This is a genomic window from Rhodococcus sp. HM1 (genome assembly GCF_023218075.1).
Taxonomy (GTDB): domain Bacteria; phylum Actinomycetota; class Actinomycetes; order Mycobacteriales; family Mycobacteriaceae; genus Rhodococcus.
Genome location: NZ_JALPTB010000058.1, coordinates 1 through 40,988, shown reverse-complemented (window position 1 = coordinate 40,988; position 40,988 = coordinate 1). Strand labels below are relative to the sequence as shown.

The window sequence follows — 40,988 nt, the reverse complement described above, 5'->3', positions numbered from 1 at the left end:
CCCCGCCGCCCGTGTACACGCCCACCCCTGAGTACACGCCGCCGGCACCTGCGCCGCAGTCGAGCGCCTACTACAAGAACTGTGCTGCTGCCCGCGCGGCCGGCGTGGCACCTTTGTATATAGGTGAGCCCGGTTATCGGTCCAAGCTCGATGCCGACGGCGACGGTGTCGCCTGCGAGTGGAGCTGATCGGGACCCGGCCGGATCCGCTCACCCGGCCGTCCTCGCCGGTTGCTCCTAGAATCCGGACATGGGCAGCAAGTCGGTCACCAGTTACGACGTCGCACGCCGCGCAGGGGTGTCGCAGTCGACGGTGTCGCGTGCGCTCAGGAACGATCCGCGGGTCATCGAGGAGACGCGGGAGCGCATTCAGGCCCTCGCGGCGGAGATGGGCTACGTCCCGCACGTCACCGCGCGCAGCCTGATCACGCGCAAGTCGTCGACCATCGGCATCGTGAGCGGCGACCTGCGCAATCCGTCGTACCCGACGCTGGTGAACACCCTGCAGGACTGCTTCGCGCGCCACGACTACCGGGTGCTGTTGATGAGCGACCGCACCGAAGGCTCCCTCGAGAAGGACATCCTCGCGCTGCGCGGGGGCCTGGTCGACGGCGTTGTGTTCATCTCGTCGCGGCTCGATTCGCCGATGGTGTCGGAGATGATCGACTGGAAGATCCCGCTGGTGATCCTCAGCCGGGACGTCGACGACCGGCATGCAGGCAGGGTCGATCGCGTGACGTCGGACAACGTCCGCGGTGGCCGGCTCATCGCCGACCACCTGGTCGATCTGGGGCACACCCGGATCGGCCTGATCTCCGGTCCGTTGCAGAACCCCAGCATCCGGTTGCGCGAGCAGGGTTTCCGTGACGGCCTCGCGGCGCGCGGCGTCGAGCTCGACGAGAAGCGGGTGTATCGCGGCGCCGTGGATGCGTCGACCGGCCTCGAGGGTGGCCTTGCGCTGCTCGCCGGCGAGGACCGCCCGACAGCGGTGTTCTGCGCCACCGACTACATGGCCTACGGCACGCTGGATGCCGCGAAGCGTCTGAATCTGTCTGTGCCGAAAGATGTTTCCATTGTCGGCTACAACGACCTCCAGCAGTCCAGCTGGTCGATCTTCGATCTGACGACGGTGCGTCAGCCGCTCGAGGACATGGCGGTAGCGGCGGCGGAGTTGCTGCTGGCGCGGATCGACGGTGCGGCAGGCGCTCCGGTGCATCGGAAGTTCGATGTGGAGTGGGTGCAGCGGGGGAGTGCGGCGGTGTGCGCCGAGCCCGTTCATGATCGTTAACATAGGCAACAGGTCTGTTACCGGACGGTCCCGGACCGGCAATAACTCCTGCATACATTCGAAGTCACAGCGAGCCGGACAGCGCGGCCCAGTTCGCTTCCTCGAATCTCCCCGCCCGTCAGGAGTGACATGGAAATCGGCGTCTTCATCCCCATCGGCAACAACGGCTGGCTCATCTCCAAGAGCGCTCCGCAGTACATGCCCTCGTTCGAGCTCAACAAGGCGGTCGTGCAGAAGGCCGAGGAGCACGGACTCGACTTCGCGCTGTCGATGATCAAGCTCAAGGGCTTCGGTGGTGAAACCGAGTTCTGGGACCACAACCTCGAGTCCTTCACGCTGATGGCAGGTCTCGCCGCGGTGACCGAGAAGATCAAGCTGTTCGCCTCGACCGCGATTCTGACCCTGCCGCCGGCGATCGTGGCCCGCATGGCCTCGACGATCGACTCGATCGCTCCCGGCCGCTTCGGTGTGAACATCGTGACCGGTTGGGCCCCGAACGAATACACGCAGATGGGTCTGTGGCCGGGGGAGGAGTACTTCGGTTACCGGTACGCGCAGGCCACCGAGTACGTCACGGTCATGAAGCAGCTGTGGGCGGACGGTGTCAGCAACTTCAAGGGCGAGCACTACACGATGGACGAGTGCGTCCTGTCGCCGAGCCCGACCGGCGGCGGCGTCCCGATCGTGGCGGCCGGACAGTCCAAGAGCGGGATGAAGTTCGCGTCCGAGATGGCCGACTTCAACTTCATCATGGGCACCGGTATCAACACCCCGACCGCGATCTCCGACTCGGTCACGACGCTGGTCGATGCGGCCGCGACCACGGGCCGGGACGTGGGTGCGCTGACCCTGTTCATGATCATCGCGGACGAGACCGACGAAGCGGCGCAGGCGAAGTGGCAGGACTACCACGACAACGCCGACCTCGAGGCCCTCGGTTACATGGCCGGCCAGTCCGCGGCCGACGCCACCGCCGACGACGTGTCCACCGCCAAGACCATCTCGTTGCCCGAGGGTGCGGTGAACTTCAACATGGGCACCCTCGTCGGGTCGTACGAGACCGTCGCGAAGATGCTCGACGAGGTCGCCGAGATCGAGGGCATCAAGGGCATCATGCTCACCTTCGACGATTTCGTGCAGGGCATCGAGAACTTCGGTACCCGTATCCAGCCGCTCATGAAGAGTCGCAACGCCGTCACGGCCGAAGCGGCCTGACCCCGATCGACGGGTGGGAGCGCGTGCAGCAGACCGCGCTCCCACCCGTCCCCATTTCTCCCCGGAGGTTCCTCCTTGACTTCGCGCACCCTCGACGTCGCCATCGTGCAGGCCGGCGAACTGACCGAGGACCTCCTCGGCAACCTGGCCCGGCTCGCCGCACTCGTCCGCACCGCGGCGGCACCCGCAGACGACGGCAGCACCCCCGACCTGGTGGTCCTCCCGGAACTGATCACCACCCCCTACTTCTGCACGAGCCACGACGTCGACCGCACCCCGTGGGCGCAGACGATCCCGGGAGACGCCACCGACCTCTTCGGCGACCTCGCGCGAGAACTGGGCTGCGCCATCACCTTCGGTATGTTCGAGCGCACAGCCCACGACGTCACCCACAACTCCGTCGTGCTGATCGACCCGACCGGCGGGGTGCTCACGTGGTGTACCCCCGACGGCGGAAGCGTGCCGGCCTATCGCAAGCTGTCGCTGCCCGCGAGCAAGGTCGGCGACGTCGACATCGACGAGAAATACCACTTCTCGCCCGGACAGGCACCGGCCACCGTCGACGCGTTCGGCACCCGCTTCGGCTGCGTCATCTGCTACGACCGCACCTTCCCCGAATATTGGGCGGTCGCCCGCGCACTCGGCGCGGAAGTGATGCTCGCGATCGTCTCGTCGCTCGGCAGCCGCGAAGACCTGTTCCTTGCCGAACTGCAAACCCGCGCACTGGAATCGCAGACCTGGATCATCGCCGCCAACCGCGGTGGTCCCGAAACGCTAAACGGCGTGACCGTCGACTACTTCGGGCTGTCCTGCGTGATCTCCCCGAGCGGTGAGATCGTCGCCCAGGCTCCGGCCCACAGTTCGGGGGAGACCCTGCGCGTCACCATCGACCTCGATGCCGTGCCCGCGCGCCGGGCGTCGTTCCCGCTGGCCCGCGACCGTCGCCCCGACGTGCTGCGCCTGCTCGCCGACCTCACCGACGGCACCGTGCGCCCCGCGCCGCTCCCGCGTCCGTCCGCTGTACCGAAGGAGGTGGTCGGATGACCGCGACCGACTATCCCGACCTGACCGCGACCGCGGCCACCACCGTCGACGACCTGCTGCCGCAGGCTCGCGCCGACATGGCGCCGCTGCTCGACGTGTCCCGGCTCGCGCCGCTCGAGCCGGTGCCGGACGGGCCGCCGTGCGAACCCGCGCATTCCGCGGCGCTGCTGGCGTCGAGCCCGGTCCCGCAACCCCCGATACCCGCCCCCGCGGACGCTGTGTCGGTGGACGCGCCACTGCATGAACTGGGGGTTCGCGACCTCCTGGCCGCGTATGCGTCCGGGAGCACCACACCGAGCGCGGTGCTCGCCGCCCTGCGTTCCCGCTGGACCGACCCGGCGCTCGCCGGGGGAGCGGTGCTCGCCGTCGTCGACGGCGCCGACGATGCGGCCGCGGAATCCGACCGGCGCTGGACGGACGGCACCGCCCGCCCGCTCGAAGGGATCTTCTTCGCTGTCAAGGACATCATCGACGTCGCGGGTGCACCCGTCACCGCGGGATCGCGCACCACCGGCGACCGCGTCGCCGCCGCCGATGCGACCGCCGTGGCGCGACTGCGCGCCGCCGGCGCGATCCCGGTCCTCATCACAGCAACCACCGAATTCGCTTGCGGCGCACCACACAACGCCCGGTACGGGCCGGTCACGAACCCGTGGGACCGGTCGCGCTGGACCGGCGGCTCGTCGACCGGCTCCGCGGGAGCCCTCGCGGCACGGCTGGTCCCGCTGGCCCTCGGCACCGACACCGGCGGATCGATCCGAGTCCCGAGCGCGCTGTGCAACCTCACCGGCATCAAACCGACCTACGGTCTCGTCCCGCGCACCGGCGTCGCGTCGCTGTCGTGGACCCTCGACCACATCGGACCCATGGCGCGCTCCGCCGCCGACCTGCGGATCGTCCTCGACCTTCTCGCCGGACCCGACGGGCACGATCCCGCGGCCGCGCCTGCGCCGGTCGCCCAGCAGGTGCAGGACGCTCTCGCGACCACCGGCACCGCGACCGACCCGGCGCTCGCCGGTGTCCGGATCGGCATCCCGACCGCGTGGTTCACCGACCTGTGCGACGCCGCGGTGCTCGGCGCATGGGACGCGGTCGTGGAGACCTTCCGCGACCTCGGCGCCGACGTCGTGGCCGTCGACATCCCCGACGCCCAGCGCATCCACGACGACGTGACGATCGTGATGACCAGCGAACTCGCCTCGAACCAGGAGGGGTCGCTCGCGAGGTTCGCGGACTACGACATCGGCACGCAGGTCCGCATCGCACGCGGACTCGTCCCCTCCGCGGTCGACTACCTGCGCGCGGTGCGCCGCCGCACCCTCGCCCAGCGGGCAGCGGTCGATGCGTTCGACGTCGCGGGCATCGACGTGCTCGTCACCCCCGGCATCGGCGCGACCGCAGCACGGCTGTCCGACGTCACCGTCGAGATCGACGGCGTCCGCCACCCCATGCAGCCGATCGTGGGCCGCAACACGAGCCTGTTCGACTACCTCGGATTCCCCGCGGTCATGGCACCGGCCGGATTCGTCGACGGACTGCCCGTCGGGGTGCAGCTGGTGGGGCGGCCGTGGGCCGACGACACGTGCCTGCGCCTGGCGCACGTGTTGCAGACCGTCACCGACGTCCACACCCGACGTGCCGATGGATAGCCTTGTCACACAGCGTCATCCGCACCCGTGGCGGGTGTTCGCCGCCCTGAGCATCGGCGTGGTCGCGGTGTTCGTGAGCCTGAGCGGTCTGACGGTCGCGCTGCCGACCGTCGCACGGGAGCTGGACGCGTCCGGGGCTCAGTCGACGTGGATCCTGCTCGGCTACATGCTCGTCACCACGGCACTGATCCTGGTGTTCGGCCGCCTCGCCGACATCATCGGCCGCCGGCCGCTCTACCTCGCCGGGCTCGCCACCTTCACGGTGGCGACCGGGCTGTGCATGCTTGCACCGTCCGCCGGATGGCTCATCGCCGCCCGCGTCCTCCAGGGTGCCGGGGCGGCGGCCGTCGTCACCAACAACACGGCCCTGCTCACGGACACTTTCCCCCCTCACATCCTGGGCCGGGCGCTCGGGTGGAACGCAACCGTCGCGGCCGTCGCCCAGGTGGTCGGACCGCTGATCGGCGGGGCCGCGACCGCGGCGTTCGGGTGGCGCGGACTGTTCGCGGTGGTGCTGCCCGTGGGGCTGGTCGCGATCGCCGCGTCGATGTGGGTGATTCCGCGCAGTCCCCGCAAGGCCGTCGAGCGGGAGCCGTTCGACGTGGCCGGCGCGGTGCTGTCCACGGTCCTGCTCACCGCGGTGGTCCTCGCGCTGACCCCCGGCGTGAGTTCGTTGCCGTGGCTGCCGTGGGCGTGCGGCGGTGTGAGTGTCGTCCTCGCCGTCGTGTTCGTGGCCGTGCAGATCCGGCGCACGCATCCGCTCGTCGACGTGACGCTGTTCCGCAACCGGGGTATCGCACTCGTGCTCGCCGCGGTGCTCGTCAACGCGGTCGCCACCTACGCGGTGACGCTGCTCGTGTCGTTGTACGGGCAAGCGGTGAGCGGGATCTCGGCCGTGACCGCCGGGGCGCTGGTGATGCCCGTCGCGATCGGCACGGTCGTGGCCGCCTCCGCCGCAGGATCGCTGATGCTGCGGTTCGGTCCCCGCACGCTCACCGCGACGGGCATGGCGCTCAACGCCGTCGGACTGTTCGGCGTCGCCCTGATGCTCTCGCCCGACGGCGGTTCGCTCGGCGCGACGGCACCGTTCCTGTTCGTGCTCGGTTGCGGGACAGGACTGTTCATGACGCCCTCGACGAGCGCGCTCATGCTGACCGCACCCGCCGACCGCCGCGGAATCGCCAACGGACTGCGATCGACGCTGCAGAACGTCGGCTATCTGCTGAGCACCGCACTCGCACTCGTGTTCGCGACCGCAGGGCTGAGCACCGCGGCGCGGCAGGCCGCGTACGGCGGCACCCTCGGCTCGCTCGGCAGCGGCGAGGTGACCCGGTTCGTCGACAACGTCCGCGTCGTCGGCATCGCACTCGGCCTCGTCGCTCTCGCCGGTGTCGTGGTGTGCCTTGCCTTTCCACGCCGCAATCCGGCGGCGACCGTCCACACACTCGATTCTGTTTCCACGTTGAAGGAGTCAGCATGACCATCGCCGATCGCGCCGCCCAGGCGGAGGACTACGCCCGCGCCGGCTTCGGTCAGGAACTCGAACCCGGTGCCCGCCCCGCCCTGATCGTCGTCGATCCGGCCCGCGCCTACATCGACCCCGACTGCCCGCTGTATGCGGGTGTGGAGGAGAACGTCGAGGCGATGCGCACGCTGCTCGCCGAGGCCCGCGAGGCCGGAATCCCGGTGGTGATCACCGAGGTTCGCCTCCGCGCCGACGGGTCCGACGCGGGCGTGTTCTTCAAGAAGTCCGGCACGCTCGTCGCGTTCTGCGAGGGCAGCCCGTACGGGGAATTCATCGACGGTCTCGAGCCGACCTGTGCCGAGATGCTGGTGACCAAGAAGTATCCCAGCGCGTTCTTCGGCACCACGTTGAACTCGCACCTGACCTGGCTCGGTGTCGACACCGTTCTCATCGCGGGTCTGTCGACCAGTGGGTGCGTCCGGGCGACGACTCTCGACGCCATGCAGCACGGTTTCATCCCGATCGTCGTGGAAGACGCGGTCGGGGACCGTGATTCTGCAATCCATCGGTCGAACCTGTTCGACATGCAGCAGAAGATGGCCGAAGTGTGGCCGCTGTCGCGCGCCCAGGAGTACCTCCGCGCGCTGTCGTCCGGCAATTAACACGAATGATCCACGCGCGTTGCCGCAGGCAACACGTCACGCAATACATTCGAAGTCATCATCTTCCCGGTCGGGTCCCCAACGGCGGGGACGCTCCATCGCTCACTTCGTTTCCCCAGGAGAATCCATGCGTCTTCCTCGACCCGGTCGCGCCGCCCTCGCGGCGCTCGCCTTCACCGCTTCTCTCGGTCTCGTCGCCTGCAGCAGCGACGGATCCGGCGGCGCCGACGTGTCGGACGCGGATGTCGCCGCCGGACTCGAGTACGCCCGGGCGCAGCTCGCGATGTACGAGTCCGACCCCGAGTTCACGCTCGAGGCCGAACCGTTCCCCATGAAGGACATCGCCGGCAAGACCATCTTCTCCATCCCCACCAACAGCGAGAACCCCTACAACGTCGCGGTCGACGAGGAATCGAAGAAGGTCGCCGAACGCTACGGCGCCACCTGGATCGAATACACCAACCAGGGCCAGCCCACCCAGTGGGCCACCGGCGTCGAGCAGGCCGTCAACCAGAAGGTCGACCTCATCATCCTGTCCCAGGGCGTCGACGCATCCCTCATCAAACCGGCGCTCCAAAAGGCCGACGCGGCAGGCATTCCCGTTCTCCTCACCCACACGATCCTGCGTGGCGAACCGTTGCCCGCGGACCTCGTGGGACTCGTCGACGCCACCACCGACGCACCCCTCTCGGAAGCCAACCGGCTCACCGTCGACTGGATGATCGACCGAACCGAGGGCGACGGCAACGCCCTGATCATCACCTCCAACGAGGTACCGCCCGCCAAGGCCGAGGTCGCGGCGATGGAGGACGAGATCGCGCAGTACTGCCCGAAGTGCACCTACAAGATCGTCAACGTTCCGGTGGCCGAGTGGGCCACCAAGATCCAGTCCGAAGTGCAGTCCGCGCTGTCGGCCGACCCCAACATCAACTTCATCCTGCCGATCTACGACTCCATGTCCCTCTACGCGCAGTCCGGGATCAAGGCCGCCGGTAAGACCGGGCAGGTCGAGATCTCCTCGGTCAACGGCACGCCCGCCGTGCTCAAGATCCAGCAGGACGACGGCATCGTCACCATGAACGTCGGCGAATCCATCCCGTGGCTCGCGTGGGCGACCCTGGACCAGGCCGGCCGACTGCTGCTGGGCTACGAACCCGTCGCGGACGGCGCGCAGGAGACCCCGCTCAAGCTGATCACCGCCGACAACATCGACGAGACCGGCACCCCGCCGCAGCCCGACAAGGGATACGGCACCGCCTACGTCACCGGATACGAAGCCATCTGGGGGCCCAGTGAGCAGCCTTGATCCGATCGTCAACATCGTCAGGCTCTCCAAGACGTTCGGCGACCACACCGTCCTGAAGAACGTGAACCTGACGATCCACGCCGGTGAGGTCCACGGCCTGCTGGGGGAGAACGGCTCCGGGAAATCCACCCTCATCAAGGTGCTCGCCGGATTCCACGCCCCCGACGCGGGCGCCGCCCTGCAGGTGCGTGGCCGGGACGTGCCGCTGCCGGTGCCGGCGGGCGGATTCCGCGACCTGGGCATCAGTTTCGTGCACCAGGACCTCGCCCTCGTCCCGGATCTGTCCGTCGTGGAGAACCTGCGGGTCGGGCCGGTGGTCGCCGGTTCCAAGCCGTGGATCTCGTGGCGACGCGAAAAGCGCACCGCGCGAGCACTGTTCGAGCGGTTCGGTCTCGACGTCGATCCCGAGGCCCCGGTGTCGAGCCTCAACGAGACCGAACGGGCGCTGGTTGCGATCCTGCGCGCCACCGAGGAACTCGGAGATCGCCGGACGCTGCTCGTCCTCGACGAACCCACCGTGTTCCTCCCGCGCGAAGGCACCGACCTGCTGTTCTCCGTCGTCCGGGAGATCGTCGCCGACCGCAAGGCCGCGGTCCTGTTCGTCTCCCACGACCTCGACGAGGTGCTCGACCACACCGACCGCGTCACCGTGCTGCGGGACGGGGTGTCGCAGGGCACGCACCGCACCCGCGATCTCACCGCCACCTCGCTGATCGACCTCATCGTCGGCCGCAGCCTCGATTCCGCCGATCCCCGGGTCGCCGGGCCGGTCCGCGACTTCGACGACGTGCCGCCGCTCGCCCGCGTCGTCGAACTGGAGACGCCCACCGTGGACGGCATCACGTTCGAGGTGCGTCCCGGTGAGATCGTCGGGCTCACGGGGATCGCCGGATCCGGCTACGACGACGTGCTCGCCGCGCTGTACGGCGCGAAACCCGCACGCGGCGGGCGCATGACGATCGGATCGGACGACGTCGCGCTGCCCACCACGACGCCGATCGACTCGCTCGCCCGCAAGGTCGTGTACGTGCCGCCGGACCGCAAGGTCGAGGGCAGCGCGCCGGAACTGACGGTCGCCGAGAACGTCACCCTCCCGATCCTCGGTAGCGGCTTCGTGAAACCGCGTGCGCTGAACGCCGTCGCCACCGCCCTTGCCGAACACTGCGACGTTCGGCCCCGCGATCCGCAGGCCGTGTACGGGTCGCTGTCCGGTGGCAACCAGCAGAAGGCACTGCTCGGCAAGTGGCTTCAGATCGATCCGCAGCTGGTCCTGCTGGCCGAGCCCACCCAGGGTGTCGACATCGGTGCCCGCGCCCGCATCTTCGAGATGCTGCGCGACACCGCGAACGGGGGAGCGGGCATCGTCGTCGCCAGTTCCGACTACGAGCAGCTGTCGGTGCTGTGCAACCGCGTGCTCGTGTTCTCCCACGGCCACATCGTCGCCGAACTCACCGGCGACAACCTCTCCAAGCAGCACATCTCGGACAGTGTTCTCGGTCTGAGGACAGTGTCCTCTGCCTGACCCGACAGGAAGTGAATGCCTGATGTCCGTCACCATCGACAAGACCGCCGCTCCGAACACCGTCGCACCTGAAGAAGCACCACCGAAGAGACGTCTGTCGCTGGGGCCGGTGTTCGAGAAGTACGCCCTCGTCCTCGCTCTCGTCGCAGTCGTCGTCTTCTTCAGCGTGCTGCGTCCCGAGGTCTACCCGACCGCCAACAACCTGCAGAACATCCTCGGCTCCCAGGCGGTCCTGCTCATCCTGGCGCTGGGCCTGATCGTGCCGCTCACCGCAGGCGAATTCGACCTGTCCGCGGTCTCGACCATGTCGCTGGCGGCCATGACGATCGCGGTACTCAACGTCCAGCACGGCTGGTCGCTGCTGCCGGCCATTCTCGTCGCGATCCTCGCGGCGGTGTTCGTCGGCCTCGTCAACGCGTTGCTGGTCGTGCGGCTGCAGATCGACTCGTTCATCGCGACACTCGGCAGCGGTACCGTGGTTCTCGGTGTCGTGCAGTGGATCTCGGACTCGACCTCGGTCACCGGTATCGACTCGGGGCTCGTCGACGCCACCATCGGCACCCGCGTCTTCGGGGTGTCGCTGCAGTTCTACTACGCGCTGGCGCTCGTCCTCGTCACGGCCGTGGTGTTCCAGTACACCCCGATCGGACGTCGGCTGCTGTTCGTCGGCCGCGGCGCGCAGGTCGCCCGGTTGAGCGGCCTGCACGTCGATCGCATCCGCGGTGGCGCGCTCGTGACCTCGGCGTTCGTCGCCGCGCTCGCCGGCATCGTGTACGCCGGCATGCTCAGCGGCGCGGACCCGTCGTCGGGACAGTCGTTCATGCTGCCCGCCTTCGCCGCCGCCTTCCTCGGCGCCACCGCCATCGTCCCCGGCCGATTCAACGCGTTCGGCACCCTCGTCGCCGTGTACTTCCTGGTGGCGGGTGTCGTCGGGCTGCAGATGCTCGGCGTGGCCAGCTTCGTCCAGCAGTTGTTCTACGGCGGCGCGCTGGTGATCGCGGTCGCGCTGTCCGGCGCTGTCCGTCGTCGCACCGCCTCCCGTGGAAAGCGTTGAGTCGGTGCCCGTGACCCCCCGGGCCGGGACCGCATGAGTCCCGGCCCGGGGGTTCTGTCTGCCTCCCTGTGTTGCGCCGCTGTCACGGTTGCGCAACACGTCGAGGCTCGTGCGTCGATGCAGCGCCGACGGCCACGACTGCCGACCGTCGACTCGCGCAACGCGTGTGTTACCGAGGCGGAACGGAATCGCCTCCCTGCCCGAAGGAGACTGCGCAGTATCCGCGAACGAGCGGTCGTCTATCGGCAGAAGTGAAAGGCAGAGAACATGTTTCATCTCGGATGGTTTCTCGGGAGCGGCTTCGGAATCCAGCCGTGGAACCCTGCGGGAGGCGACGGTGTGTACACCGGTGCGAACATGCGGGATTGGATGAAGCCCGACCTGTACGTCGATCTGGCAGCATCGCTCGAGCGCGCCTGCTTCGACTACATCCTCATCGAGGACACCGCGATGGTCGAGGACAGCTACAACGGATCCGCGGAAGTATCGCTTCGGCGGGGCTTCATGGCACCGAAGAACGACCCGATGCCGCTCGTGCCGCTGATGACCCAGCGCACCAAGCACATCGGCATCGTTCCCACCGTTTCGACCATCCAGTACCACCCCTACCTCGCTGCCAGGCTCTACACGACGCTCGACCATCTCACCGAGGGACGCATCGGCATGAACGTCGTCACCTCCGTCACCGACCGTGTGGCCCAGAACTTCGGCTACGACCAGCATTTCGACCACGACGAGCGGTACAAGATGGCCGAGGAGTGGGTCGAGGTCGTCAAGCAGCTGCAGCACTCGTGGGACGTCGACGCGGTGGTCGCCGACGACATGAACGGCATCTACGCCGACCACACCAAGGTCCACCCCATCAACTTCGAGGGGAAGTACTTCCGCTCCCGCGGCCCGCTCAACACCATCCCCGGACCGCAGCGGGACATCCCGGTCGTCTCGGCGGGCGGCTCGGTGCCGGGTCGCGAACTCGCGGCGCGGCACGGCGACACGCAGATGGCCATGTGCAAGACGGTCGAGGATATGAAGGCCTACCGCGAGGACATTCACCGTCGAATGCTCGCCCACGGCCGCAAGCCCAGCGACATCAAGCTGCTGTTCCTCGCGACCCCGATCGTCGCCCCCACGGACGCGGAAGCGCAGGAGAAGGCCGAGGCGCTGCGCCGCTACCGGTACACCGACGCCGCGGTCGAGTACAACCTGTGGAACATGAGCTACACGAGCGGCGGGCGGATCGACTTCGGATCGATCGACCTCGACACCCCGGTCGATCAGATCGACCTGTCCAAGGGCAACGGTGAACGGTCGTCGATCGCCAACCTCTTCCAGGACACCGAAGGCAAGACGCTGCGGGAGGTCGCGGCAGAGTCCTTCCAGATCACCGACCTCGGCTTGGTCGGCAGCCCGGACACCGTGGCCGCGAAGATGGAGGAGATCATGGACGAGGTGGGGGGGGACGGCTTCCTGCTGTACTCGCCGATGACCCGCCACAGCATCGCGGAGATCGCCGACGGCCTCGCGCCGGTGCTGAAGCGTCGCGGAGCGATCCGCGACGGTTACACCTACACGACTCTGAACGAGAACATCCACGAATTCTGACCCGGCGGAATCCGGTCGAGGACTGCATCTGTCCGGTGCGGTCCTCGACCGCGTTCGGCACACCTGCCGACCGCTGCGGGTCCCAGAACCCGAGAGGCCGGCAAGTATGAGAGAGAACGTCACCATGGCACAACGAGCCACCCATCCACGAGCGGTGGGCGGATCCGCGGGCAACCGCAACACCCTCTCGCGGCGGGTGCACGACATGTTGCTGGCCTCGGTGCGGGAGGGAATCTACGCAGAGGACCAGGTACTCGTCGAGGATCAACTGATCGCCGCTCTCGATGCCAGCCGCACCGCCGTGCGTGAAGCTCTTCGGAAACTTGCGGACGAGGGAATTGTCGTGCGACATCCGCGCAGCGGCACGATCGTGGTGAACACCGGAGTACGGATCGCGCTGGAGGACATTCGCGTCGCCGACGCCCCGTCGGACGAGATGGACATCGTGATCACCGAGCAACGCACCGTTCCCAGCACCTCGTTGCTGAGAACCAGACTCTCGACATCGGATCGGCGACTGCGGATGATAGAGAACCACTTTGCGCTCAAGGGGGCAGTGATCGGGATTCGCACGGCGTACTTCCGATCGTCCTTCGATGCGGTGAGCTACGAGGGCCGGGCTGCGATGAGCGAGGTCGCCTCTCGATTCTTCGGCCGCACGGTGTCCCGGATCGACACGTCGATCGGGGCGACGACGGCGGACAGTCGTACCGCCCGGATTCTCGGGATATCGGAGGGCTCCGCGGTCGTCGTGCGGAACCAGACCTTCTACGACTCTCACGAACGGCCGATCCAGATCGCCTTCGATCACTACCGAGCCGATCGCGTCACATTCGTCCACGGCCGGCCGTCTACGGTATCGGTCGCGTCACCGCACCTGCACGCGACAGCCGGTGGGCCACAGCGTGATTGACAACTTTCACTCCGCTGGGCGAATTCTCCCGCATCCGAGGGGTCTGTCGGTGTAACGATCCCGAAACGCCGATGGGGTAAAAAGACCCGGTACCGGCGTGACGTTCGGTATCAGGGATCCAGGAGGCACAGTGCAACAGGAAATGCTTCGGGAGGATTCGCCTGCCAGAGGGGCGACCAATCAGACACGTCGCGCATACGGCCTCATCCGATCGCTGATCAGGTCGGGTTTTCTGGTCGACGACGAGCAACTCGTCGAGGACCGTCTCGTCAAGACGATGGGCATTCCGCGCGCCCGGGTTCGGGAGGCGCTGCAGCAACTCGCCGCCGAAGGCCTCGTGGAACGTCGCCGCCGTACGGGCACGCGGGTGCGGCAGGAGTACTTCCAGGTCCCCGTCGATGACATCCTGCCGTGGCACACCCCACCGGGATTCGCGGTGCGGCAGACCGACAATCGCGTGGTGCCGTCGGGACCGTCGATCCGGTCGCGGCTGGGCACCCACGACACGCATGTGGGGCTCGTCGAGCACGTCTTCGAGCACGTCACGAGTTCCGGCGTGGAGCCGCTGGGAGTACGGATGGCGTACTACCGCGAGCAGTACCAGCAGCCCAAGGTGTGGCAGCGGTGCCCCAGTCTCGCCGACGCCTTCGAATTCGTCTACGGCGTCCCGCTGGGCAAGGTGGACACGGTGATCGACGCGGTGGCCTGCGATACGGACACGGCCCGCGTGCTCGGCCTGCGCGAGGGTTCCCCGGTGCTCATGCGCGAACAGGTCCTTCGTGACGTGGAGGGGACGGTGCAGGAGTACACCTTCTCGTACTACAGGGCCGATCGGGTGTCCTTCCCGCTCGGCAGTGCTCCGGAGAAGGTGGCACTGTGATGTGCAGCTGACGATCGGCTCGAAGGCTACGTGCCCGCATTCCTTTGGAGGAATGCGGGCACTCTTGCGTTCGGGGTGGTTGAAGCTGCGGCGAATTCGAGTTCGTCCTTGGCGTTTTCATCGAGACAGACAGTGACCCGTCGCCAACTCGACGTCCGTGACCTGCGTAAATCGTTCGGTGACAGGGTGTGTCGCGAACGGTTACACGGCGCAATCGACGCGCAAATGCACCGACCATGCGGCGCAATCGATACCGCATTGACTGGTCGTCGTCACTGAGGCGAACGAGTTGTGTGGTGTCGCCGTGAACTCGATCCCGTGCCCGACCGATGCGAGGCATCGCGGGCGTGTCGCTAGAACCGGAGAACGCATGAAATCGATCAAGCATACGGCCGTCGGGGTCCTCTTCCTCGGTGCGTCGCTCGCACTGTCCGCCTGTACGGCGGCCACCGACGTCGGATCGGACGACACTTCGGACAAGACCCTTTCCGCCTCGGCGCAGGAATGCGTCGACGGTGTGCAGACCCGTCTCGCAGCCGCGACGGCACCGACCGAGCTGATCGCTCCGACGGCGCCGCTGGACCTGGCAAAGCTCCAGGGCGACACCATCTGGTTCATCACGGTGACGATGAACCAGTTCTCGGTGGACATGGTCGAAGGCGTCGAGGAAGCCGCCACGGCCGCCGGGATGAAGGTGGTCCGCTACGACGGTCAGGGCATGACCAACCGATTCAACGAGGGAATCGAACAGGCGGTGGCCCAGAAGGCGGCCGGGATCATCCTGGTCGGCATCGATCCGAGCGTGGTGTCGTCGGCACTCGCCTCCGCCGCGGCCGCAGGCATCCCCGTGCAGAACACCCTGAACACCGATCCGGACGACGCGATTCCGGCGGGCATGTACGGAAACCTCACGTCGGACTTCAGCGCCGACGGCGCGATGGCCGCCGACTGGGTGATGGCCGACAGCGGCTGCGCCGGCAACCTGGCGATCATCTCGTCCACCTCGGTCGCCGTGTGGGACAACCTCGCTCAGGGCGCGAAGTCGCAGATCGAGGCCGAGTGCCCCGACTGCTCGGTCACCATCATCGACGTCGACGTCGCCAACGTGGCGACCGACGTCGGCAGCCAGCTGCAGACCACGCTGCAGCGTGATCCCGACATCGACTACATCTTCCCCGTCTGGGACAGCGCGGTGACCTACGTCGATCCCGTTCTGTCCGCGGCCAATTCCAAGGCCAAGGTCCTCAGCCGGGACGGCCTGCAGCCGAACCTGGACGCGATCGCCTCCGGTTCCGGTCAGGACATGGACATCGCGACCCCGCCTCCGGGCTGGATCGGATGGCTCGCCGTCGACGACCTGGCCCGCGCGATGCTCGGCGAAAGCGCTCCCGGCTACGTGATTCCGACCCGCGTCATCGACGCCGACAACGTGGGCGATGCGAGCGTCGAGTCGATCTCGCCCGAATACGCGGACTACCAGTCGGCATTCAAGTCCGCATGGTCCTCGGCTCAGTAGCCGGCCGAACAGGAGATCCTCCGCATGACGACTTCCGCCACAACCCCTGAAGTGACCACCCCGGAAGCGATACCCGCTCCCGTGACGAAGAGTTCGTCCCGGTTCGACGGAGCGTTCGAACGTTGGGCGCTCGTCGGTGCGCTCGGGCTGCTCGTCCTGCTGTGTGTCGCCACGCTTCCACAGTTCCGCACGGCATCGCTGTTCACCACGATGCTCAACGCCCAGTCGCTGGTGCTCCTGCTCGCCCTCACCGCCACGATCGTGCTGCGCCTCGGAGACTTCGATCTGTCGGTCTCGCAGACGATGGTGGCGACCGCAGCCATCGTCGCCGTGATGACCAAGAACGGGTATCCGGCCTACGTCGCGATCATCACTGCGCTCGCGCTCGGTGCCCTCGTCGGTGCGATCAACGCGCTCATCGTGGTGCGGGTGGGCGTCGATTCGTTCGTCGCGACCCTCGGCTCGTACACGGCGCTGGCAGGATTTGCGTACCTGATCACCGACAGCCGGATCGTGGCCGGCGTGCCGGACGGCTTCGTCAACTTCTCCCGTTCGCAGCTGCTGGGGCTGCCGATGATCACCTGGTACGCGTGGGTGCTCGTTGTGGTGCTGTGGTACATCTACCAGCGAACCCCGCTCGGCCGGTACACCGTTTTCATCGGTGGCAACCGTGCCGCGGCACGGTTGGCCGGCATCTCCGTCGACCGGATCCGGACGTCGGCCTACATCGTGTCGGGCCTGCTGGCCGCGTTCATCGGCATCTGCTTCGCCGGATACTTCGGGGCCGTCGACCCCAGCGTCGGCGCTCAGTACATGCTGCAGCCCTTCGCGGCGGCATTCCTCGGAGCGACCGCGATCACCGTCGGCCGATTCAACGCCTGGGGCACCGTGGCCGCCCTCTACCTGCTGACGGTGGGTATCACTGCGCTCCAGCTGCTCGGTGCGCAGACCTGGGTGACCAACGTCTTCTACGGTCTCGCGCTCATCGTGTCGGTCACCGCCGCCAAGCTGGTCGGCAAGCGCCGGGCAGGAGCCCGGACATGACGGCCCTCAACGTCCTCGGATTGCGCAAGTCCTACGGTGGTGCGGTCGCGCTCGACGGCCTGAACCTGTACGTGCGCCCCGGTGAGGTTCACGCACTGCTCGGCCAGAACGGTTGCGGCAAGAGCACATTGGTCAAGTCACTGACCGGCGTGGTGACGCCGGACGAGGGGTCGGTCGAGGTGTTCGGCCGAACCCTGACCCTCCCGGTGGACGCTCCGCACGCTCACGGAATCGCCGTCATCCACCAGGACATCGGTCTGGTCGACGACATGACCGTCCTAGAGAATCTGGGTGCGAACGCCAAATACGGTGCCCGACTGCTGTCGCCGGTGCGTGTCGGACGCGAGAAGGCCATCTACCGCGAGCTGATGAACCGGCTCGGCTTCGACTTCCCGCTCGACGCCCAGGTGTCGACCCTCAGCCCCGCCGAGCGCGCCCTGCTCGCGGTGGTGCGGGCGATGCGCCTGATGGACGGGAACACGGACGAGCAGCTGTTCATCCTGGACGAACCGACCGCCGCGCTGCCTCGTCCGGAAGCATCCCGGCTGCTCGGGCTCATGCGCCGGGTGGCGGACGCCGGCGCAGGCGTGATCTTCATCAGCCACCGGCTCGCCGAGGTGATGGAGGTGTGCGACCGGGCGACCGTGATGCGCGCCGGCCGGGACGTGGTCGAGGTCGCGATCGAGGACACGTCCCGCGCCGAGCTCGTCGCCCACATGCTGGGGCGGCGCATGGACGACTTCTACCCGGCTCCTCCCACCGTCGAGCTCGGCGCCCCGCGCCTGACGGTGCGGGGCCTGACCGGACGACGCGTCACGGACGTCGACCTCACGGTCCGCGCCGGCGAGGTCGTCGGCGTCACCGGACTGGCGGGCATGGGGCAGGAAGAACTGCCGATGCTGCTCGCCGGTGACGAGAAGCCGGTCGCCGGAACCGTTCTGGTGGACGGAACCGAACTGCGGGCGGGTGATCCGCGGCAGGCGATCGACCACGGGATGACCCTGGTGCCGGGAAACCGGCTGCGCGACGGCTGCTGGGTGGAAGGTACCGCCGAGGAGAACGTCATCCTTCCCGTCGTGCAACGGCATCGCCGGTGGAAAGGGCTGGACATCAAGGCGATGCGCAAGCGTGCCGCCCAGCTGATGACCGAGGTGAACGTCCATCCGAACCGGCCCGAACTGCCGATGTCCGCCTTCAGCGGCGGCAACCAGCAGAAGGTCGTCTTCGCGAAGTGGCTGCAGCTCGAGCCCGGGGTTCTGCTGCTGGACGAACCCACACAGGGTGTGGACCCGGGTTCGGCCAAGGACCTGCTGGCCGACGCCATGACCGCGGCGACGAACGGCGCTGCGGTGGTGGTGTTCTCCGGTGAACACGAACTCCTCGCGGCGGTGTGTCACCGGGTGCTGGTGCTGCACCACGGATACCTGATCGACGAACTGTCCGGCTCGCGACTGACCGAGCAACAACTCCTCGAAGCGTGTGAATCCCCGGCGGACGACGCGCTCCTGGCAATTCACTGACCTCGCCGTCGGATCCCGACGACACAGACTCGCGATTCCGGCGACAGCGGAACCGCGTTCGACGAAGAGAAGGACCACGAACATGACTGCAGATCCGTTCCGTCTCGGCTGGTTCGGCAACCTCGCTGCCCCCGAATGGAAGTCGCCGTACAGTGGCATCGACGCCACCACCAACTACTTCAACGGCCGCTTCTACGTCGATATGGTCCGAAACCTGGAGCGGGCCGGCTTCGACTTCCTGATGATCGAAGACTCGCTGATGGTCAGCGACATCTACCGCGGCACCGCCGAGATCGAACTCAAGCACGCGCGGTACGCACCGAAGATGGATCCCGTCGTGACCGCCTCGATGCTCGCCGCGGCCACCGAGCACATCGGGATCATCGCCACCGCCTCGACGACCTTCTACCACCCGTACCAGTTGGCCCGGCAGTTCGCGACCCTCAACAACCTGACCGGTGGGCGAGTGGGCTGGAACATCGTGACCTCGAGCGAGGACCTCGCCGCGCAGAACTACGGCCTCGACAAACTGCCGGAACACGACCTGCGGTACGAGATGGCCGAGGAGTTCGTCGACGTCGCGATGAAGCTGTGGGGTTCGTGGGAGGACGGAGCCATCCTTGCCGACCCGGAGAGCGGCTACTACGCCGACTACAAGAAGGTTCATCCGATCCACCACGAGGGCCGCTTCTACAAGTCCCGTGGACCCCTGAACGTGCCTCCGGGCCCCGGCGGACGTCCGGTCTTCTGCCAGGCCGGCGGGTCGCCGCGCGGCCGCGACTTCGCCGCCAAGTACGCCGACGTCATCCTCACGATCCCGCACGGCGTCGAGGGAGCGAAGGAATATCGTGCGGACATCCGCGCTCGCGCGGCCAAGTTCGGGCGCAACCCCGACGACATCAAGGTCTTCTCGGTGGTGTACCCGATCGTCGGCGAGACCGAGCAGGAGGCCAAGGAGAAGAACGAAGCCTGGTACGCCCGCAAGGAGCACAACTTCGAGGTCCAGATGGCGCACTTCGCGGCGACCATGGAAATCGACTTCTCCCAGTTCGATCCGGATCAGCCGATCCCGGACGATGTTTCGACCAACGGGCATCAGAGCCAGCTCGAGGTCTGGCGCAAGCAACTCGGCGGCCGCACCATCCGTGAAGGCTTCAGCGGAATGCGCGTCCAGACCACGGAGATGGTGGGTACCCCGGACTCGATCGCCGCGCAGATGGACGAGTTCATGCAGGAGGTCGGCGGTGACGGCTTCCTGATCTACGGACAGCCCATCAGCCGCCAGTCCATCGCGGAGATGACCGACGGTGTCGCTCCCGCCCTGCAGCGTCGCGGGCTTCTGCGCACCGACTACGCCCACTCCACGCTGCGCGAGAACCTGCGGTCGTTCGTCTGATGATGCACCGCTTCTATGTCGACACGCCGTGCGGGCAGATTCATGCCCGCACGGCGGGGTCGGGCCCCGAGATGGTGCTCCTGCTGCACCAGACGGCCGCGTCGTCGGCGATGTACGAAGCGTTCGCCGCGAAGTTCCTCGAGGCGGGACACGGCGAGCGCTACACGCTGGTCGCCGCGGACACCCCGGGATTCGGTATGTCCTACGTTCCGCATGAGCAGTACGCGCTGGAGCGGTGGGCCGACGACATGGCCGCCGTCCTCGACGCCCTCGGCGCACAACGCGCCCACGTACTCGGTCACCACACGGGCGCCGCGATCGCCGCGACGATGGCGGCGCGCCATCCCGACCGGGTCTCGAGTCTGGCGATGGTGGGTGCGACGGCCATGACCCTGCAGGATCGGACGCGGTGGCACGTGGGGGTCACCGCGATGACACCGACCATGGACGGCGCGCATCTGCTCACCGCCTGGGAGCAGGTGGGCACGATCGACGCCGACCTGGCCTACGCGCCGGATCTGGTTCTCCGGCATCGCGAGGTGGTGGACAAGCTCCGGGCCGGTGTGCGCTGGCACGAAGCCTATCTCGCGGTCTTCTCCACGGATGTCGGGGCGCTGCTGGAGAAGGTCACCGCGCCGGCGCTGCTGCTGTGCGGAACCTCCGACGTGCTGTACCCGTACGTGCCGGAGACCGTGCGCGCGATTCCCCACGCGCGATTCGTCGCCCTGGAAGGCGGCGGCTACATCCTGGACCAGGATCCTGCCGCGATCCTCGAGCACTACATCGGATTCCTCACCGACATCTCCGAGGAGGTCGAATGCCCACGAGTCCCGTAGTCGTCTGGTTCCTCGAACCGGGCAACGCAGCAACGATGCTGCGCACGATCGTCCAGCTCGATCTCGCGGGCGCCGACGCGGTGGTCCTGCCTGGCGGTGCCGACTGCCCGGAGGCGCTGCTGCTGGCAGCGGCGGCATCGCGTCGCGCCCCGCGGATCGGCGTCGTCGCGGAGATCTCCCCGTGGAGCCAGCCGCCCTTTCTCACGGCACGCGCTCTGGGAACCCTCGATGCGCTGACCCGCGGCCGCGCCGGATGGTTCGTCTCCGGTCGTGACAGCGGAACCGTGAGCACCGACGACAGCGGCCGGTGGTGCGCCGGCACAGCGACCGAGACCGAGCGTCAGGACGCGCTCGCCGACTATCTCGCCGCGACCGCTGCCCTCGGAAACTCGTGGGAGCCCGATGCCCTGATCGCGGACGTGCCCTCCGGCCGGTACGTGGACGCGGACTGTGTCCACGTCACGAACTATCACGGCCCCTACTTCTCCACCCGGGGTCCGCTGAACGCGCCCCGCCCACCCCAGGGGCGCGCGGTGCGGTTCGCCGAATACCGGGAGGGGACAGCGGAATCGGACGTTGCCGATGTTCTCGTCGTGCGGTGCGAGGAGGACATTCCCGCAGCGCGGGCGAGTGCGGACTGCGTGTTGCTGCGGGTCGCCGGGGAGGCAGCGGTGGCGCCTCCGGTGACGTCCGCAGACGGATACGCATTCTCTGCCGTATCGGGTCGACTCATCGGGCAGGTGTTGCACGAGACGCTCCCTGCGCTCGTGCCCGCCCCGAGAGGCGGATTGCTGCGCGACCGATTCGGTCTGAGCGCCTCCGACTTCGAATTCGTCCCCTATCACGCCGAACAGGAGGTGTCGGCATGAGTGAGCCGATGACGCTCGGATGGTTCGTCAACTACATGCCCACCGGCTGGAACCGTCCCTGGGCGGGGCCCGATCCGCGGGCGTGGACAGATGGCAACTTCTACGTCGACATGGCGAAGGCGCTCGAACGCAGCTGCATCGACTTCATCATGCTCGAGGATTCGAGTGTGGTGCCCGAGAACTTCGGCGGCGACATGGTCGCCGAGTTCAAGGCCACCGTGAAGGCACCCAAGCACGATCCGCTTCCGTTGGCGGCGGCCATCTCCCAGGAGACGAGCCGGCTCGGAGTGGTGACCACGATGAGTACGAGTCTCTACCCGCCGGATCGGCTGGCGCGGATGCAGGCGACGCTCGACGAACTGTCCGACGGCCGGTGCGGCTGGAACATCGTCACCTCCTTCGAGGATCTCGCCGCCCAGAACGTCGGCCTCGAGAAACTGTGGGAGCACGACGAGCGTTACCTCCGCGCCGACGAATATCTGCGCGTGGTCTCCGAGATGTGGTCCGGCAGCGGCGGAGTCGAGTTCGACGGCCGGTACTACCGGGTGAGCGGACCCGCCACTCCCATGGGCAGGCAGGAACGTCCCGTCCTGTGCCAGGCGGGCGGGTCGCCGGCGGGCATGGATTTCGCTGCCGAGTGGGCCGACCTGATCGTGTCCGTCCCGGTGGGTATCGACGCAATGAAGAAATACCGCGACGGAATCCGGGAACGGATCGAACGCAGCGGCGGTGACCCGGACCGATGCCGCGTTCTGTACATGGTCACCCCGATCCTCGGGGAGACCGACGCGGAAGCGGTTGCGAAGCGGGACCGGATGTACTCTCCGGAGTCGGACAACTTCCTGCGCCGGATCGTCCAGTTGTCGAACATCTCCGAGATCGATTTCTCCACATACGATCTCGACGAACCCATCCCGGAGGATGCGACCACCAACGGGGCTCAGAGCATTCTCGACACGATGAAGCGACTGACGCGGGAGTCCTCTCTCCGGAAGGTTCTCGGCAGCACGGGGGAGTCGACCTCGCTCGATCTGGTCGGCTCGCCGTCCACGGTCGCGGACCGCATGGAGGAAGCGATGGAGGTCGTCGGTGGCGACGGTTTCCTGCTCTTCCACGGCGGGGGAGGGATCATCACCCGGCGCTATCTCGACGAGGTGCTCGACGGCCTGATCCCCGAGCTCCAGCGTCGTGGGCTCGCCCGCAGCGAGTACGCGGATGGGACGTTCCGGGAGCGACTGGACCGGTCGATGTCCGTCGGCCGGTAGCGGCGTTTTTCCGTATCAATCAGCCGACGTCGCGCAGTTTCCGCAGGTAATCCACGTGTGGACGCGAAGTGCATCGGCGCAATATGTACGCCACATTCAGGTCGCATTCCCGACACACACGTCGGGTCGAATACCCGGTGACGGGCGGAACGTCTCGCCCGAAAGGAGATCCACATGAAGGTCACTGTCGTTGCCGGTAATCCGAAGCCCGGCTCCCGTACTCTCGACGCGGCGAACCTGCTGGCCACCGCGCTCACCGGAGAGGCGCCTGACCATGTCGTCGACGTCGTCACCCTCGGCCCCGGCCTGCTGGGATGGGGCGACGACGCGGTCAAGGCAGCCGTCGAGACCGTCGCCTCCTCGGATCTGGTGATCTTCGCCAGCCCGACCTTCAAGGCCACCTACACGGGCATCCTCAAGCTGTTCCTCGACCAGTTCGCCACCGGAGACGGACTACGCGACGTGACCGCGGTGCCCCTCATGCTCGGCGCCGGCCCCGCGCACGCGATGGCGCCGGACCTGCTGCTCAAGCCGGTCCTCGTCGAACTGGGCGCGACCTGCCCGGCGCCGGGCCTCTACCTGATCGATTCCACCTACACCACCGACACCCGGATCGCGGACTACGCCGAACGTTGGTCTGCCGCAGTACGATCCACCGTCCGAACGGAGGCATGATGACCACTCCCACCCTCGACGGCGCTACCCTGCGTCGAGCCTTCGGTCACGTCCCCGCGGGGGTCGTCGCGATCTGCGCCGACACCGGAACCGAACGTCTCGGCATGGCCGCCAGCACCTTCGTGCCCGTCTCGCTCGACCCGCCGCTCGTCGCGTTCTGTGTGCAGAACACGTCGACCACCTGGCCGAAGCTCGCGGCGCAGCCCCGGCTCGGCATCAGCGTTCTCAGCTCCGAACACGACCGCGCGGCCCGCGTGCTCGCCGCCAAGGACGGCGATCGGTTCGCCGGTATCGGCACCGAAACCCGGGACGGCGGAGCGCTGTTCGTCGAAGGCTGCGGTGTCCGGATGGACGTGTCGATCGAACAGCAGGTGCCCGCCGGGGACCACGCGATCGTCGTGCTGCGCGTCCACGAACTGCACTGCGAGGAAGCCGAATCCACGGTTGAGCCGATCGTGTTCCACCGCAGCGCATTCCGGAAGCTGGTGGCGTCATGAGCCGCATCGAGGCGGCGCTCGACGCGATCCGCGCCGGACGGCCCGTCCTCGTCTCCGACGACGCGGACCGTGAGAACGAAGGTGATGTCATCCTCGCGGCGCACCACGCGACGCCGGAATGGATCGCGTGGACCGTGCGGCACACGTCGGGCCTGTTGTGCGCACCGATGACGGGGGCGCGGGCGGACGCCCTCGACCTGCCCGCGATGGTCGCCGACAACCAGGATCCAAAGCAGACCGCCTACACCGTCACCGTCGACGCCGCCCGCGGCGTCACCACCGGGATCAGCGCCGCGGACCGCGCCACGACGCTGCGGGTCCTCGCCGATCCGACCGCGACCGCCCGGGATCTGATCCGGCCCGGACACATCCTGCCGCTGCGGGCCCGGCCCGGCGGAGTCCTCGAACGCCCCGGTCACACCGAGGCCGCCGTCGACCTGTGCGCGCTGGCCGGAGTGCCGCAGGTCGGTGTGATCGCCGAGCTCGTCGCCGACGACGGGTCCATGATGCGGATGCCCGCCATCGAGGACCTCGGTGCCCGCCACGACCTGCCCGTTCTCACGATCGAGGAACTGCGCAACTACCGGGCCGTGCACTCCTTCCCGGCTCCGGTCGTCCCGACCGGCCGGATCGTGCGCGGCGACGAAACGTTCATGCCGACGCGGTTCGGGACGTTCCGGGCCGTCGGTTACCTCGACCGGCACACCGGCGCCGACCACGTCGCCCTGCTCGCGGGAACACCGACGGACGGGTCCCTGGTGCGGGTGCATTCGGAGTGCCTGACCGGGGAGTCGTTCGCGTCGCAGCGCTGCGAGTGCGGTCCGCAACTCGACGCCGCGCTCGAACGGCTCGCCCAGGACGGCGGGGTGCTGGTCTACCTGCGCGGACACGAGGGCCGGGGGATCGGCCTGCTCAAGAAGCTGGCCGCCTACCGGTTGCAGGACGACGGACTCGACACCGTCCAGGCCAACCTCGAACTCGACGAACCCGCGGACGGTCGCGAGTACGGCGGTGCCGCGGCGATCCTGCACGATCTCGGGGTGCGGTCGGTGCGGCTGCTCACCAACAACCCCGCCAAGATCACGGGTCTGGAAGACAACGGGATCTCCGTGATCGGCCGTGAACCCCTGCACGTCGGGGTCGTGCCGGCGAACGTGCGCTACCTCGAAACCAAACGGCGCCGCATGGGGCACATGCTGCCCGCAGCCGAGGGCTGAACGGCGGTATCCGTTCGAAAGCTCCGCGCGAGGTCGCGGCCTGTAGTGGAATCGAGCGTGATGAGGACGACTCGGCAGGAGTGATCGGCATGCGACCCACCGGCATCACGGCGAATCTGAACGTCCCGGACATCGAGGAGGCTCGGAGTTTCTACACCGACTATCTCGGGCTCTCCGTCGAAGAGATGAATCTGGGGTGGGTGGCTCGGTTCAAGACTCCGGACGGGCGGGCCGTCGTCCAGCTAGTCAGCGGCGACGCGACCGCACCGGTCGATTCCGTGCTGTCCGTCCACGTCGGCGATGAGGTCGAAGCCGCCTACGAGGAGGCGCAGCGTCGGGGGTTCGACATCGTCTATCCGCTGACGACGGAACCGTGGGGTGTGCGCAGGTTCTTCGTGCGCGCGCCGGACGGTTCCGTCGTCAACATCGTCAGTCACTCGGACGATGCCGGATGACCAGCGGCACCTGACTATTGCGAAACGCCCTCTCCGACGGACGCGGCGTCGAGAACCGGCGCCTCGGTTCCGAGGTGCTCGGGGCGGAGTGCCCGCTCGCCGGCGACCTGCGCGGCGATCTGTTCGAGCCGCTCAGCGTGCTCGGGGTCGATGGTCACGTCGAGGGCGCCGACGTTCTCCCGCAGGTATTCCTTGTGCCGGGTTCCCGGGATCGGGACGACGTCCTCACCACGGGACAGCACCCACGCGAGTGCGACCTGGCCGGGTTGTGCGCCGATCTCGGTCGCGATGCGGGCGACCTCGTCGGCCAACCGGCGGTTGGTCTCGAACACGTCCTGCGCGAAGCGCGGATGTCGCGCGCGGCGGCCGGTGACGTCGGCGGGCTGCTGCAGGCGGCCGGTGAGCCATCCGCGTCCGAGCGGTGAATACGTGACGATGCCGATACCGAGTTCGCGGACGACGTCGGCCGTGGTGTCCTCGATCTGCCGGCTGAACAGCGACCATTCGTTCTGGATCGCGGTGACCGGGTGGATGGCGTGTGCGCGGCGGATGGTGCCGGGGCCGGCCTCGGAAAGGCCGATGTAGCGGATCTTTCCGGCCTCGACGAGTTCCGCGAGTGCTCCGACGGTCTCCTCGATCGGCACCTCGGGGTCGACGCGGTGCTGGTAGTAGAGGTCGATGTGGTCGATGCCGAGTCGGCGCAGCGACGCCTCGACGGCGGTCCGGACGTACTCGGGGCGGCCGTCGACGGAGCGGTGGTCGGGGTTGGTGTCGCGGTCGAGTGCGTTCCCGAACTTCGTCGCGATGATCAGGTCGTCGCGGCGGCCCGCGATGGCACGCCCGAGCAGGATCTCGCTGTATTCCGGTCCGTACACGTCGGCGGTGTCGAAGAAGTTGATGCCGAGGTCGATCGCCTCGTCCACCAGCGCGGTGGACAGCGCCTGCTCGTCGGCGTCGGCCGAGGTGGTGAAGCTCATGAAGCCGAGTCCGAGGGCCGATACGGACAGTCCGTCGCTGCCGAGTCGGCGCGTGGGGATGGTTGTCACTGGTCGTTCGCTTTCTCTGGGTGGTGGGCTAGATGCCGACGTATCGGCTGCTCGCGGAGTGGTTCTGCCAGCCGGTTTCGCCGACGTAGCGGTTCTCCGGCCGGTCCAGGCCGAGGTGGTCGCGCAGCGTGGTGCCGGTGTACTCGTGGCGGAAGATGCCGCGCTTGCGCAGGATCGGCACCACGTGGTCGACGAACGGCTCGAGCCCGGTCGGGAACGAGTCGGCGTTGAGGTTGAATCCGTCGGCCGCCTCGCCGAGGAACCACTTCTCGATGTCGTCGGCGATCTGTTCGGGCGTGCCCACGATCTGCCGGTGCGCACCCGGGTTGCGCGCCAGGATGCCACGCACCGTGAGGTTCTCCTTGCGGGCGAGCGCGAGGGTGGACTTGTAGAAGCCGGCCGACGCACCGAACCGTTCGGTGTCGAGCAGGTGATAGGGGAGCGGCTTGTCGAGTTCGAGGTCGTCGGGTTCGAGCCCGAGCTTCGTGGCGAGTTCGGCCTTCTGTTCGTCGGGGTCCAGGAACGAGTCGAGCAGCGCCTTGCGTTCGAGCGCTTCCTTCTCGGTGCTCCCGACGATCGGGAACAGGCCGGGAAGCAGCAGGATCTGATCCGGACGGCGACCGTGCCGTTGTGCCTGTGCCTTGAGGTCGCGGTAGAACTTCTGGGATTCCTCGAACACGGTCTGCGCGCTGAACACGGCGTCGGCGTACTTGGCGGCGATGTGGGTGCCGCCGTCTCCCGCCTGCACGATCACCGGACGTCCCTGCGGTGTGCGGGGGACGTTGAGTGGGCCGCTCACGGAGAAGCGTTGTCCCTCATGGTCGATCGCATGAATGCGGTCGACGTCGGCGTACTGCCCGGTGGACCGGTCGGCGACGAGAGCGCCGTCCTCCCAGCTGTCCCACAGCTTGACCAGGACCTCGACGAATTCCTCGGCCCGGGCGTACCGTTCCTCACGGTCGGGGAGCGAGGTGAGCCCGAAATTGGCTGCCGCTTCGGGATTCTGGGTGGTGACGAAATTGAGGGCCGCGCGGCCGTGCGTGACGTGGTCGAGGGTCGACCAGCGCCGCGCGATGTTGTACGGGTCGTTGAACGTCGTCGAGATGGTCCCGATCAGGCCGATGTGCTCGACCGCGGAACCGATCGCAGCGAGCAGCACCGAGGGTTCGAGCGAGTTCCACGTCTGCTCGGCGACGGTACCGGGGAGGGCCGGGCCGTCGGCGAGGAACAGGGCATCGAAGGTCCCGCGCTCGGCGATGCGCGCGATGTTGCGGTAGTACTCGATGTGGACGATACCCAGCGGGTCGTCCTGGATCCGCCACGCGGCCGGATGTTTGCCGGCGTTGAGCGCGTTCGTGTTCAGGTGCAGCTGACGGGTTCTGGTCATGTGATTCTCGGCGTCCTCGAAAGATGGTGCGGGAGCGATGCTGTCACTGGTCGGAAACCGTGATGTGGTCGAACACGGGATTGAAGACCTTGGCGATGTCGTAGTCGTGTTTGACACCGCCGGCCGCGTACGCCGCCTTCACGATGTTCTGCTGCGAGGCGATGAACTCCGGATCGCCGACGCGGTAGAGCCTGCCGTGCTTGCCGTTCTCGAAATTGATCTTCGCGATGTCCGGGGCCTGCTTGAGGACGTCCTGCAGGATGCCCGTCACCTCGGCCTCGTGCGCCGGGTACCACTCGCTCCACAGCTTGCTGAACCGGGCGAAGAAGTCCTCGGCCGCGGCGAGTTTGCCCGCGTCCGCCAGCACGTCCGGCCGGGTGATGAACCCGGCGCCGCCCTTGACGCCGAATTCCTCGTTGGTCGTCAGCTGCACCGCGTCACCGGACTCGATGGCCTTGGCGACGTGGGAGTAGCTGGTGACGACCGCATCGACCTGCCCGGCGGCGAACGCCGCGGCGGCGGCCTGGTTGTCCGGCAGCTGAACCGGTTCGATATCGTCCACCGTCAGCCCGGCATCGGCGAGGATCTTGACGTATCCGGCGTAGATGTTGCCGCCGAAGTTGTAGGCGACCGTATGTCCCCTCAGCTCTTCGATCTTCGAGATCCCGGCGGACTTCTTCACGAAGAGCGCCGGGGCCGGATAGGGCGTGCCCTCGTAGGCGAGACCGGCGATCGTGTAGATCTTCGGATCGGCGTTGCCGAGGTCGTTTTCGGCGTTGGCGGCTTCGAAGGCGGCGGTGTTCTCGCCGACCAGACCGAAGTCGGTCGCCTTCGAATACAGGGCCGAGATCTGAGCGGCCGGGCCGGCGATGACCGGGGTTTCGAGGGTGTAGGGCAGGTCCTCGAACAGCCCGGATGCCTCGAGCAACGCCGGATAGTCGGCGGTCTGGAAGCCGAACGTCAGGGTCACGTTCCGGGGGTCGTCGTTGTTCGCGCTGTCGGCGCTGCTGCACGCGGACAGACCGGCTCCCAGCGCGAGTACGGCGGTCAGGGCGGCGAGCCGGCGGCCGGCGCGGGCGGCGAAACGGGCAGGGACGGACACGAGGGGTAACTCCTTGTAGGTGATGGTCGAGCGCCGGGCGGGTCGGGTCAGTTTCCGATCGCGGCCAGCGCCGCGGCGCGCGCGGCGCGCCCGACGCCGAGTTTGTCGAGCAGTGCCTGACGCAGATCCTGGAAGCGGGCGTCGCTGCGTCGCCGCGGTTCGTCGATGTCGACGGTGATGTCCACGTCGATGTTGCCGTCGGAGAGGATGAGAATTCGGTCGGCGAGCAGGATGGCTTCGTCGACATCGTGGGTGACGAGCAGCACCGCCGGGTTGTGTCGGCGAATGAGTGCCCCCACCAGGTCGTGCATGCGGATGCGGGTCAGCGCGTCCAACGCCGCGAACGGCTCGTCGAGCAGAAGCAGCCCCGGCTCGGTGGCGAGCGCACGCGCCAGCGCGACACGCTGTGCCTCACCACCGGAGAGCGTGACCGGCCAGGCGTCCGCGTGTCCGGCCAGTCCGACCTCGTCGAGCGCTGCGACGGCACGGTCGCGATCGCGGCGGACGTGGCGGCTGCCGAGCACGACATTGCGCCACACCCGCCGGGCGGGCACGAGCCGGGGTTCCTGGAATACGACGGACCGGGACCTCGGGACCACCACCGTCCCGCCGTCGGCGGCATCGAGACCGGCCAGGATGCGGAGCAGCGTCGTCTTGCCGGTTCCGGACGGTCCGAGCAGGGCGACGAAATCGCCTTGCCGCAGTTGCAGATCGACGCCGTCGAGCACGGCCCGGTCGCCGAACACCCGCCGGACACCCCGGGCGTCGACCGCGAACGGACCTGTCTCGCTGCCGGATTCGCTCGGCAGAGAGTTTTCAGATGGTGACACGGGGCCTCCAGGGGAGCGCGAAACGTTCGATGATCCGCATCACCACGTCGACGACGATGCCGAGCGCGGCGTAGATGAGAATCCCGGCGATGACGATGTCCTGCCGCTGGTTCTGGTTCGCGTTGTTGAGCAGATAGCCGATGCCCTCCCGCGCGTTGATCTGCTCGGCGAGCACCAGGGCGAGAAGCGATACGCCGGAGGCATATCGGATGCCGGTCAACGCGGACGGAAGCGCGGTCGGCAGGATCACGCGCGCGGCCAGCCGCCAGTTCTGCAGACCGAAAGTCTGTCCGGCTTCGATGAGTTTCTTGTCGACGCCGCGCACCCCGTGGTATGTGTTCAGGTACACCGGGAACACGGTCGCCGCCGCGATGAGGATCAGCTTGGGCTTCTCGTCTATACCGAACCAGGTGATGAACAGCGGCACCACCGCGATGAACGGGATGGTGCGGAGCATCTGCAGCGGAGCGTCGAAGATCTCCTCGCCGATCTTCCACAGACCCGCGAACAGGCCGAGGACCAGACCGAACGTGACGCCGAAGAAGAGGCCGATCCCGGCCCGCCGGATCGAGACCGGCAGCGCTTCCTGCAGGTCGTTGTTCGACCACAGTTCGCCGTACGCGGCGAGGATCTTGCTGGGCGGCGGCAGGGTGAACTCGTCCGCCCAGCCCAGAACCGAGGACAGCTGCCACAGCACGATGAGCGCGACGGGGACGAGGAACCGCAGCACCCGCCCGCGCCACACCCGGGCGGCCGCTCCGATCCTGCCGGTCCCGGTGTTCGGGCTGAGGTTCTCGACTTCCGGCCGGGCCGCCGGGCCGCCGGCGGTGTCGTCTTCCGTCGACGCGGATTCGCGCGAGACGTCGACGGCGGTCACGACAAGCTGTCCTGCGGCTGGGTGAACGCGTTGAACGGGACGGTGTCGTCGGCTTGCAACTGGGCGACCAGGCCGAGTTCCCAGGACAGGTACTTGCGGAACCCGGCCTTCTGAACCTCGGGGTCGCTCTCGCGCCAATGGGTGAAGACCACATCGTCGCGTCCGTGCAACAGGTTCTCGTCACCCGACTCGAGCTGTTCACCGGCCGCGACCCAGGCGGCGGTACCGCCCTCGAGGACCTCGACGGGTCGCTGCGTCGCACCGGCCAGATCCGCGGCCGCATAGGTCGCAAGGACACCGTCGGGCGAGGTCAACACGATCGTGCCGTCGCCGGGGATGTCGGCGACGGAGTTCACCAGCCGGGACCGAAGTGCATGCACAGCACCGGGAATGTGGCCGTCGCGGTAATCGAGGCTCGGCTGCAGGTCGACGACCTGCTCGGATCCGGCGGCAATGTTGTCCTTCAGCGTCGCGGCATCGACGGTCGTGACGTCGCCGGGCAACCCGAGCAGTTGTGCTGCCGGGCCGGTGCCGGTCTCGAGTTCCTCACCGTCGAACGCGTTCTCCAGTACGTACACCTCGCCCCAGCCGACCTGCACGATCCACGACGCCGCGACGGTTGCGCGCACGGAGTCGTTGTCGACCAGCACGATGCGGGCGTTGTGGGTCGCGATGTAGCGGAACACCCACGGGGCGACGTCCCAACTCGGCGCCGAGACGGTGCCGGGCAGATGGCCGGCGGCGTACTCGTCGGGAGTGCGGACATCGAAGACGTAGAGGGTGCGCTCGTCGGTTTCGGTGCGGAACTGCGCGAGGGTCGCCTTGTCGATCGACCGGATTCCGAAGCGATCGCGGAAGCGCTCTGCGGCAGCGTGCGCCTGGTCGAGGGAAGAACCGGTGGGAAGCGGCGCGGCCGAATGCTTGCCGTGGTCGAGTTCCAGCCCCTCCAGAACCCACGACTGCGTGCCACCCTCCAGCGCGACGACCGAGTTGGGCAGTCCCGCGTTGATCAGGACCTGCGCTCCGAGGATGCTGCGGGTCCGCCCGGCGCAGTTGACGACGACGAGCGTCTCGGGCGACTTCACCACTTCGGCGGCTCGATAGACCAGTTCCGCGCCCGGAATGGAGGTGCCGCCCGGCAGGCTGTGGTTTTCGAACTCGCCGATCGGGCGGCTGTCGAGCACCACGATGTCCTCGCCGGCGGCGACCTTGGCGCGGAACTCCGGAACGCTGATGTGAGGGGTGCCGTAGACCTCCTCGATCCATTCGCCGAACGCCTGGCCGACGACGTTGTCGCCACCGAACTGGACCGTGTAGCCGGCATTCGCCCAGGCGGCGATCCCGCCGTCGAGCACGCGTACATCCGCGTAGCCGAGCTCGGCGAGCCGGGACGCCGCCCGCTGCGCGAGGTCGTCCTTGCCGCCGTCGTAGACGATCACCGGCGTGGAACGTCGCGGAACGAGTGCGTCGACGCGCAGTTCGAGACGGCTCAGCGGGACCGCAACACCGAGCAGGATCGAGCCCTCCTCGGCCGTGACCCGGGCCTCACGGACGTCGAGAAGCGCGTATTCGTCGCGGCTCGACAAGAGATCGTGCAGTTCGTCGGCTGCGATGGTCGACGTGGTGACAGTGGGCATGGGGTGTTCCTCCGCGGGACGTGAAGTCGGTCAGTAGTAGATGAAGCCGGGAATGCCGCCACCGGCAACGATTCCGTCGCCGGTGATCGCGGCACTGCGCGGCGACGCGAGAAAGGCCACGACCCAGGCGACCTCCTCGGGTTCGACGACTCGGCCGATGACGTTGTCGAGGTGCGATTTTCGGGTCGATTCGTTCACGAAAGCGCGGTTCCGGAACTCCTCGAAACGTTCGGTGCGCGTCGCGCCCGGGTGCACGACCGTCACGTTGATGCCGTACTTGCCGAGTTCGTCCGCGACGTTCTTGGTCAAGGCGGTGACGCCCGCATTACGCACGGAACCGATGACGGACACGGTCTGCCGCGAACCCGTGCCGCTGATGTTGATGATCCGGCCCCAGCCGTTCTCGATCAGCAGGGGCGCGACCGCGCGAATCGTGCGGAGATAGCCGATGACCTTGACGTCGATCTGCCGGTGAAACCACTCGTCGTCGGCGTCGTTGAAACTCGGCCCGTGCTGAGCGGGCTGTTCGGCAGCGTTGTTCACCAGGATTTCGATGCCGCCGAACTCCTGTGCGACGGTGTCGACGAGCGCTTTCACGGATTCGTCGTCGCCGGTGTCGGCAACGACCGGCAGCACATTCGCGCCGGTCGCGTACTCGATGCGTTTGGCGGCGTTGGCGAGTACCTCGGTGCGGCGACCGGCGATGGCGACCGAGGCGCCCTGTGTCGCGAGTTCCAGCGCGATCGCATAGCCGATTCCGGTGCCCCCACCGGTGACGATGGCGCGTTTGCCTTCGAGTTCGAGACCCATGTTCGAGTTGTGACCGTTCCTTGTAGTTCACCCTGGTTCCGCGCGAAAACCGCGATTGCGGAATGTATTCCGATCGCAGGGATGTCATGACGCGGCCGCACCCGGCTTGCGGGCACGATGTGCTTACAGAACTTAGGAACAAGAGGTCGGAATCAAACCCTTTTGGCTCAGCCTGGTTCTAGGGAGTCGGTCACCGGTGACAAATGCCCTCCGAGTCCACCGACGCAAAAGACAGCCGCGCGTGACCAGTCACGCGCGGCTGTCTTTGTGGGTACCGGGGGAGACCCTGTGGGATCAGATCACCGACGACCCGCCGTCGACCGGCAGGTTCACGCCCGTGATGAAACGAGCCTCGTCGGAGGCGAGGAAGAGCAGTGCGTTCGACACGTCGACCGGCTCCACCCACGGCGCGGGCAACGCGAGCAGCGTTCCCGACGCCTCGGCGAACTGCTCCGGGGTGACCTCCTCGAGGTCGGGACGGAACAGCTTGTAGACGGCCTCGTTCTGGATCATGTCGGTGTTGCAGTTGGTGGGCGACACGACGTTGACGCGGATCGAGTGCGGAGCCAGTTCCATTGTGAGCGTGCGCATCAGACCGATGACGCCGTGCTTCGACGCGACATAGTGGCCGAACCGTGCGAAGCCCTTGGCGCCCGCGTCGGACGACGTGATGACGATGGTGCCGCCGCGCCCGCCTTCGACGATGTGCGGGATGGCGGCCTTGCACGTGTTGAACACGCCGTTGAGGTTGACGTCGATGACGTCGTTCCAGTCGCCGACGAGCAGGTCCGGAACCTCGTCGCCGAACTGGAAGATCCCCGCGTTGGCGGCGACGATGTCGAGACGGCCCAGCTGTGCGACCGCGTCGTTCAATCCCGCTGCGAGCCCGTCGTAGTCGCGGACGTCGGCGGTGTAGGAGACGATCTTGCGGCCCTCGGCCTCGACGAGCGCGACCGTCTCGGCGAGATCCGCCTCGGTGGCGGGATGGTAGAACTCGGCGGTGCGGCCGACCTCGCCGCACACGTCCATCGCGATGATGTCGGCGCCTTCCTGCGCGAGGCGCACCGCGTGGCTGCGGCCCTGCCCGCGCGCGGCGCCGGTGATGAATGCGACCTTGCCTTCGACTCTTCCGGTCATGACGACTTCCTTGTCTTCTGTTGCAGCAGTGGATGTTCGGTGGCGTCAGTCGCCGAGGTCGAGTTCGCCCATGCGTGCCCATTCGACGCCGGGGATCTCGGTGTTGAGGATTTGCGGGGTCCGGGCGAGCGCGGGACGCATCGCGTCGAGGCCGGCTCGGAAGTGCTCCGACGCGACATGTGCGGACCCGGCGTCGCCGTCGCGGAACGCCTCGACGAGCACGAACTGGTTCGGGTCGTCCACGCTGCGGGACCATTCGAACCACAGGTTGCCGGTCTCGGCGCGGGTCGCGTCGGTGAAGTCCCGGGTGCGCTCCAGCCAGGTGTCGGCCTCCTCGGGCCGGACGGTGAATTTCACGACGATGAAGATCATGATTCTCCCTTTGGAGGGTGGAAAAGGGTGCGGCGCAGCACGAATCGAGCGCTGCCGGCGCCGCAGGGAGTGGGGGAAGGATTCCGGGCTCACGCCCGGTGTGTCACGACAGGTTGTAGCGGTACGAGACCTTGTGCATTTCCAGTTCCATGAACGCTTCGAGGTCGCGGATCCCGCCGAGGGCGGGGATGCGCCGGTGGAGCAGTTCGTGGAGGTGGTCGTTGTCGCGGCACACCAGCTGCATGTAGAGGTCGGCGCGGCCGATGCAGGTGGAGACATAGGTCGATTCGTCGAGCGCGGTGAGCTCCTGGACCAGCCGGTCCTGCGCGCCCGGTTCCACCTTGATCAGGACGAACGCGAGGACGCTGTACCCGAGGCGGAACGGATCGGCGATCGCGATGACGTTGAGCGCGCCGGACTCCTGCATGCGGCTCGAGCGGATGCGGACGGTTCCCTCGGAGACACCCAGCTCGCGGGCGATCTGCCGGTAGGGCATGCGGCCGTCCTCCTGGAGGAGGCGCAGGATGCCGCGGTCGATGTCGTCGAGACCGTCGCCCGGGTTCTCTCCCGAGTTCTGGTCTCCGTTCGACGGGTTCGGCATCTTGCGCATCCGCTCAGTTTAGGAGATGGTCCGGTGACGCGGCTCAGCCACGCTGACCGTCGAACTCGTCGTCGGGCACGAGCACCGCGCGACCGCGGATCCGTCCGTGGTGCAGGTCGTCGAGCGCCTGCTGGAAGTCGCTGAACCGGTACTTGACCGTGTGCAGCTTGACCTTTCCTTCCGCCGCCAGCGCCATCAGTTCGACCAGGTCGTTGTAGGTGCCCACCAGGTTGCCGACGAAGTTGATCTCGGTGCTGATGATGTCGATGGTCGGCACGTCCAGGCGACCGCCGTACCCGATGACGTAGTACGACCCGGCGCGGCGCAGCATCCCGACACCGGCTTCGATCGCGGTGCCTTCGCCCACGAAGTCGAGGACGGCTTCGGCGCCGTTGCCGCCGGTGAGGTCGAGGACCTGCTGCGTTTCGGTGCCATCGGCGACGACGGTCGCGTCCGCGCCGATCTGCTTCGCCAGATCCAGCGCATCCGGGGAACTGTCGACGACGACGATGCGCGCGGCTGTCATCGACTTCAGGACCTGGATGCCGATGTGCCCGAGACCGCCGGCGCCGATCACCACGGCGGTGTGGCCGGGACGCAGGATCGCGGCGGCCTTGCGCGCGGCGTGGTAGGCGGTGAGCCCGGCGTCGGCGAGTGCCGCCACGTCGGCCGGTTCGAGCGACGGATCGAGCTTGACGACGCTGCGCGCCGAGGTACGCAGGTACTCGGCCATGCCGCCGTCGGTGTCGATGCCGGGGAAATCGGAGTGCGTGCAGTGCACGTCGTCGCCACTGCGGCAGGCCAGGCACAGGCCACACGTGGCGAGCGGGTGCAGGATCACCGAGTCACCGACGGCGACGTTGGTGACTGCCGAGCCGATCTCGGTGACGGTGCCGGCGTTCTCGTGCCCGATCGTGTACGGGAGGGCGACGGAACTCTTGTCCTTCCACTGGCCCTCGATGATGTGCAGGTCGGTGCGGCACACTCCGGCGCCGCGGACCTTGACGATCACGTCGTGCGGGTCCCGCACGGTCGGCTGGGGCACCTCGTCGAGGGAGGGCTGGGTGTCGTAGGCGTGGACGCGGATGGATTTCACGGGTGGCTCCTGGAATCGGAAACGGGGGCTGGTTCGCTGGATGCGGTGTCGAGGGGCAGAAGGGGGTCGTCGTGGACCCGCCACTCGATCGTCGATTTGTCCTGAATGCGCTGGCGGTAGTACCAGAGCACGCAGGCGATCATGAGAATGCCGATGCCGGTGACGGTTTCGCTCAGGCCGCCGTAGCCGGTCAGGCCCGGGTTGAGGATGCCCACGGCGATCGCGAACGTGTTGATCGCGAACAGGGCGCACGCGATGACGACCCACGGTTTCGCGAGGCGGATCGGACGGATGATGTCGGGGCGGTCGCGGCGGAGCAGAACGAACGCGCCGACCGCGAGGGTCACCGCGGTGAGGTAGCCCAGGTTGCTCGCGAGCAGGATCGCGATCGGCTCCCCGAGCACGATCAGGATGATGACGTTGATGAGCATGTCGGTGGTCAGGGCACGACCCGGGACGCCGTAGCGGTTGAGCTCGCCCAACTGGCGGATCGTGCCGCCGGACTGCGCGATGCCGTACAGGGATCGCCCGCCGTCGGCGGTCGCCGTCATCATCGCGATGACGAACGCGGCCATCACCGGAACCTGGCCGAGCCACGCATACGAACCGAGAATGTGCTCGAACGCGATGCCGATGTAGTTGACCGGGTTCGCGCCGATCGTCTGCTCGCCGAGGGCGCCGACCACGACGTAGGGCACGAGAATGTACAGGCCCATGATCATCAGGGCGGAGCGGCGCAGCGCGCGGGAGGTGTCCTTGACCGGATCCTTGTACTCGGCGGCGAAGCTCGCGCACACCTCGGTGCCGTAGGTCGTCCAGGCGGTGATGTAGAACCAGACGACGATCACCTTCCAGTCGAACGGCGAGCTCGTGCCGGTCCAGCTCAGGCGGGTGATGTCGAAGTCGGCGCCGGACGACAGGAATGGTCCGACGACGAGGACGGCCAGGCCGATCACCAGCAGGGCACCGGTGATGCGGGCGACGCCGGCGGCGATCTTGATGCCGAAGTAGTTCAGTGCCCAGGCCGAGACGATCGCGCCGATCGCGATGAGATAGGGCAGGCCCAGTTCGTGGCCGATGGGCAGGCGGATCGCGATGTCGTTGTCGGGGAAGAACGCCTGCTCGATGAGGGTGCCGAGCACGACACCCTCGACGGACAGCGACAGCGACCAGCCCATCCAGTAGCCGAACGCGGCGATCGCACCGAGCGGCGCGAAGTGGCGCTTCCAGCCTTCGTAGGCGTAGACCGAGATGCCGCCCGAGCGGTCGGGGAACATCGCGGCCATCTCCGAGAACAGGTGGCTCTGGAGGAAGGCGAAGAAGCACGCGACGGCCCAGATGGAGATGGCGGTCCAGCCGCCGATCGCGCCGACGGTGTAGCCGAGCGTGAGGAACAGGCCGATCGGCATGTTCAGGGCGAAGACCATGCCGTCACGCCAGGTGAGCGTGCGGACCATGTGCTCGGGTGCGGGATCGGAACCCGATGTGTCGAGCGAACTCATTGGGTGGCCCCTTTCGAGTTGCCTGATGAGTGGAGGGTACGTCGGCGCTCACGGCGCGGACGAGACCCAGAGTTCGAGGTCGGCGACGGGAGTGCGTGCCGCGATCCACTGGCGGCAGCGGACCATGAGCCGGGGCTGGCCGATCAGGCAAGCACCCGTGAGCAGTCCGTCGCGGGCGTACAGGTAGGCGAGGTCGTCGGGGTTGCGGGAGAGGACGCGCAAGTCGTCGTGCCCTGTGATGTCACCGACGATGTCGATACGCCGCCCGAACTGGTCGGACCACACGTACGTCGCGGCGGTGACGGTGCGCTTGTCGTCGCACGCCAGGTTGTGCGCGACGACCTTGGCCTGTTCGGCGGCCGAGGTCCAGTGTTCGTGACGGTGGGGCGTGCCCGCGTCGTCGGTCCACGCGCAGACGTCGCCGACACCCCACACGTGGTCGCCCGCGCGTCCGGTCGCGTCGCAGATCAGTCCCGCGCGCGTGACCTCGAGACCGCTGCCGGCGAGCCACTCGGTCGCGGGAACCGCACCCACCCCGACGACCACCGCGTCGCACGGCAGCTCGGTTCCGTCGTCGAGGACGACGGACTCGACCGTGGTGGTGCCGCGGAGTTCGGCGACGGCCCGGCCGCACAGCAGGTGCACCCCGTCGGCGCGGGCGATGTCGGCGAGGACCGCAGCCGCGTCGTCGCCGACGCTGCGGGTCAGGGGCACGGGTTCGAGCTCGACGACGGTGACATCGACACCGAGACGCCGCGCCGACGACGCGATCTCGAGGCCGATGAAGCCGGCGCCGATCACGACGAGTCGCCGGGCCGCGCGCAGGGCAGTGCGAATGCGCGCGGCGTCGTCGGCGGTGCGCAGGGTGAAGACACCGTCCGGTGCGTCGGGAAAGGGATTGCGGGGCGTGGCCCCGGTCGCGACCACGAGTTCGTCGTAGTTCAGCGAACGGGCATCGGTGTGGACGGTGCGCGCGGCGGTGTCGAGGCGGCGGGCGGTCTCGCCCAGGTGCAGGGTGACCCGGTTGTCCGCGAACCATGCCGCGTCCTGGAATGCCGTCGAGGCGGGTTCGTCGTCGACGAGCACGGACTTGGACAGCGGCGGCCGGTCGTAGGGCAGATGCGGTTCGTCGCCGATCAGGGTGATGTCGCCGTCGAAACCTTCGGCGCGCAGGCCCTCGGCGACGCGGAACCCGGCGAGCGACGCACCGACCACGGCCACGTGCGTCATGACGCCGTCTCCTCGAGTGTGAGGGCGGCCGCGGGGCACGAACGCACCCCTTCCCGCACGTCGGCGAGGCGGTCGTCGGCGACGGTCGCCTCCAGAAGGTCGACCTTGCCGCTGTCACCGAGATCGAAGATGTCCGGTGCCGCGACGACACAGTTCGCGTATCCCTGGCATTTGCCAAGATCCACAAGGATTTTCGTCATCGTTCCGACTTTCGTCGTAGGGAGGTCAGGACGAGAGTGCCGTGACCGCGGTACGCATGAACGACTGCAGCGGGCTCTCGCTGTCGAGAAGGAGGCGACCGGACCGCACCCGGCCCGAGTTGTAGCCGATCTGCTGGATGTCGGTGGCGCGCTTGTCCTCGATGAGGGTGCGGTCCCACATGTCGAGCCATTCCTTCACGACGATCGGGTCGGCGCCCGGCTTGGCGTACATGTCGACGAACGCCCACGACTTCTGCGGCCCGACCGGCTGGATGCTGCCGATGAACCCGACATAGTCGTCGAGCGCGAAGAACGACGACGGGAACGTGAACGCGAACCGGAAACCCTTGAGGCCCTCGGGATCCACGTTCGTGGGCAGCCACTTGATCGGACCGGCGTGCCAGATCGTGTTGTCGGACGAATCGATCGCGTAGTCGTCGGGGGAGGTGTGGTACGTCTTGCCGAAGCTCGTGCTGTGCAGGGTGGGGCAGTGGTAGCACTCGACGGCGTTCTCCGCCCACAGCTTCCAGTTGCATTCCATGTCGTACTCGTAGCGGATCTGGAATTCGTAATCGCGCAGGTCCTCGTTGAGTTCGTCTGTGCGGGAACGGATATCGGCGGTCACGGTGGCGAGGGGAGCAGCGTTCGGATCCGGGTTGACGAAGATCCACTGATCCCACCGCTCGACGGAGACGGGTTCGAGGGAGATCGTGGAGCAGTCGAAGTTCGGCTCGCGCTGCGAACGCGGGGCCGTCTTGAGCTTGCCGTCGAGGCCGTACGTCCAGCCGTGGTACGGGCACTGGAGCAGCGGCTTGTTGCCGTTCTCCTCGGCGATCGAGTGCAGGCGATGGCGGCAGACGTTGACGAAGCCGCGCAGTTGGCCGTCGCGGCCGTGCGTGACGATGATCGGGATCGCGCCGGCGCGGGTGACCGCGTAGTCGCCGGGCTTGGCGACCGCGGATTCGTGGCACGCGTACTGCCAGGACTTGGAGAAGATCTTCTCCTGTTCGAGCTGGTGGATCTCGGGTGCGTAGTAGAAGGGCGCGGGCAGGGTTTCTCCGGCGTCGAGGTCGGAGAGGAGCCGGTCGACGGAGGGAAGCGCGTAGCGGTCGCGCACGTCGTCGAGGGAAATCGCCACGAGGGGGTCCTTAAGTTCGTAGGTGCAGTTACTTCGTGAGAGTTACGTTGTGCTGTAACCCGGGCGGGCCGGGCGAGGCTGATGATTGGTTGCCCAACTCTCGAGTGGGGCTTGAAAGGACTGGCCACCCGACC

39 protein-coding genes are annotated in these 40,988 nt (G+C 67.5%); 24 read left to right on the top strand and 15 right to left on the bottom strand.

Annotation, left to right across the window (positions count from 1 at the left end; all coding sequences use genetic code 11):
• The 24 genes from M1M07_RS24570 to M1M07_RS24455 all read left to right on the top strand — a co-directional run.
• Window positions 1-188, top strand: a 188-nt coding sequence (locus M1M07_RS24570) for an excalibur calcium-binding domain-containing protein (protein ID WP_248675847.1), incomplete at its 5' end; no start/stop codon positions are given.
• 61 nt (window positions 189-249) lie between these two features.
• A complete protein-coding gene (locus M1M07_RS24565; RefSeq protein WP_248675846.1) occupies window positions 250-1,287 on the top strand; it encodes a LacI family DNA-binding transcriptional regulator in 1,038 nt (345 codons plus the stop codon).
• 129 nt (window positions 1,288-1,416) lie between these two features.
• Entirely contained in the window at window positions 1,417-2,502 is a 1,086-nt protein-coding gene (gene rutA / locus M1M07_RS24560) for a pyrimidine utilization protein A (protein ID WP_248675845.1), read from the top strand.
• 75 nt (window positions 2,503-2,577) lie between these two features.
• Window positions 2,578-3,546, top strand: coding sequence for a carbon-nitrogen hydrolase family protein (locus tag M1M07_RS24555; RefSeq protein ID WP_248675844.1), 969 nt, complete (start codon window positions 2,578-2,580; stop codon window positions 3,544-3,546).
• Window positions 3,543-5,195, top strand: a complete 1,653-nt coding sequence (locus M1M07_RS24550) for an amidase (protein ID WP_248675843.1) — start codon at window positions 3,543-3,545, stop codon at window positions 5,193-5,195. The genes M1M07_RS24555 and M1M07_RS24550 overlap by 4 nt, the downstream gene beginning before the upstream one ends.
• Window positions 5,188-6,675, top strand: coding sequence for an MFS transporter (locus M1M07_RS24545; RefSeq protein ID WP_248675842.1), 1,488 nt, complete (start codon window positions 5,188-5,190; stop codon window positions 6,673-6,675). The genes M1M07_RS24550 and M1M07_RS24545 overlap by 8 nt, the downstream gene beginning before the upstream one ends.
• Complete coding sequence (locus tag M1M07_RS24540; RefSeq protein ID WP_197252912.1) at window positions 6,672-7,322, top strand: isochorismatase family protein; 651 nt, start codon at window positions 6,672-6,674, stop codon at window positions 7,320-7,322. The genes M1M07_RS24545 and M1M07_RS24540 overlap by 4 nt, the downstream gene beginning before the upstream one ends.
• A gap of 127 nt (window positions 7,323-7,449) precedes the next feature.
• Window positions 7,450-8,628, top strand: a complete 1,179-nt coding sequence (locus M1M07_RS24535) for a sugar ABC transporter substrate-binding protein (protein ID WP_248675841.1) — start codon at window positions 7,450-7,452, stop codon at window positions 8,626-8,628.
• Complete coding sequence (locus M1M07_RS24530) at window positions 8,615-10,150, top strand: sugar ABC transporter ATP-binding protein (protein ID WP_248675840.1); 1,536 nt, start codon at window positions 8,615-8,617, stop codon at window positions 10,148-10,150. The genes M1M07_RS24535 and M1M07_RS24530 overlap by 14 nt, the downstream gene beginning before the upstream one ends.
• A gap of 22 nt (window positions 10,151-10,172) precedes the next feature.
• Window positions 10,173-11,204, top strand: coding sequence for an ABC transporter permease (locus M1M07_RS24525; RefSeq protein ID WP_248675839.1), 1,032 nt, complete (start codon window positions 10,173-10,175; stop codon window positions 11,202-11,204).
• Between the two features lie 267 nt (window positions 11,205-11,471).
• On the top strand, window positions 11,472-12,806 hold the full coding sequence (locus tag M1M07_RS24520; protein WP_248675838.1) for an NtaA/DmoA family FMN-dependent monooxygenase: 1,335 nt from the start codon (window positions 11,472-11,474) through the stop codon (window positions 12,804-12,806).
• A 124-nt stretch (window positions 12,807-12,930) separates the two neighbouring features.
• Window positions 12,931-13,719: a GntR family transcriptional regulator gene (locus tag M1M07_RS24515; RefSeq protein WP_248675837.1), complete on the top strand. Its 789-nt coding sequence runs from the start codon at window positions 12,931-12,933 to the stop codon at window positions 13,717-13,719.
• 130 nt (window positions 13,720-13,849) lie between these two features.
• Complete coding sequence (locus tag M1M07_RS24510; protein ID WP_248675836.1) at window positions 13,850-14,599, top strand: GntR family transcriptional regulator; 750 nt, start codon at window positions 13,850-13,852, stop codon at window positions 14,597-14,599.
• 370 nt (window positions 14,600-14,969) lie between these two features.
• A complete protein-coding gene (locus M1M07_RS24505; RefSeq protein ID WP_248675835.1) occupies window positions 14,970-16,115 on the top strand; it encodes a substrate-binding domain-containing protein in 1,146 nt (381 codons plus the stop codon).
• 24 nt (window positions 16,116-16,139) lie between these two features.
• Complete coding sequence (locus M1M07_RS24500) at window positions 16,140-17,159, top strand: ABC transporter permease (RefSeq protein WP_248675834.1); 1,020 nt, start codon at window positions 16,140-16,142, stop codon at window positions 17,157-17,159.
• The gene (locus M1M07_RS24495; RefSeq protein ID WP_248675833.1) at window positions 17,156-18,679 is read left to right on the top strand and encodes a sugar ABC transporter ATP-binding protein; all 1,524 of its coding nucleotides are present in this window, start codon (window positions 17,156-17,158) and stop codon (window positions 18,677-18,679) included. The genes M1M07_RS24500 and M1M07_RS24495 overlap by 4 nt, the downstream gene beginning before the upstream one ends.
• 82 nt (window positions 18,680-18,761) lie before the next feature.
• On the top strand, window positions 18,762-20,075 hold the full coding sequence (locus M1M07_RS24490) for an NtaA/DmoA family FMN-dependent monooxygenase (RefSeq protein ID WP_248675832.1): 1,314 nt from the start codon (window positions 18,762-18,764) through the stop codon (window positions 20,073-20,075).
• On the top strand, window positions 20,075-20,911 hold the full coding sequence (locus M1M07_RS24485; RefSeq protein ID WP_248675831.1) for an alpha/beta fold hydrolase: 837 nt from the start codon (window positions 20,075-20,077) through the stop codon (window positions 20,909-20,911). The genes M1M07_RS24490 and M1M07_RS24485 overlap by 1 nt, the downstream gene beginning before the upstream one ends.
• Window positions 20,893-21,780: an LLM class flavin-dependent oxidoreductase gene (locus tag M1M07_RS24480; protein WP_248675830.1), complete on the top strand. Its 888-nt coding sequence runs from the start codon at window positions 20,893-20,895 to the stop codon at window positions 21,778-21,780. Before M1M07_RS24485 ends, M1M07_RS24480 begins: the two co-directional genes overlap by 19 nt.
• Window positions 21,777-23,045 carry an LLM class flavin-dependent oxidoreductase gene (locus M1M07_RS24475; protein ID WP_248675829.1) on the top strand — a complete coding sequence of 423 codons (1,269 nt, stop codon included), beginning with the start codon at window positions 21,777-21,779 and terminating at the stop codon, window positions 23,043-23,045. Before M1M07_RS24480 ends, M1M07_RS24475 begins: the two co-directional genes overlap by 4 nt.
• A 174-nt stretch (window positions 23,046-23,219) precedes the next feature.
• Entirely contained in the window at window positions 23,220-23,720 is a 501-nt protein-coding gene (locus M1M07_RS24470; protein ID WP_248675828.1) for an NADPH-dependent FMN reductase, read from the top strand.
• Window positions 23,717-24,217: a flavin reductase family protein gene (locus tag M1M07_RS24465; protein WP_197252899.1), complete on the top strand. Its 501-nt coding sequence runs from the start codon at window positions 23,717-23,719 to the stop codon at window positions 24,215-24,217. Before M1M07_RS24470 ends, M1M07_RS24465 begins: the two co-directional genes overlap by 4 nt.
• Complete coding sequence (gene ribB / locus M1M07_RS24460; protein ID WP_248675827.1) at window positions 24,214-25,434, top strand: 3,4-dihydroxy-2-butanone-4-phosphate synthase; 1,221 nt, start codon at window positions 24,214-24,216, stop codon at window positions 25,432-25,434. The genes M1M07_RS24465 and ribB overlap by 4 nt, the downstream gene beginning before the upstream one ends.
• An 89-nt stretch (window positions 25,435-25,523) precedes the next feature.
• On the top strand, window positions 25,524-25,889 hold the full coding sequence (locus M1M07_RS24455; RefSeq protein ID WP_248675826.1) for a VOC family protein: 366 nt from the start codon (window positions 25,524-25,526) through the stop codon (window positions 25,887-25,889).
• 14 nt (window positions 25,890-25,903) lie between these two features.
• Here the strand turns inward: M1M07_RS24455 and M1M07_RS24450 are convergent, their stop codons facing one another.
• The 15 genes from M1M07_RS24450 to M1M07_RS24380 form a co-directional block, all read right to left on the bottom strand.
• Window positions 25,904-26,935 (bottom strand): aldo/keto reductase, encoded by a 1,032-nt coding sequence (locus M1M07_RS24450; protein WP_308200842.1) that lies wholly within the window; start codon window positions 26,933-26,935, stop codon window positions 25,904-25,906.
• Between the two features lie 28 nt (window positions 26,936-26,963).
• Window positions 26,964-28,322 (bottom strand): LLM class flavin-dependent oxidoreductase, encoded by a 1,359-nt coding sequence (locus tag M1M07_RS24445; RefSeq protein WP_248675825.1) that lies wholly within the window; start codon window positions 28,320-28,322, stop codon window positions 26,964-26,966.
• Window positions 28,323-28,365: 43 nt separating this feature from the next.
• Window positions 28,366-29,424, bottom strand: a complete 1,059-nt coding sequence (locus M1M07_RS24440) for an ABC transporter substrate-binding protein (protein ID WP_197252897.1) — start codon at window positions 29,422-29,424, stop codon at window positions 28,366-28,368.
• A 47-nt stretch (window positions 29,425-29,471) separates the two neighbouring features.
• Window positions 29,472-30,233 carry an ABC transporter ATP-binding protein gene (locus M1M07_RS24435; protein WP_231610809.1) on the bottom strand — a complete coding sequence of 254 codons (762 nt, stop codon included), beginning with the start codon at window positions 30,231-30,233 and terminating at the stop codon, window positions 29,472-29,474.
• A 7-nt stretch (window positions 30,234-30,240) separates the two neighbouring features.
• Entirely contained in the window at window positions 30,241-31,131 is an 891-nt protein-coding gene (locus M1M07_RS33095) for an ABC transporter permease (protein ID WP_248675824.1), read from the bottom strand.
• Window positions 31,128-32,768 (bottom strand): rhodanese-like domain-containing protein, encoded by a 1,641-nt coding sequence (locus tag M1M07_RS24425; RefSeq protein WP_248675823.1) that lies wholly within the window; start codon window positions 32,766-32,768, stop codon window positions 31,128-31,130. Before M1M07_RS24425 ends, M1M07_RS33095 begins: the two co-directional genes overlap by 4 nt.
• A gap of 30 nt (window positions 32,769-32,798) precedes the next feature.
• Window positions 32,799-33,578, bottom strand: coding sequence for an SDR family NAD(P)-dependent oxidoreductase (locus tag M1M07_RS24420; RefSeq protein WP_248675822.1), 780 nt, complete (start codon window positions 33,576-33,578; stop codon window positions 32,799-32,801).
• Between the two features lie 294 nt (window positions 33,579-33,872).
• Window positions 33,873-34,715, bottom strand: coding sequence for a mycofactocin-coupled SDR family oxidoreductase (locus M1M07_RS24415; RefSeq protein ID WP_138998041.1), 843 nt, complete (start codon window positions 34,713-34,715; stop codon window positions 33,873-33,875).
• Between the two features lie 45 nt (window positions 34,716-34,760).
• Entirely contained in the window at window positions 34,761-35,087 is a 327-nt protein-coding gene (locus M1M07_RS24410; RefSeq protein ID WP_248675821.1) for a putative quinol monooxygenase, read from the bottom strand.
• Window positions 35,088-35,190: 103 nt separating this feature from the next.
• Window positions 35,191-35,697 carry an Lrp/AsnC family transcriptional regulator gene (locus tag M1M07_RS24405; protein ID WP_197252893.1) on the bottom strand — a complete coding sequence of 169 codons (507 nt, stop codon included), beginning with the start codon at window positions 35,695-35,697 and terminating at the stop codon, window positions 35,191-35,193.
• Window positions 35,698-35,731: 34 nt separating this feature from the next.
• A complete protein-coding gene (locus M1M07_RS24400; protein WP_248675820.1) occupies window positions 35,732-36,784 on the bottom strand; it encodes an NAD(P)-dependent alcohol dehydrogenase in 1,053 nt (350 codons plus the stop codon).
• Window positions 36,781-38,286 (bottom strand): APC family permease, encoded by a 1,506-nt coding sequence (locus tag M1M07_RS24395; RefSeq protein ID WP_231610794.1) that lies wholly within the window; start codon window positions 38,284-38,286, stop codon window positions 36,781-36,783. The genes M1M07_RS24400 and M1M07_RS24395 overlap by 4 nt, the downstream gene beginning before the upstream one ends.
• Before the next feature lie 48 nt (window positions 38,287-38,334).
• Window positions 38,335-39,516 (bottom strand): NAD(P)/FAD-dependent oxidoreductase, encoded by a 1,182-nt coding sequence (locus M1M07_RS24390; RefSeq protein ID WP_248675819.1) that lies wholly within the window; start codon window positions 39,514-39,516, stop codon window positions 38,335-38,337.
• Window positions 39,513-39,716: a ferredoxin gene (locus tag M1M07_RS24385; protein ID WP_138998046.1), complete on the bottom strand. Its 204-nt coding sequence runs from the start codon at window positions 39,714-39,716 to the stop codon at window positions 39,513-39,515. Before M1M07_RS24385 ends, M1M07_RS24390 begins: the two co-directional genes overlap by 4 nt.
• A gap of 25 nt (window positions 39,717-39,741) precedes the next feature.
• Window positions 39,742-40,854 carry an aromatic ring-hydroxylating dioxygenase subunit alpha gene (locus M1M07_RS24380; RefSeq protein ID WP_248675818.1) on the bottom strand — a complete coding sequence of 371 codons (1,113 nt, stop codon included), beginning with the start codon at window positions 40,852-40,854 and terminating at the stop codon, window positions 39,742-39,744.
• Window positions 40,855-40,988: the final 134 nt, after the last annotated feature.

Bases quoted from the DNA above. Each gene is read 5' to 3' on its own strand.
- M1M07_RS24565 (WP_248675846.1), top strand. From the start codon at position 250: ATGGGCAGCAAGTCGGTCACCAGTTACGACGTCGCACGCCGCGCAGGG.
- rutA (WP_248675845.1), top strand. From the start codon at position 1,417: ATGGAAATCGGCGTCTTCATCCCCATCGGCAACAACGGCTGGCTCATC.
- M1M07_RS24550 (WP_248675843.1), top strand. From the start codon at position 3,543: ATGACCGCGACCGACTATCCCGACCTGACCGCGACCGCGGCCACCACC.
- M1M07_RS24545 (WP_248675842.1), top strand. From the start codon at position 5,188: ATGGATAGCCTTGTCACACAGCGTCATCCGCACCCGTGGCGGGTGTTC.
- M1M07_RS24540 (WP_197252912.1), top strand. From the start codon at position 6,672: ATGACCATCGCCGATCGCGCCGCCCAGGCGGAGGACTACGCCCGCGCC.
- M1M07_RS24535 (WP_248675841.1), top strand. From the start codon at position 7,450: ATGCGTCTTCCTCGACCCGGTCGCGCCGCCCTCGCGGCGCTCGCCTTC.
- M1M07_RS24525 (WP_248675839.1), top strand. From the start codon at position 10,173: ATGTCCGTCACCATCGACAAGACCGCCGCTCCGAACACCGTCGCACCT.
- M1M07_RS24520 (WP_248675838.1), top strand. From the start codon at position 11,472: ATGTTTCATCTCGGATGGTTTCTCGGGAGCGGCTTCGGAATCCAGCCG.
- M1M07_RS24515 (WP_248675837.1), top strand. From the start codon at position 12,931: ATGGCACAACGAGCCACCCATCCACGAGCGGTGGGCGGATCCGCGGGC.
- M1M07_RS24505 (WP_248675835.1), top strand. From the start codon at position 14,970: ATGAAATCGATCAAGCATACGGCCGTCGGGGTCCTCTTCCTCGGTGCG.
- M1M07_RS24500 (WP_248675834.1), top strand. From the start codon at position 16,140: ATGACGACTTCCGCCACAACCCCTGAAGTGACCACCCCGGAAGCGATA.
- M1M07_RS24495 (WP_248675833.1), top strand. From the start codon at position 17,156: ATGACGGCCCTCAACGTCCTCGGATTGCGCAAGTCCTACGGTGGTGCG.
- M1M07_RS24490 (WP_248675832.1), top strand. From the start codon at position 18,762: ATGACTGCAGATCCGTTCCGTCTCGGCTGGTTCGGCAACCTCGCTGCC.
- M1M07_RS24485 (WP_248675831.1), top strand. From the start codon at position 20,075: ATGATGCACCGCTTCTATGTCGACACGCCGTGCGGGCAGATTCATGCC.
- M1M07_RS24480 (WP_248675830.1), top strand. From the start codon at position 20,893: ATGCCCACGAGTCCCGTAGTCGTCTGGTTCCTCGAACCGGGCAACGCA.
- M1M07_RS24475 (WP_248675829.1), top strand. From the start codon at position 21,777: ATGAGTGAGCCGATGACGCTCGGATGGTTCGTCAACTACATGCCCACC.
- M1M07_RS24470 (WP_248675828.1), top strand. From the start codon at position 23,220: ATGAAGGTCACTGTCGTTGCCGGTAATCCGAAGCCCGGCTCCCGTACT.
- M1M07_RS24465 (WP_197252899.1), top strand. From the start codon at position 23,717: ATGATGACCACTCCCACCCTCGACGGCGCTACCCTGCGTCGAGCCTTC.
- ribB (WP_248675827.1), top strand. From the start codon at position 24,214: ATGAGCCGCATCGAGGCGGCGCTCGACGCGATCCGCGCCGGACGGCCC.
- M1M07_RS24455 (WP_248675826.1), top strand. From the start codon at position 25,524: ATGCGACCCACCGGCATCACGGCGAATCTGAACGTCCCGGACATCGAG.
- M1M07_RS24445 (WP_248675825.1), bottom strand. From the start codon at position 28,322: ATGACCAGAACCCGTCAGCTGCACCTGAACACGAACGCGCTCAACGCC.
- M1M07_RS24425 (WP_248675823.1), bottom strand. From the start codon at position 32,768: ATGCCCACTGTCACCACGTCGACCATCGCAGCCGACGAACTGCACGAT.
- M1M07_RS24420 (WP_248675822.1), bottom strand. From the start codon at position 33,578: ATGGGTCTCGAACTCGAAGGCAAACGCGCCATCGTCACCGGTGGGGGC.
- M1M07_RS24415 (WP_138998041.1), bottom strand. From the start codon at position 34,715: ATGACCGGAAGAGTCGAAGGCAAGGTCGCATTCATCACCGGCGCCGCG.
- M1M07_RS24410 (WP_248675821.1), bottom strand. From the start codon at position 35,087: ATGATCTTCATCGTCGTGAAATTCACCGTCCGGCCCGAGGAGGCCGAC.
- M1M07_RS24405 (WP_197252893.1), bottom strand. From the start codon at position 35,697: ATGCGCAAGATGCCGAACCCGTCGAACGGAGACCAGAACTCGGGAGAG.
- M1M07_RS24395 (WP_231610794.1), bottom strand. From the start codon at position 38,286: ATGAGTTCGCTCGACACATCGGGTTCCGATCCCGCACCCGAGCACATG.
- M1M07_RS24390 (WP_248675819.1), bottom strand. From the start codon at position 39,516: ATGACGCACGTGGCCGTGGTCGGTGCGTCGCTCGCCGGGTTCCGCGTC.
- M1M07_RS24385 (WP_138998046.1), bottom strand. From the start codon at position 39,716: ATGACGAAAATCCTTGTGGATCTTGGCAAATGCCAGGGATACGCGAAC.